56 protein-coding genes (2 of these 56 running past the window's edge) are annotated in these 55,884 nt (G+C 67.9%); 26 read left to right on the forward strand and 30 right to left on the reverse strand.

Going from position 1 to position 55,884, the window contains the following annotated elements; genetic code table 11:
- The 4 genes from ligA to QXK92_RS10030 all read right to left on the reverse strand — a co-directional run.
- A protein-coding gene (gene ligA, locus QXK92_RS10015; RefSeq protein WP_306241492.1) for an NAD-dependent DNA ligase LigA crosses the window boundary here: on the reverse strand, positions 1-1,719 show its 5' portion. Its footprint begins 372 nt before the window's first position; 1,719 of the gene's 2,091 nt are visible here — the first part of the coding sequence; its start codon is at positions 1,717-1,719; its stop codon lies beyond the left edge, outside the window.
- 109 nt (positions 1,720-1,828) lie between these two features.
- Positions 1,829-2,143: a helix-turn-helix transcriptional regulator gene (locus tag QXK92_RS10020; RefSeq protein ID WP_306241493.1), complete on the reverse strand. Its 315-nt coding sequence runs from the start codon at positions 2,141-2,143 to the stop codon at positions 1,829-1,831.
- Positions 2,140-2,607 (reverse strand): SRPBCC family protein, encoded by a 468-nt coding sequence (locus QXK92_RS10025; protein WP_306241494.1) that lies wholly within the window; start codon positions 2,605-2,607, stop codon positions 2,140-2,142. Before QXK92_RS10025 ends, QXK92_RS10020 begins: the two co-directional genes overlap by 4 nt.
- 70 nt (positions 2,608-2,677) lie before the next feature.
- Positions 2,678-3,691, reverse strand: a complete 1,014-nt coding sequence (locus tag QXK92_RS10030) for a methionine synthase (protein WP_306241495.1) — start codon at positions 3,689-3,691, stop codon at positions 2,678-2,680.
- Positions 3,692-3,784: 93 nt separating this feature from the next.
- On the opposite strand from QXK92_RS10030, the gene QXK92_RS10035 reads away from it, so the two are divergent.
- Positions 3,785-4,417: a sensor domain-containing protein gene (locus QXK92_RS10035; RefSeq protein ID WP_306241496.1), complete on the forward strand. Its 633-nt coding sequence runs from the start codon at positions 3,785-3,787 to the stop codon at positions 4,415-4,417.
- On the opposite strand, the gene mnmA is transcribed toward QXK92_RS10035, so the two are convergent.
- Both mnmA and QXK92_RS10045 read right to left on the reverse strand, forming a co-directional pair.
- On the reverse strand, positions 4,414-5,493 hold the full coding sequence (mnmA, locus tag QXK92_RS10040) for a tRNA 2-thiouridine(34) synthase MnmA (RefSeq protein ID WP_306241497.1): 1,080 nt from the start codon (positions 5,491-5,493) through the stop codon (positions 4,414-4,416). The genes QXK92_RS10035 and mnmA overlap by 4 nt on opposite strands.
- On the reverse strand, positions 5,490-6,671 hold the full coding sequence (locus QXK92_RS10045; protein WP_306241498.1) for a cysteine desulfurase family protein: 1,182 nt from the start codon (positions 6,669-6,671) through the stop codon (positions 5,490-5,492). The genes mnmA and QXK92_RS10045 overlap by 4 nt, the downstream gene beginning before the upstream one ends.
- A 169-nt stretch (positions 6,672-6,840) precedes the next feature.
- Here QXK92_RS10045 and QXK92_RS10050 point away from each other — a divergent pair, with 169 nt between their 5' ends.
- Entirely contained in the window at positions 6,841-8,322 is a 1,482-nt protein-coding gene (locus QXK92_RS10050) for a cryptochrome/photolyase family protein (protein WP_306241499.1), read from the forward strand.
- A gap of 5 nt (positions 8,323-8,327) precedes the next feature.
- Here QXK92_RS10050 and QXK92_RS10055 read toward each other — a convergent pair whose 3' ends face one another.
- The 6 genes from QXK92_RS10055 to QXK92_RS10080 form a co-directional block, all read right to left on the reverse strand.
- Positions 8,328-8,702, reverse strand: coding sequence for an SRPBCC family protein (locus QXK92_RS10055; protein ID WP_306241500.1), 375 nt, complete (start codon positions 8,700-8,702; stop codon positions 8,328-8,330).
- Between the two features lie 24 nt (positions 8,703-8,726).
- On the reverse strand, positions 8,727-9,227 hold the full coding sequence (locus QXK92_RS10060; RefSeq protein ID WP_306241501.1) for a DUF427 domain-containing protein: 501 nt from the start codon (positions 9,225-9,227) through the stop codon (positions 8,727-8,729).
- 62 nt (positions 9,228-9,289) lie between these two features.
- On the reverse strand, positions 9,290-10,117 hold the full coding sequence (locus tag QXK92_RS10065) for a 1-acyl-sn-glycerol-3-phosphate acyltransferase (RefSeq protein ID WP_306241502.1): 828 nt from the start codon (positions 10,115-10,117) through the stop codon (positions 9,290-9,292).
- Positions 10,114-10,959: a GNAT family N-acetyltransferase gene (locus tag QXK92_RS10070; RefSeq protein WP_306241503.1), complete on the reverse strand. Its 846-nt coding sequence runs from the start codon at positions 10,957-10,959 to the stop codon at positions 10,114-10,116. Before QXK92_RS10070 ends, QXK92_RS10065 begins: the two co-directional genes overlap by 4 nt.
- A gap of 129 nt (positions 10,960-11,088) precedes the next feature.
- Complete coding sequence (locus QXK92_RS10075; RefSeq protein ID WP_306241504.1) at positions 11,089-12,045, reverse strand: electron transfer flavoprotein subunit alpha/FixB family protein; 957 nt, start codon at positions 12,043-12,045, stop codon at positions 11,089-11,091.
- Positions 12,046-12,074: 29 nt separating this feature from the next.
- Entirely contained in the window at positions 12,075-12,866 is a 792-nt protein-coding gene (locus QXK92_RS10080) for an electron transfer flavoprotein subunit beta/FixA family protein (RefSeq protein ID WP_306241505.1), read from the reverse strand.
- 218 nt (positions 12,867-13,084) lie between these two features.
- Between QXK92_RS10080 and QXK92_RS10085 the strand changes: the two genes are divergently transcribed.
- From QXK92_RS10085 to QXK92_RS10095, 3 genes are read left to right on the forward strand one after another with little or no spacing between them, the layout of a single operon-like run.
- Positions 13,085-13,882: a bifunctional 2-polyprenyl-6-hydroxyphenol methylase/3-demethylubiquinol 3-O-methyltransferase UbiG gene (locus QXK92_RS10085; protein WP_306241506.1), complete on the forward strand. Its 798-nt coding sequence runs from the start codon at positions 13,085-13,087 to the stop codon at positions 13,880-13,882.
- 26 nt (positions 13,883-13,908) lie between these two features.
- Complete coding sequence (locus tag QXK92_RS10090; protein ID WP_371934205.1) at positions 13,909-15,471, forward strand: 1,4-alpha-glucan branching protein domain-containing protein; 1,563 nt, start codon at positions 13,909-13,911, stop codon at positions 15,469-15,471.
- A 10-nt stretch (positions 15,472-15,481) separates the two neighbouring features.
- Positions 15,482-16,720, forward strand: a complete 1,239-nt coding sequence (locus tag QXK92_RS10095) for a glycosyltransferase family 4 protein (protein ID WP_306241508.1) — start codon at positions 15,482-15,484, stop codon at positions 16,718-16,720.
- On the opposite strand, the gene QXK92_RS10100 is transcribed toward QXK92_RS10095, so the two are convergent.
- Positions 16,717-17,679 carry an SDR family NAD(P)-dependent oxidoreductase gene (locus QXK92_RS10100; RefSeq protein WP_306241509.1) on the reverse strand — a complete coding sequence of 321 codons (963 nt, stop codon included), beginning with the start codon at positions 17,677-17,679 and terminating at the stop codon, positions 16,717-16,719. The two genes, QXK92_RS10095 and QXK92_RS10100, sit on opposite strands and share 4 nt — an antisense overlap.
- 55 nt (positions 17,680-17,734) lie before the next feature.
- On the opposite strand from QXK92_RS10100, the gene QXK92_RS10105 reads away from it, so the two are divergent.
- On the forward strand, positions 17,735-19,084 hold the full coding sequence (locus tag QXK92_RS10105) for a TIGR01777 family oxidoreductase (protein ID WP_306244320.1): 1,350 nt from the start codon (positions 17,735-17,737) through the stop codon (positions 19,082-19,084).
- 95 nt (positions 19,085-19,179) lie between these two features.
- Here QXK92_RS10105 and QXK92_RS10110 read toward each other — a convergent pair whose 3' ends face one another.
- Positions 19,180-19,854, reverse strand: a complete 675-nt coding sequence (locus QXK92_RS10110; RefSeq protein ID WP_306241510.1) for a phosphodiesterase — start codon at positions 19,852-19,854, stop codon at positions 19,180-19,182.
- Between the two features lie 289 nt (positions 19,855-20,143).
- Here QXK92_RS10110 and QXK92_RS10115 point away from each other — a divergent pair, with 289 nt between their 5' ends.
- From QXK92_RS10115 to QXK92_RS10165, 11 genes are all read left to right on the forward strand, one after another.
- Positions 20,144-21,250: a polyprenyl synthetase family protein gene (locus QXK92_RS10115; protein WP_371934546.1), complete on the forward strand. Its 1,107-nt coding sequence runs from the start codon at positions 20,144-20,146 to the stop codon at positions 21,248-21,250.
- Between the two features lie 19 nt (positions 21,251-21,269).
- Positions 21,270-22,790, forward strand: coding sequence for a phytoene desaturase family protein (gene crtI / locus QXK92_RS10120; protein WP_306241511.1), 1,521 nt, complete (start codon positions 21,270-21,272; stop codon positions 22,788-22,790).
- A complete protein-coding gene (locus tag QXK92_RS10125; protein ID WP_306241512.1) occupies positions 22,787-23,740 on the forward strand; it encodes a phytoene/squalene synthase family protein in 954 nt (317 codons plus the stop codon). Before crtI ends, QXK92_RS10125 begins: the two co-directional genes overlap by 4 nt.
- On the forward strand, positions 23,737-24,060 hold the full coding sequence (locus tag QXK92_RS10130) for a lycopene cyclase domain-containing protein (protein WP_306241513.1): 324 nt from the start codon (positions 23,737-23,739) through the stop codon (positions 24,058-24,060). The genes QXK92_RS10125 and QXK92_RS10130 overlap by 4 nt, the downstream gene beginning before the upstream one ends.
- Positions 24,057-24,368: a lycopene cyclase domain-containing protein gene (locus QXK92_RS10135; protein WP_065047943.1), complete on the forward strand. Its 312-nt coding sequence runs from the start codon at positions 24,057-24,059 to the stop codon at positions 24,366-24,368. Before QXK92_RS10130 ends, QXK92_RS10135 begins: the two co-directional genes overlap by 4 nt.
- A gap of 2 nt (positions 24,369-24,370) precedes the next feature.
- Complete coding sequence (locus tag QXK92_RS10140) at positions 24,371-25,090, forward strand: class I SAM-dependent methyltransferase (protein WP_306241514.1); 720 nt, start codon at positions 24,371-24,373, stop codon at positions 25,088-25,090.
- Positions 25,087-26,604 carry an NAD(P)/FAD-dependent oxidoreductase gene (locus QXK92_RS10145; RefSeq protein ID WP_306241515.1) on the forward strand — a complete coding sequence of 506 codons (1,518 nt, stop codon included), beginning with the start codon at positions 25,087-25,089 and terminating at the stop codon, positions 26,602-26,604. Before QXK92_RS10140 ends, QXK92_RS10145 begins: the two co-directional genes overlap by 4 nt.
- The gene (locus QXK92_RS10150; protein ID WP_306241516.1) at positions 26,601-27,596 is read left to right on the forward strand and encodes a DUF5914 domain-containing protein; all 996 of its coding nucleotides are present in this window, start codon (positions 26,601-26,603) and stop codon (positions 27,594-27,596) included. Before QXK92_RS10145 ends, QXK92_RS10150 begins: the two co-directional genes overlap by 4 nt.
- Before the next feature lie 39 nt (positions 27,597-27,635).
- On the forward strand, positions 27,636-28,004 hold the full coding sequence (locus QXK92_RS10155; RefSeq protein WP_306241517.1) for a DUF2784 domain-containing protein: 369 nt from the start codon (positions 27,636-27,638) through the stop codon (positions 28,002-28,004).
- Between the two features lie 22 nt (positions 28,005-28,026).
- Positions 28,027-28,239: a DUF2945 domain-containing protein gene (locus QXK92_RS10160; protein ID WP_306241518.1), complete on the forward strand. Its 213-nt coding sequence runs from the start codon at positions 28,027-28,029 to the stop codon at positions 28,237-28,239.
- Between the two features lie 151 nt (positions 28,240-28,390).
- Positions 28,391-28,978, forward strand: coding sequence for a MarR family winged helix-turn-helix transcriptional regulator (locus QXK92_RS10165; RefSeq protein ID WP_306241519.1), 588 nt, complete (start codon positions 28,391-28,393; stop codon positions 28,976-28,978).
- Here QXK92_RS10165 and QXK92_RS10170 read toward each other — a convergent pair.
- The 3 genes from QXK92_RS10170 to QXK92_RS10180 are packed head-to-tail and all read right to left on the reverse strand — an operon-like array spanning position 28,901 to position 31,880.
- Positions 28,901-30,199: a glycosyltransferase gene (locus tag QXK92_RS10170; protein ID WP_306241520.1), complete on the reverse strand. Its 1,299-nt coding sequence runs from the start codon at positions 30,197-30,199 to the stop codon at positions 28,901-28,903. The two genes, QXK92_RS10165 and QXK92_RS10170, sit on opposite strands and share 78 nt — an antisense overlap.
- Before the next feature lie 8 nt (positions 30,200-30,207).
- Positions 30,208-31,251: a type 2 isopentenyl-diphosphate Delta-isomerase gene (fni, locus tag QXK92_RS10175; protein ID WP_306241521.1), complete on the reverse strand. Its 1,044-nt coding sequence runs from the start codon at positions 31,249-31,251 to the stop codon at positions 30,208-30,210.
- A gap of 32 nt (positions 31,252-31,283) precedes the next feature.
- Positions 31,284-31,880 (reverse strand): heme-binding protein, encoded by a 597-nt coding sequence (locus QXK92_RS10180; protein ID WP_306241522.1) that lies wholly within the window; start codon positions 31,878-31,880, stop codon positions 31,284-31,286.
- Between the two features lie 503 nt (positions 31,881-32,383).
- Here QXK92_RS10180 and QXK92_RS10185 point away from each other — a divergent pair.
- From QXK92_RS10185 to QXK92_RS10195, 3 genes are all read left to right on the forward strand, one after another.
- Positions 32,384-32,746, forward strand: a complete 363-nt coding sequence (locus tag QXK92_RS10185) for an STAS domain-containing protein (RefSeq protein WP_306241523.1) — start codon at positions 32,384-32,386, stop codon at positions 32,744-32,746.
- A gap of 4 nt (positions 32,747-32,750) precedes the next feature.
- A complete protein-coding gene (locus tag QXK92_RS10190; protein ID WP_306241524.1) occupies positions 32,751-33,146 on the forward strand; it encodes a hypothetical protein in 396 nt (131 codons plus the stop codon).
- A 145-nt stretch (positions 33,147-33,291) separates the two neighbouring features.
- Positions 33,292-35,550, forward strand: coding sequence for an MMPL family transporter (locus QXK92_RS10195; protein ID WP_306241525.1), 2,259 nt, complete (start codon positions 33,292-33,294; stop codon positions 35,548-35,550).
- Here QXK92_RS10195 and QXK92_RS10200 read toward each other — a convergent pair.
- Positions 35,520-36,029 (reverse strand): MarR family winged helix-turn-helix transcriptional regulator, encoded by a 510-nt coding sequence (locus tag QXK92_RS10200; protein WP_306241526.1) that lies wholly within the window; start codon positions 36,027-36,029, stop codon positions 35,520-35,522. The genes QXK92_RS10195 and QXK92_RS10200 overlap by 31 nt on opposite strands.
- A gap of 48 nt (positions 36,030-36,077) precedes the next feature.
- Here QXK92_RS10200 and QXK92_RS10205 point away from each other — a divergent pair, with 48 nt between their 5' ends.
- From QXK92_RS10205 to QXK92_RS10220, 4 genes are all read left to right on the forward strand, one after another.
- The gene (locus QXK92_RS10205) at positions 36,078-38,165 is read left to right on the forward strand and encodes an MMPL family transporter (RefSeq protein ID WP_306241527.1); all 2,088 of its coding nucleotides are present in this window, start codon (positions 36,078-36,080) and stop codon (positions 38,163-38,165) included.
- Positions 38,158-38,637, forward strand: coding sequence for a TspO/MBR family protein (locus QXK92_RS10210; RefSeq protein ID WP_306241528.1), 480 nt, complete (start codon positions 38,158-38,160; stop codon positions 38,635-38,637). Before QXK92_RS10205 ends, QXK92_RS10210 begins: the two co-directional genes overlap by 8 nt.
- A gap of 13 nt (positions 38,638-38,650) precedes the next feature.
- The gene (locus QXK92_RS10215) at positions 38,651-39,985 is read left to right on the forward strand and encodes a deoxyribodipyrimidine photo-lyase (protein ID WP_306241529.1); all 1,335 of its coding nucleotides are present in this window, start codon (positions 38,651-38,653) and stop codon (positions 39,983-39,985) included.
- Positions 39,986-40,080: 95 nt separating this feature from the next.
- Positions 40,081-40,626 carry a DUF4333 domain-containing protein gene (locus QXK92_RS10220; RefSeq protein WP_306241530.1) on the forward strand — a complete coding sequence of 182 codons (546 nt, stop codon included), beginning with the start codon at positions 40,081-40,083 and terminating at the stop codon, positions 40,624-40,626.
- A gap of 105 nt (positions 40,627-40,731) precedes the next feature.
- Here the strand turns inward: QXK92_RS10220 and QXK92_RS10225 are convergent, their stop codons facing one another.
- Positions 40,732-41,469: an acyltransferase gene (locus QXK92_RS10225; protein WP_065047913.1), complete on the reverse strand. Its 738-nt coding sequence runs from the start codon at positions 41,467-41,469 to the stop codon at positions 40,732-40,734.
- A gap of 83 nt (positions 41,470-41,552) precedes the next feature.
- Between QXK92_RS10225 and QXK92_RS10230 the strand changes: the two genes are divergently transcribed.
- Positions 41,553-42,818 (forward strand): PQQ-binding-like beta-propeller repeat protein, encoded by a 1,266-nt coding sequence (locus QXK92_RS10230; RefSeq protein WP_306241531.1) that lies wholly within the window; start codon positions 41,553-41,555, stop codon positions 42,816-42,818.
- Between the two features lie 67 nt (positions 42,819-42,885).
- Here the strand turns inward: QXK92_RS10230 and QXK92_RS10235 are convergent, their stop codons facing one another.
- From QXK92_RS10235 to QXK92_RS10260, 6 genes are all read right to left on the reverse strand, one after another.
- On the reverse strand, positions 42,886-43,569 hold the full coding sequence (locus tag QXK92_RS10235; RefSeq protein WP_306241532.1) for an esterase: 684 nt from the start codon (positions 43,567-43,569) through the stop codon (positions 42,886-42,888).
- 81 nt (positions 43,570-43,650) lie between these two features.
- Positions 43,651-44,877 carry a class I SAM-dependent methyltransferase gene (locus QXK92_RS10240; protein WP_306244322.1) on the reverse strand — a complete coding sequence of 409 codons (1,227 nt, stop codon included), beginning with the start codon at positions 44,875-44,877 and terminating at the stop codon, positions 43,651-43,653.
- Entirely contained in the window at positions 44,835-45,818 is a 984-nt protein-coding gene (locus QXK92_RS10245) for a class I SAM-dependent methyltransferase (RefSeq protein ID WP_306241533.1), read from the reverse strand. The genes QXK92_RS10240 and QXK92_RS10245 overlap by 43 nt, the downstream gene beginning before the upstream one ends.
- Before the next feature lie 10 nt (positions 45,819-45,828).
- Positions 45,829-46,596: an enoyl-CoA hydratase gene (locus QXK92_RS10250; RefSeq protein WP_306244323.1), complete on the reverse strand. Its 768-nt coding sequence runs from the start codon at positions 46,594-46,596 to the stop codon at positions 45,829-45,831.
- Entirely contained in the window at positions 46,593-47,411 is an 819-nt protein-coding gene (locus QXK92_RS10255) for an NUDIX hydrolase (protein WP_306241534.1), read from the reverse strand. The genes QXK92_RS10250 and QXK92_RS10255 overlap by 4 nt, the downstream gene beginning before the upstream one ends.
- Positions 47,408-48,250, reverse strand: coding sequence for an ABC transporter ATP-binding protein (locus QXK92_RS10260; protein WP_306241535.1), 843 nt, complete (start codon positions 48,248-48,250; stop codon positions 47,408-47,410). The genes QXK92_RS10255 and QXK92_RS10260 overlap by 4 nt, the downstream gene beginning before the upstream one ends.
- Before the next feature lie 407 nt (positions 48,251-48,657).
- Between QXK92_RS10260 and QXK92_RS10265 the strand changes: the two genes are divergently transcribed.
- Entirely contained in the window at positions 48,658-49,920 is a 1,263-nt protein-coding gene (locus tag QXK92_RS10265) for an IS30 family transposase (RefSeq protein WP_371934547.1), read from the forward strand.
- 68 nt (positions 49,921-49,988) lie between these two features.
- Here QXK92_RS10265 and QXK92_RS10270 read toward each other — a convergent pair whose 3' ends face one another.
- The 5 genes in view from QXK92_RS10270 to QXK92_RS10290 are tightly spaced (at most 5 nt apart) and all read right to left on the reverse strand, a layout consistent with a single transcriptional unit that may run on beyond the window.
- Positions 49,989-51,446 carry an NADH-quinone oxidoreductase subunit C gene (locus QXK92_RS10270; RefSeq protein ID WP_306241536.1) on the reverse strand — a complete coding sequence of 486 codons (1,458 nt, stop codon included), beginning with the start codon at positions 51,444-51,446 and terminating at the stop codon, positions 49,989-49,991.
- Positions 51,446-52,915: a proton-conducting transporter membrane subunit gene (locus QXK92_RS10275; RefSeq protein ID WP_306241537.1), complete on the reverse strand. Its 1,470-nt coding sequence runs from the start codon at positions 52,913-52,915 to the stop codon at positions 51,446-51,448. Before QXK92_RS10275 ends, QXK92_RS10270 begins: the two co-directional genes overlap by 1 nt.
- The gene (locus tag QXK92_RS10280) at positions 52,915-53,574 is read right to left on the reverse strand and encodes a hypothetical protein (protein WP_306241538.1); all 660 of its coding nucleotides are present in this window, start codon (positions 53,572-53,574) and stop codon (positions 52,915-52,917) included. The genes QXK92_RS10275 and QXK92_RS10280 overlap by 1 nt, the downstream gene beginning before the upstream one ends.
- A 4-nt stretch (positions 53,575-53,578) precedes the next feature.
- The gene (locus QXK92_RS10285; RefSeq protein WP_306244326.1) at positions 53,579-54,529 is read right to left on the reverse strand and encodes a respiratory chain complex I subunit 1 family protein; all 951 of its coding nucleotides are present in this window, start codon (positions 54,527-54,529) and stop codon (positions 53,579-53,581) included.
- 5 nt (positions 54,530-54,534) lie between these two features.
- On the reverse strand, positions 54,535-55,884 hold the 3' portion of the coding sequence (locus QXK92_RS10290) for a proton-conducting transporter membrane subunit (protein ID WP_306244328.1). 585 nt of this gene lie beyond the right edge of the window; 1,350 of the gene's 1,935 nt are visible here — the last part of the coding sequence; its start codon lies beyond the right edge, outside the window; the stop codon is at positions 54,535-54,537.

Raw genomic sequence — 55,884 nt, forward strand, 5'->3', positions numbered from 1 at the left:
CGTGGCGCCCACCCCTTCCACGGCAGCCAGCTGCTCGGTCGTCGCCTCGGCGATCGCATCGAGAGTGCCGAAGGCGGCTGCCAGCGCGCGCGCCGCCGTCGGCCCCACATGACGAATCGACAACGCCACCAGGACACGCCACAGCGGCGCAGACTTGGCATTGTCCAGATTGGCCAGCAGGCGCCTGCCGTTGGCGGACAGGCAGCCGGCCTTGGTCCGGAACAACTCCGTGCCCAGCAGCTTGTCCTCGGTGAGGCTGAACAGGTCGCCTTCGTCGGCGATTGCCCCGGCCTGCAACAGCGCGGCCCCGGCCTCGTAGCCGAGCACCTCGATGTCCAGGGCGTTGCGGCTGGCCACATGGAAAACCCGCTCACGCAGCTGCGCCGGGCAGCCCCGGGAGTTGGGGCAGCGGATGTCGGCGTCGCCCTCTTTCTCCGGCGCGAGAGGCGTGCCGCACTCGGGACATGTTGTGGGCATGACGAATTCGTGTTCGGAGCCGTCGCGCAGATCGACGACGGGGCCCAGCACCTCGGGAATGACGTCGCCGGCCTTGCGGATCACCACCGTGTCGCCGATCAGCACACCTTTGCGCTTGACCTCCGAGGCGTTGTGCAGCGTGGCCTGCGCCACGGTCGAGCCGGCCACCTTGACCGGCGTCATGAACGCGAACGGAGTGACCCGCCCGGTGCGCCCGACGTTGACCCGGATGTCGAGCAGCTTGGTCTGGGCCTCCTCCGGCGGGTACTTGTAGGCGATCGCCCAGCGCGGGGCACGCGAGGTGGAACCCAGCCGGCGCTGCAGCGCGAACTCGTCGACCTTGACCACCACGCCATCGATCTCGTGGTCCACCTCGTGGCGGTGCTCACCCCAGTAGTCGATGCGTTCCTGCACCGAGGCCAGTCCGTTGACGACGGTGGTGTGGGTGGAGACCGGCAGCCCCCACTCCTGCAGCGCGAGGTAGGCCGCGTGCTGGCTGGCCGGCCGAAAACCTTCGGTGTGCCCCAGCCCGTGGCAGATCATCCGCAGCTTGCGGCGGGCGGTCACGGCGGGATCCTTCTGGCGCAGCGAGCCCGCGGCGCTGTTGCGGGGATTGGCGAACGGCGCCTTGCCCTCCTCCACCAGGCTCGCGTTGAGGGCGGCGAAATCGTCCACCCGGAAGAAGACCTCGCCGCGCACCTCGAGAACCGCGGGCACCGGGTACTCCTCGCTGGCGGACAATCGCAGCGGCACGTCGTCGATGGTGCGCGCGTTGAGTGTGACGTCTTCACCGGTGCGACCGTCGCCCCGGGTCGCCGCGCGGGTCAGTCGCCCGTCCCGGTACACCAACGACAGCGCGACGCCGTCGATCTTGAGTTCGCACAGGTAATGCGCCTCAATACTCGAGTCGCCGATCTCGGCTTCAACCCTGGCCGCCCAGGCGTTCAACTCGTCGGCGCTGAACGCGTTGTCCAGGCTCAGCATCCGCTCGAGATGCTCGGCGGCCTCGAACTCCGTCGCGAATCCGGCGCCGCCGACCAGCTGGGTGGGTGAGTCGGGTGTGCGCAGCTCCGGATACTCGGCCTCCAGCGCCTCCAGCTTGCGCAGCAGGCGGTCGAATTCGGCATCGGTGATGATCGGCGCATCGCGCACGTAGTAGCGGAACTGGTGCTCGCGTACCTCCTCGGCCAGGTCCTGCCACTCGTGCAGGACTTCCGGGCGTAGCCCCTCGGGAGACGTCACCTTGGCAGGCTATCGAAGGGGGCCGACGAGGCCTCGCCGAGATTGCCGCAGCGGTCGTGACCACCCGCCGGAACACAGCCGCCACGGCCATCTCGTCCAAACCCGGGTCTCACTCCTCCACGAACGCGCGCAGCCGATCCACCGCAGCGTCCCAGCGGCGGGACAACTGAGCGAGGTAGTCGCCGGCTTGGGCCAGCGGTTCGGCCTGCACCATCCACAGCCGTTCCCGGCCGCGCCGGCTGCTGGTCACCAGCCCCGCGGACTCCAGCAGCAGCAGGTGCTTGGTGGCCGCTTGCCGGGTCACCGGAATGACCTGTGTGACTTGGGTTGTCGAACTCGGACCCGCCTCGCACAGAAGCACCACGATGCGCAGGCGATTGGCATCGCCGAGAGCGTCGAACACGCGGGCGCCGACCGTCTTCACAGGAGTTCCAGATAGCGGCGCACCAGGTCGGTCTGAATGGCCCAGCCCTCGGCGTTCGCCTCGAAGGAACTACCGCGGCGGGGTTCGGGTATCGCGTCGAAGCCCGATTCGACGATGGTGAGCAGCACCCCGTCGAAGACCTCGTCGAGCGTGAACTCCACCAGCGTGGTGGCATTTGCATTTCCCGGGTCGATCGGCCAGCGGTAGGCGAAGCGTCGCGGCGGTTCCACCGCGACGATCTGCCAGCGACTGGTCACACCGACATGGGGTTGCTGACGCTTGGCGACCTCGGCGTCGACCTCGGTGGGGGTGATGGTCGCGGTGACGGTCTTCCCTTCGGCGAAGGGCCCGTCGAAGCGGACGCCGAACCAGCGTCCGAACTGCTCCGCGTCGCTGATCGCCGCCCACACGCGCTGCAGCGGAGCCCGCAACAGCACCTGCTTCTCGATCCGGTCGGTATTCATGCGCAACCTCCTGGTTGCTTATTACGACAGCACAGCGAGCACAGAACCGCAACCAAAAGGTTGCGAATCCTCAGATCGCGTCGGGGTCCGCAGCGAATGCATCCGCGGCGTCGCGGGCCAGACTGACCGCGGTGCGCGCCCACTGCGGGGTCGCGACGGCCAAGCCGCATGCCGGGGTGACACCGACGCGGCCCCGCAGGGGCGAACGCCCGAATCCGAGACGGTCGGTTACCGCGACGACTCTGGTGGCCACCTCTTCGACCGACGGCCGACGGTCGGGGGCACTGCTGTCGACCACGCCCAGCACGAGGGTGCGCCCCGACTCCACAAATGCCGCGACAGCGTCCAAGTCGGCGGCCCGCAGCGTGTTCACATCGACCGAAACCGCCGCAATTCCGCTGCGTGCCAACAACTCCCAGGGAACATCGGGAGCGCAGCTGTGCACCGCGACGTCCACTCCCACCACCTCGACACACATCGCCAGCAAGGCCTCGGCGACCGCCTCGTCGAGCGCGGGCACCGGACTCAGGGCGGTGACCCCGGTCAGTCGGCCGCCGAGGGCGGCCGGCAGCGTCGGCTCGTCGAACTGCACCACAACCGGCGTATCCAGACGGCGGGACAGCGCGGCGCGGTGGGCGGCGACGCCTTCGGCCAGCGAGGCGGTCAGGTCGCGCAGTGCGCCCGCATCGGTGATCGCGCGGTGGCCGTTGCCCAACTCCAGCCCCGCCGCCAGGGTGACCGGCCCGGGCGCCTGCACCTTGACCACCCGGTCGCCGCCGCGCAGGCCCGCGGTCTCCCACGCCTCCTCGAGCGCGTCCATGTCCTCGTCGAGCATGCTGGTGGCCCGGCGCGTCACGACCCCGGGACGAGAGACCAGGCGGTAGCCGCGCGGGACAGTGTCCAGGGCCACGTCGACCAGCAGTGCCGCGGCGCGCCCGAGCATGTCGGCACCCACTCCCCTGGCCGGTAACTCCACGAGATGGGCCAACGCGCCGGCCAACTCGCCGACGACGACTTCGGCGGCCTGGCGCGCCGAGGTGCCGGGCCACGATCCGACGCCGCTGCCCTGTGCGAAAACACTCACCCGGCAACCGTATTCGACATCACAACGGGAGCCACCGGCCAGGGGTGTTTAGCGCTGCCGGACCCGGGTAAGTTCGAGCCGGAAGGGCGGCTCATGGCGAGAAAAACACGGTTGCTCCTGTCGTGTTGCGCGATGCTGCTGGCAACGGCGTGCACTCGCGTGGTCGACGGCGAAGCGTTGCCGGCCTTCGGCGCCCTACCACTGGACGTGCTCGACGTCAGCACGGTGCTGCTGGACCAGTCGAGGATGCGCTCGATCACCGGTTCCGGCGAGCATCTGACGATCATTCCCTCGATGGACGGCCGGTACCCCGTCGACATCGAAGACCTCGCCGCGACCGCCCCGGCGGAATGCCGGTTCGTGTTCGCCGAGACGGCGACGTTCGGCCCCGAGGTGAAGTCGTTCCACAAGACGACGTTTCAGGACCCACCCGGTGGCCGGCTGATTTCCGAGGGCGCCGCGAGCTACCACGACGCCGACATCGCGCGGCGCGCGTTCGAGGGGCTGGTGTCAACGGTGAAGGACTGTGCGGACAGTTCGATGGGCTGGCTGTTCGTCAACTCGTGGGAGACCGGCCCTGACTCGCTGCGCATGCGACCGGGTTCGTGTGGCCGCGATTACCGGGTGCTCTCGGTGGCTCTGCTGGAAGTCACCTTCTGCGGCTTCCCCGAATCGGTGTCGGAGATCGTGATGACGAACATCGCCAAAAATGTGCCGGGAGGCTAGGCCCGCCCGGTGCCGGCGATGGTAGCGCTGCCGATCACCTCGTCACCGTCGGGATCGGGGCGGTACAGCACGAGCGTCTGACCACGGGCCACCCCGCGAAGCGGTGCCCGCAACTGCACGACCAGCTCGCCGTCAACCAATTCGGCTACGCCGTCTGCGATTTCGCCGTGTGCGCGCACCTGCACCGCGCATTCGATCGGACCGGAGGGCGCGGTTCCCGCGGTGAAGACCGGCGCGCGTCCGCGAAGCGTGTGAACGTCGAGTTCGGCCGCACTCCCGACATGAACGGTGGCGGTGTCGGCGTCGATCGCCGTCACATACCGTGGCAGACCGTCCGCCCCCGGACCGGCGATGCCCAGGCCCTTGCGCTGACCGATGGTGAAGCCGTGCACACCGTCATGTTCGGCGAGTACGGCACCGTCCTTGTCGACGACCGCCCCGCGACGGACGCCGATGCGCGCGCCGAGGAACGCCTGGGTGTTGCCGGACGGGATGAAGCAGATGTCATGACTGTCCGGCTTGTCCGCGACCGCCAGGCCACGGCGGGCCGCCTCGGCGCGGATCTGCGGCTTGGGGGTGTCGCCGATCGGGAAGGCGGCGTGGCGCAACTGCTCGGCGGTGAGCACGGCCAGCACGTAGGACTGGTCCTTGTCCCGGTCGACGGCGCGCCGCAACCGTCCCCCGGACAGTCGCGCGTAGTGCCCGGTGACCACCTGGTCGAAACCGAGCGCCAGCGCGCGCGCCGACAATGCGGAGAACTTGATCTGCTGATTGCAGCGCACACAGGGATTTGGCGTCTCGCCGCGCGCATAGGACGACACGAAATCGTCGATCACGTCCGCTTGGAACTTTTCCGCGAAATCCCATACATAGAACGGTATTCCGAGGACATCGGCCACCCGCCGGGCGTCGGACGCGTCCTCCTTGGAGCAGCAGCCACGCGATCCGGTGCGCAGGGTGCCCGGAGCGGTCGACAGCGCCAGATGCACTCCCACCACGTCGTGCCCCGCGTCCACCATGCGGGCCGCGGCCACCGACGAATCCACCCCACCGCTCATCGCGGCGAGAACCTTCACTGGGCCAACCCCGCGGCGGCCAGGGCAGCCCGCCGGGCGCGCGCCACCGCACCGGGAAGCACCTCTAACGCCGCGTCCACGTCGGAGTCGACGCTGTTGTGTCCGAACGAGAGCCGCAACGATCCGCGGGCGCTGGCCGGATCGGCGCCCATCGCGATCAGCACGTGCGACGGTTGCGCCACCCCGGCGGTGCAGGCCGATCCGGTCGAACACTCGATTCCGTTGGCGTCCAGCAGCATCAACAACGCATCGCCTTCACAGCCGCGGAAGGTGAAGTGGGCGTTGCCCGGAAGCCGCAGCGGGTCGCGGGCCCCGTTGACCCGGACGTCGTCGATCTGGGCGAGCACGCCGTCGACCAACCGGTCCCGCAGTTGCCGCAGCCGCGCGCTGTTGGCCTCCAGGCCGTCCACCGCGATGCCGGCTGCGGTGGCCATGCCCACCGCGCCGGCGACATCGGGTGTCCCGGAACGGATATCGCGCTCCTGACCGCCGCCGTGCAGCAGCGGCACACACGCGACATTGCGGCGCACTACCAGTGCGCCCACCCCGGGCGGGCCACCGAACTTGTGCCCGGCCACACTCATGGCCGAGAGCCCGCTGGCACCGAAGTCGACCGGCAGCTGCCCGACCGCCTGCACGGCGTCGCAGTGCATCGGAACGCCGAACTCGGCTGCGACGGAGGCTAATTCAGCGATCGGCATGATGGTGCCGACCTCGTTGTTGGCCCACATCACCGATACGAGCGCGACGTCGTCACCGCCGTCGAGCGCCTCCCGCAGCGCGGCAGCCGACACCGAGCCGTCGGAGTCGGTGGGCATCCAGGTGACTTCGGCGCCTTCGTGCTCGACGAGCCAGTTGACGCTGTCCAGCACCGCGTGGTGTTCCACTTCGCTGGTGACGATGCGCCGGCGGTTCTCGTTCTCGTCGCGGCGGGCCCAGTACAGGCCCTTGACGGCCAGGTTGTCGCTCTCGGTGCCGCCCGCGGTGAAGATGACCTCCGAGGGGCGCGCGCCGAGCTTGTCGGCGATGAGCTCCCGGGACTCCTCGATTCGCCGGCGCGCCGTGCGACCGGTGGTGTGCAGTGACGACGCATTGCCCACGGTGCCGAGCACAGCGGTCATCGCCTCGATGGCAGCGGGGTGCATCGGGGTGGTGGCGGCGTGATCGAGGTAGACCATGACCCGCCCCACGATACCGGCCCGTCCTGCGACGATTGGTGCCCGTCCTGCGACGATTGGTGCCCCGAACGGTGGAGCTGCCCCCGATTAATCGCTAAGTTGGTGAACAAAGTGTTCAGTAATTTGCGTGGGGGACGATGACTGCACCGACGACACAGCCGGAAATCGCATGAGCGCCGAGACCCGGCGATGGTGCTTCGCCGATCAGCTCGGCCCCCACTTCCTCGACGATCCCGCCCAGCCGGTGCTGCTGATCGAGTCACGGGCGGTGTTCCAACGCCGCCGCTTCCATCGGCGCAAGGCTCATCTGGTGCTCTCGGCGTTGCGCCACCGGGCGGCTGAACTCGGTGAGCAGGCGGTGTTTCTGCAGACCCGCAGCTACGGTGAAGCGCTCGATCAACTCGACGAACCGCTCAGCGTGTGCCAGCCCACCTCGTGGGCGGCTGACCGATTCGTGCGGTCGCTGCCGTCGGTAGAGGTCCTGCCCGCCCGGGGTTTCTGCACGAGCCGGGAGGATTTCGACGAGTGGGCGAAATCACAGCGCACGCTGCGGATGGAGAACTTCTACCGCACCGCGCGCCGCCGGTTCGATCTGCTGATGGACGGTGACCAGCCGGTCGAGGGACGGTGGAACTTCGACGCCGACAATCGCGAACCCGCGCCCAAGAACACGGCCGATCTGGGCGTTCCACCGCCCTGGCAGGCCGAAGAAGACGAGATCGACGAACAGGTCCGCGCCGATCTGGACCGCTGGGAACGCGACGGCGATGTGTCGTTTGTCGGGCGCGACGGCCCACGCGAGTTCGCCGTCACCGCCGCAGAAGCGCAACAGGCGCTGAAAGTCTTTCTGCGGGACCGGCTGGCGCACTTCGGCCCTCATGAAGACGCGATGCTGACCGGCGACCGGTTCATGGCTCACAGTCTGCTGTCGGCGCCGATGAACCTGGGCCTGCTGGATCCGCTGGACTGCGCCTACGCCGCCGAAGACGCCTACCGCAGCAAGAAGGCACCTATCAGCAGCGTGGAGGGATACATCCGGCAGCTGATCGGGTGGCGGGACTACATCTGGCACGTCTACTGGCACTTCGGCCGGAAGTATCGTCACCGCAACGCATTACACACGACCAACAGCCTGCCGTCCTGGTTCACCGAGCTGGACGCCGATGCGCTGGAGGCCAATTGCCTCAAGGACGTCCTGGCACAGGTACGCGACCACGGCTGGGTCCATCACATCCCCCGGCTGATGGTGCTGTCCAACTTCGCGTTGCAACGCGGTTGGGATCCGGCCGAGGTTACCGACTGGTTCCACCGATCCTTCGTCGACGGCTACGACTGGGTGATGGTCGCCAATGTGGTTGGCATGTCGTTGCATGCCGACGGCGGGCTGATGGCGACCAAGCCGTACGCGTCCGGCGGCGCCTACATCAATCGCATGAGCGACTACTGCGGATCCTGCCGGTACCAGCCGAGCAAACGGGTCGGTGAGCAGGGGTGTCCGTTCACCGGCGGCTACTGGTGGTTTCTGGCGCGCAACCGAGAAGAGCTGGGACGCAACCGGCGGATGGCTCAACCGATGGCCGGGCTGGGCAGGCTGAAGGACCTCGACGAGGTGGTGGCCCAGCAACGCCGCCTCGGTGACAGCCCCCCGTAAGACCGCTACGCCAGCAGCTTCTCCATCCGGCGCAACGCGATCTCACACACCGCCAGATAGGCGGGTGCCCACCGCGGCACGCCGAAGGTGATCCGTGCGCCGCCGTCTGCGGGATCCACCCGGTGCCAGGTGGCGGGGATCCCGGCCACCTTCCATGCCCAGCATCGGCCCGGCTCGAACTCGGTGACGACGAACGGCAGCCGCACCAGCAGCGCGGTCTGGACCGTCCCCTTCGCGCCCGCGGTCAGTCGTCTACCCGGCTGGTCGAGTTCGGCGCCGGTGATCGAAGGCCCCCATTGCGGCCAGGCGTCGAGGTCGACGAGAAGATCCCACGCGGCCTGCGGTGGCGCGGCAACGAGCCGACTCACACTGAACGTCATCGCCCTAGTGTTCCCGCTCGCCGGCTACCAACCCATCGATCCCGGAATTCCCTTGAACGGGCCCACGATCCAGCTGTTGATCCAGCCGCCGTAGAAGCCGCCGGGTTGCGGAATGACCTCTTCACCGTTGACCGTGCACCGGTCCACCTCGGCGGCCATCACGGCGATCGCATTCGCGATCGGTGCGAAACCGGCGGTGGGCCGCTCGTAAGTCCAGGCCGCGCGCGAAGCCACCCGCGCCGGCGTTATTAGATCGAAGTAGCTCGCCTGTCCCTTCCATTCGCACCAGGACGAACCGGCAGCGGGCCGCAGCACCCCCTCCGCGAACGCATCACGCGGCAGGTAGTACGTGGGCGGGTGGCTGGTCTCCAGCACCCGCCAGGCGCGCTGCGTCGATGCGATCTGCTGACCGCCCAATTCGATGGTGATCGAACCGGCGAAGTCTTCCAGCCGCGGCGGGCGGGGATAGTCCCACACGGATTCCTGCCCTGGACCGGCAACGTCCGGCTTCGGCCAACGACTCATAGTCACCTCTCCGCACTCGGCTGACGCCCGACGAACGCCATTGTCCCCCGAGGCGGGAGCAGTCAGGCCACCAGCGCGTGATCCAGGTTCACCGGCGCACCCGAGCGCACCGCCGTCTGGCACCGGCGGGCCAGGGCCCGCCGGTCGGCTCCCGGTAGCTGCAGCGACTCGACCCGGACCCGGGCCACGGTGCGGCGTGCGCAGACCACCCGGTAGACCGACCGCAGCAACGGGTCGCAGCCCACGTACGCCGGGTCGGTCGACATCCGCCCGTCCACGTGGTGATAGGTCAGGCGCAACGGCTGCACCGGACGGCCCGCATCGATCGCAGCCTGGAACATGGCCGGGTAGAAGCTGCCGAAGGCCGCGCCGCACCAGGTGGTGCCCTCCGGGAAGGCCACCACCGTCTGGCCGGCACGCAACCGCGCCGCGACCGCGGCCACCACGGCGGGCAGCCGCCGCAGACTGGCGCGCTCGATCGGGATGATCTTCAGGATCCGCGCCACCACTCCGATGGCCGGGCCGCTGAACATGTCGGCCCGCGCGACGAACGAGCCGGGCAGCACCGCCCCGATCGCGAAGACGTCCAGCCAGGAGACGTGACTGCTCACCACCAGGACCCCGCTCAGATTCCGAATCGGGTTGCCCGACACTGAGATTCGCACTCCCAGGCTACGCAGCACCAGCCGGCAGTAGGCGCGCTGAAGATGGCTGGAACCCGGTAGCGGAATGCCCAGTAACGGCAGCCCGGGGGCCAGCAGCAGCACCAGGCCGATGCGCAGGGCGGCCCGCAACCGCACCGGCAGCCGCCGCGCCTGTACCACCTCGTCGAGGCAGCCGATGTCACACGATGCCCGGGGCAGCCACGGGTGCGCGGCCGTCGTGTTCACCGGGCTGCACCGCCCATGTCGGCGGCGGCCGACACCGACCGCAGCCGCTTGAGGTAGCGGGTGTCGGCGTCGCTCTTGCTCAGCAGCACGCAGAAATCGCCCACCCCGAAGTCCGGGTCGTGGGCAGGCTCGCCGCACGCCCGGGCGCCGAGCCGCAGGTAGCCCCGCAGCAACGGCGGGATGACAGGCCGGCCGGGCGGTGCGATGTCGTCGAGCGCCGTGCCGTCGATGCAGACCGGCCGATACGGCCGGACCCGGTAGCGCGCAGGGTGCCGTTGCAGGACGAAGTCACGCACACCGCGGATCTGACGTCCCGGAACGTCGCCCTCGGTTTCGATCGGAACCGACACGCAGCCGGTCACGTAGTCGTAGTCGCAGCGGTCCAGGTAGGCCAGGATGCCCGCCCACATCAGCAGCACCACCCCGCCGTTGCGATGGCCCTCGCGCACCACTGCGCGCCCCATCTCGACCAGCGACGGCCGCAGGGCGTCGAAGTCGCGGACGTCGAATTCGGTTGCGGTATAGAGACCTCCGGCGGCGATCGCGCCGGATGGCGGCAGCATGCGGTAGCAGCCGACCAATTCGCCGGTGTCGTCGTCGCGGACGAGGAGGTGGTCGCAGTATTCGTCGAACCGGTCGACGTCCAGACCCTCGCGGCCGTCGGCCGCGGGGGGCAGCGCGAAGCCGGGTGTGCTGCTGAACACGTCGTGGCGCAGGCGCTGCGCTGCTTCGATCAGGCCGGGGTCGGTGGACAGCAGCAGGGAGTAGTGCGGACCGGATGACGACCGTGTCACCGGACCGCGTGGCTTGTCGCTGGGTATGAGAACGGATGCGATGCTCATGGCACCAACATGAAGCAGGCGTTCAGCTAGCCGGCATCGGCCCGCTGACATGTCGATGCACGTCAGATGAAGCATTCGGCAACGCAAAAGCCCCCGCACGCGGCGGGGGCTTTCACGGATACCGGTCGATCAGCCCTTGCGGGCCTTGACCCCCTCGGTCACCTGCGGGGTGACCTTGAACAGGTCTCCGACCACGCCGTAGTCGGCGATCTCGAAGATCGGCGCCTCTTCGTCCTTGTTGACGGCGACGATGGTCTTCGAGGTCTGCATACCGGCCCGGTGCTGGATCGCCCCGGAGATGCCCAGCGCGATGTACAGCTGCGGCGAGACGGTCTTGCCGGTCTGGCCCACCTGGAACTGGCCCGGGTAGTAGCCGGAGTCGACGGCGGCACGCGAGGCGCCGACGGCACCGCCCAGCGAGTCGGCGAGTTCCTCGACGACGGTGAAGTTCTCCGCGCTGCCCACACCGCGGCCACCGGAGACCACGACGCTGGCCTCCGTCAGCTCGGGGCGGTCGCCGGCCACGGCCGGCTCGCGGGAGGTGATCTTGGTCGCGTTCTCGGCCGGAGCCGGCACCTCGACGTTGACCTGCTCGCCGGCGCCGGCCTTCGGCTCGGCGTCGATGGCACCACCGCGCACGGTGATCACCGGGGTGTCGCCATTGACCTGCGACTCGACGGTGTAGGCGCCACCGAAGATCGAGTGCAGGGCCTTGTTGCCTTCCCGCACCTCGACCACGTCGACCAGCAGACCGGAGCCGATGCGGGCGGCCAGGCGCCCCGCGATCTCCTTGCCGTCGGCGTTGGCGGCCAGCAGCACCGCCGCGGGCGCGCTGGACTCGGCGAGCGAGGCCAGCACGTCGACGAACGGGGTGATGAGGTAGTTTGCCGCCACGTCGGACTCGGCGACGTAGATCTTCTCGGCGCCTGCCTCCTTGAGGCCGTCGACCAGCGGAGCGGCGGTACCCGGCGCACCGACGACGACGGCGGCCGGCTCGCCAAGGGCACGGGCCGCGGTGATCAACTCGGAAGTGACCTTCTTGAGGGCCCCTTCGGCGTGCTCTACAAGCACCAGAACTTCAGCCATGGTTTATTCGCTCTCTACGTGGGGTGGGCTCAGATGATCTTCTGGCCGACCAGGTACTTGACGATCTCGGTGCCGCCCTCGCCCTCGTCGGTGACCTTCTCGCCTGCGGTCTTCGGCGGCTTCGGTGTCGACGAGAGCACCGTCGACCCGGCGTTGGCCAGGCCCACCTCGTCGGGCTCGACGCCGATCTCGGCCAGCGTCAGGACGGTCACTTCCTTCTTCTTGGCGGCCATGATGCCTTTGAAGGACGGGAAGCGAGGCTCGTTGATCTTCTCGTTGACGCTCACCACGGCGGGCAAGCTCGCCTCGAGGCTGAACAGGCCGTCGTCGGTCTCCCGCTCGGCCGTGATCTTGCCGCCCTCGACGGACAGCTTGCGCACGTGGGTGAGCTGCGGCAGGCCCAGGTACTCGGCGATGATCGCCGGCACCGCACCGCCCGAGCCGTCCGTGGACTCGTTTCCGGCGATCACCAGCTCGGTGCCCTCGATGGTGCCCAGCGCGCGGGCCAGCGCCCACGCCGTCTGCACCACGCAGGACCCGTGCAGGCCGTCGTCCTTGAGGTGGACGGCCTTGTCGGCGCCCATGGACAGGGCTTTGCGGATCGCCTCGGTGGCGCGCTCGGGGCCGGCGGTCAGCACGGTGACCGACCCTTCGCCACCCTCCCGTTCCCGGATCTGCAGCGCTTCTTCGACGGCGCGCTCGTTGATCTCGTCCAGGACCGCGTCAGCGGCCTCGCGGTCGAGCGTCCAGTCGCCGTCGGAGAGCTTGCGCTCCGACCAGGTGTCCGGAACCTGCTTAATCAGGACCACGATGTTCGTCATGAGTGTGGTTCGTCCTCCTCGAAGGAGTCCCGCAGCGGTCGACTGCAGGACCTCGGTCACGCGTTTCGCAACCGCTTACGCCATGTTACTAGTGGGTAACTTCTCACGGTCTGCCAACCCACCATAGCGGGTGCTTCCTGGGCAGATCGCCCTGGGCTGCCCCCTTGATCCCCCGTCCGGTTCGCGAATCAGAGGCCAGGCATTAGCCTGCCTTAACAATGAGTGCAATCGTCCCTAACACACCGGACCGGATCGAACACCCGGTCGATCCGGGGTTGCCGCTGACAGGCGAGCGCACCATCCCCGATCTCGACATCGAGAACTACTGGTTCCGCCGCCACGAAGTGGTCTACGAGCGCCTCGCACCCCGCTGCGCGGGACGTGACGTGCTGGAAGCGGGTTGCGGAGAGGGCTACGGCGCCGACCTGATCGCCGGTGTCGCACGAGGGGTGGTAGCCGTCGACTACGACCAATCCACCGTCGCGCACGTCCGGCACCGCTACCCCCGGGTGCAGGTGCTGCACGCCAACCTGAGTGAGTTGCCGCTTCCCGACGCGAGTGTGGACGTCGTGGTGAACTTCCAGGTCATCGAGCATCTGTGGGACCAGGGCCAGTTCGTCCGCGAGTGCGCGCGGGTACTGCGACCGGCGGGCCTGCTGATGATGTCGACGCCCAACCGGATCACCTTCTCCCCCGGCCGTGACACCCCGATCAACCCGTTTCACACCCGCGAACTCAACGCCGACGAACTCACCGAACTGCTGCTGGAAGGCGGGTTCGCCGACGTGTCGATGAGCGGGTTGTTCCACGGGCCGCGACTGCGGGCGATGGATGAGCGGCACGGCGGTTCCATCATCGAGGCGCAGATCGCGCGGGCGGTGGCCGATGCGCCCTGGTCACCGGAGTTGGTGGCCGATGTCGCGGCGGTGGCCACCGCCGACTTCGACCTACTGGACCGGGCCGAATGTGATATCGACGACAGCCTGGATCTCGTCGCGATCGCGGTGCGCAATTGACCACATCGTCCGGCCGGGTGCCCGGCATGTTCACGTTGGTGCTGCACACCCATCTGCCCTGGCTCGCCCATCACGGTCGGTGGCCGGTCGGGGAGGAATGGCTCTACCAGTCGTGGGCGGCGGCCTACCTGCCGCTGTTCCGGGTGCTGCGCGCGCTGGCCGATGAGGACCGCGGCGGCCTGATCACCCTCGGCATGACGCCGGTGGTCAACGCCCAGCTCGACGACCCGTACTGCCTGAACGGGATGTACCACTGGCTGGCCAACTGGCGGTTGCGCGCCTTCGAAGCGACCACAGTGGCCGCCAGCGTGCGGTCGCTGCCGCGGTCGAAGTCCGCCGGGTATCTGTCGTGCACCCCGGAAGCGTTGCGCGCGTTCGGCATTCGCGAGTGCCAGGAAGCCGATCAGGCGCTCGAGGACTTCGCGACACTGTGGCGGCACGGTGGCAGCCCGCTATTGCGCGGCCTGATCGAAGCCGGCACGGTCGAGCTGCTCGGCGGGCCGCTCGCCCATCCCTTCCAGCCGCTGCTGGCGCCGCGGCTGCGGGAGTTCGCCCTGCGCGAGGGCCTGGCGGACGCGCGACTGCGGCTGTCGCACGATCCGAAGGGGATCTGGGCACCCGAGTGCGCGTACGCCCCCGGCATGGAGCACGACTACGCCGCGGCCGGGGTCAGCCACTTCATGGTCGACGGACCGTCGCTGCACGGCGACACCGCGCTGGGCCGTCCGGTCGGCACCAGCGGTGTGGTCGCGTTCGGGCGTGACCTGCAGGTCAGCTACCGGGTGTGGTCACCGAAGTCGGGCTACCCCGGGCACGCCGCCTACCGCGACTTCCACACGTACGACCACCTGACCGGGCTGAAGCCGGCCCGGGTCACCGGGCGCAACGTGGGCTCGGAGGGTAAGGCCCCGTACGACGCCGAGCGCGCCGACCGCGCCGTCGACGTGCACGTCGCCGACTTCGTCGAGCTGGTGCGCAACCGTCTGGTATCCGAGTCAGAGCGGATCGGCCGTCCCGCCCATGTGGTCGCCGCATTCGACACCGAGCTGTTCGGGCACTGGTGGTACGAGGGCCCGACGTGGCTGGCGCGCATGCTGCGCGCACTGCCCGAAGCCGGTGTCCAAGTGGGCACGCTGCGCGACGCGATGTCGGCCGGATTCGTCGGCTCCCCGGTCGAATTGCCGCCCAGCTCTTGGGGTTCCGGTAAGGACTGGCAGGTATGGAACGGTGAGCAGGTGGCCGACCTGGTCCAGCTCAACGCCGAAGTGGTCGACACGGCGCTGACCACGGTGGACAAAGCACTGGCCCAGACGGCCTCGCTGGACGGCCCCATACCCCGCGATCACGTCGCCGACCAGATCCTGCGCGAGACGCTGCTGACGGTGTCCAGCGACTGGCCGTTCATGGTCAGCAAGGACTCCGCCGCCGACTACGCGCGCTACCGCGCACATCTGCACGCGCACGCCACCCGGGAGATCGCCGGCGCACTGGCGTCGGGCCGCCGCGACTCCGCGCAGCGACTGGCGCAGGGCTGGAACGCGGCCGACGGGCTGTTCGGCGCGCTGGACGCCCGGAGGCTCCCGAAGTGACGTGTCCCGTATGAAGATCCTGATGATCTCGTGGGAATACCCGCCGGTCGTCATCGGCGGCCTCGGCCGGCACGTCCACCACCTGTCTACCGCCCTCGCCCAGGCCGGCCACGACGTAGTCGTGTTGTCCCGCCGGCCCACCGGCACCGACCCGAGTACCCACCCGACCTCGGACGAAGTCCACGACGGGGTGCGGGTGATCGCCGCGGCGCAGGACCCGCACGAGTTCACGTTCAGCACCGACATGATGGCCTGGACGCTGGCCATGGGCCACGCCATGATTCGCGCCGGGCTGTCCCTCGGCACCGGCCGCCGGCCGTGGCGCCCCGACGTGGTGCACGCACACGACTGGCTGGTCGCACACCCCGCCATCGCGCTGGCCGAATTCTACGACGTACCAATGATTTCCACGATTCACGCGACGGAGGCCGGCCGGCATTCCGGCTGGGTCAGCGGAGCGATCAGCCGGCAGGTGCACGCGGTGGAATCCTGGCTGGTGCGCGAATCCGATTCGCTCATCACGTGTTCGGCGTCGATGCGCGAGGAGATCACCGAACTGTTCGGGCCCGGCCTGTCCGAGACCACGGTGATCCGCAACGGAATCGATGCGGCACGCTGGCCCTTCGCGGCCCGCCGACGGCGCACCGGCCCGGCTGAACTGCTCTACGTCGGACGGCTGGAGTACGAGAAGGGCGTGCACGACGCCATCGCCGCACTGCCCCGGATCAGGCGGGCCCATCCCGGCACCACCCTGACCATCGCCGGCGACGGCACCCAGCAGGACTGGCTCATCGAGCAGGCGCGAAAACACAAGGTGCGCAAGGCGACCCATTTCGTCGGGCACCTCCATCACGACGAGCTGCTGGCCGCGCTGCACCGGGCCGACGCCGCGGTGCTGCCCAGCCATTACGAGCCGTTCGGACTGGCCGCGCTGGAGGCCGCCGCGGCCGGTATTCCGCTGGTGACCTCCAACACCGGTGGCCTGGGTGAGGCCGTGATCGACGGCGTCACCGGCAGGTCGTTCGCCCCTCGCGATGTCGCCGGGCTGGCCGCGGCGGTTGGCGCGGTCCTCGACGACCCGGCGGCGGCCCAGCGCCGGGCCCGGGCCGCCCGCGAGCGGCTGACGTCAGACTTCGACTGGAAGACCGTGGCACACGAGACAGCCCAGGTCTATCTGGCCGCCAAACGCCGTGAGCGCCAACCGCACCCGCGGCGGCCGGTCGTCGAGCACGCGCTGCCCGATCGTTAGTCCAGGCCGGTCGCGTCGGCACAGTAGCGCCACATCCGCTGCAGGTCGTCGTCGGTGTACCAGGTAGTGGGCAGGTAGTGCTGCGGCCGGGGCCGCCGGTCATGCCAGAACAGCCCGGTCGGCGGGGCCGGTTTGGTCGCGGCCAGCCAGATCGCGGTGTCGGCGCCCTCCTCTGCGGTGCGCAGCAACGGGCCGGTGAGGCGCCGAAAGCCCGGCAGGGAGGACGCCACCCCGGGCGTGTCGGCCCAGCCGGGATGCATCGAGTACACCCGGATGCCGGCCCAGCGGCGGGCCAGGATCGACGTGAACGCCACCTGGATGCGCTTGCTGCGGGCGTAGGCGATGGCGCCGCGGTAGCGGCCCGTGCGGTATTCGGGGTCATCGACCGGCAACTGCTGGGTGTACATCCCGCCGGAGGACATCAGGATCACCCGCGGATCGCTGGACGCGCGCAGCAACGGCAACAGGCCCTCGGTCAACAACAGCGGACCCAATACGTGAGTGGCCAAGGTGATCTCGTGCCCGTCCGCGGTCTCCGTGCGCTCGGCCGGCAGCAGTCCCGCGTTATGGATCAGCACGTCCAGGCCGGCCATCCGCCGGGCCAGGTCCTTGGCGAACGCACGCACGGCGGCCAGGTCCGACATGTCGCACACTTCGACGCGGAGGTCTGCGTCGGGGTGCTCGGCGAGGATCTCCGCCCGCGCCTGCTCACCCTTCGCCCCGTCGCGCACCGTCAGCAGCACGGTTGCCCCCAGCCCGGCCAGGCCGGCGGCAATGGCTTTACCGAGGCCGCGGTTGGAGCCGGTGACCAGCGCGGTGCGGCCACGCAGTGCGTCCGCTGGCGGGTCGTCCGCCCACTCGAGGGTTCGAAGCCGGTAGCCGATCCGGGTGTAGCCGGGAACCACGGCCCGGTCCAACACGGCGTCGAGCAGCGAAACGATTCCGTCGCGAACACCCATGCTGACAAGAATGCCGCACGCGCATGCCGTCGCATTCGTCGGTAACGTCACACTCATGGGCCTGATCTATTCGAGCGTGATTGACGCGCCGCGCGACGAAGTGTTCGCCTGGCACACCCGCCCCGGAGCCTTCGCCAGGCTTTCGCCGCCCTGGTCGCCGATGCGACTCATCAGCGAAGCCGCATCGCTGAAGGACGGCCGCGCCATCCTCGGCCTGCCCGGCGGGCTGCGCTGGGTGGCCCAGCACCAGGCGGATTCCTACGATCCGCCAAGGCGTTTCGTCGACGTTCTCAGCAGCGACGGACTGGCTTCGCTGCCCCCGCGCATCATCGGGCAGTGGCGGCACACCCACGATTTCGAAGAAGTCGGCGCGGGGCAGACCCGCGTCATCGACCGTGTCGAGACGCCGGTGCCCGAGCGGGCGCTGCACCCCATGTTCGTGTACCGGCACCGGCAGTTGGCCGACGATCTGGCCGCGCACAAGCGGGCGGCCCAGCACGGTCTGGAGCCCTCGACCGTGGCCGTCACGGGCTCGTCGGGGTTGGTCGGCACCGCTCTCACGGCATTTCTGAGCACCGGAGGCCACCGCGTCATCCGGTTGGTTCGCGGCACTGCGCACGGCCCCGACGAGCGGACCTGGAATACCGATGACCCCGATCCCGACCTGCTGGCCGATGTGGACGCGGTCATTCACCTCGCGGGCGCCTCGATCGCCGGCCGGTTCACCGAGAAGCACCGAAAAGCGATCCGGGACAGCCGGATCGGACCCACACGCCGGCTGGCCGAACTGGTTGCCAGGACCGGAACGCCCGTGTTGATCTCCGCCTCGGCCATCGGGTTTTACGGATACGACCGCGGCGAAGAGCCGCTCACCGAAGACAGCGCGCGCGGCGACGGCTTCCTCGCCGATGTCGTGACCGACTGGGAAGACGCCACCGGCGCGGCCGAGCAGGCCGGAGCCCGCGTGGTGAAGGTGCGCACCGGTATCGTCCAGTCCCCCGCCGGAGGCACATTACAACTGATGCGGCCGCTGTTCAGCGCCGGACTTGGCGGCCGCCTCGGCGACGGGCAGCAGTGGTTCTCCTGGATCGGGATCGACGACCTGATCGACATCTACCACCGTGCGTGGTGGGACAGCGAATTGTCCGGTCCGGTCAATGCCGTTGCGCCGCAACCTGTCCGGAATTCCGAGTACACCCGCACCCTGGCGCATGTGCTGCACCGTCCCGCGGTGCTGCCGGTGCCGTCGTTGGGACCGCGCGTGCTACTCGGGGCGCAGGGCGCGCGCGAACTCGCACTGGCCAACCAGCGGGTCACACCCTCGCGCCTGAGCCTGGCGGGCCACCACTTCCGTCAGCCGGACCTCGAATCCGCCTTGCGGCACCTGTTGGGTCGCAGCGGGTAGCGCGCTCGATCGGGCCACGGCACCGGTCGGGTGGTGAACGAAGGGTCGGACACATCGCGCGACAGCGCGGTGCGCAACGACCGCGGCCCGCCTGGTCACTCGCGCGACTCCCTCCCGTTCCGGCTGCGCGCATACGCACTTGCCCGCAGATCGGCCAGCCACCCGGGATAGAGCTTCACGCCGGGCGCGGTATTGAGCACCGGATCGAACGAAACATCCTGTCCCGGTTGCAATTCGACCACCCCCGTCAACGAAAGGCGGCCTAGTTCCCGGAAGTCGGAGCTACCACAGGCCTGATCGAGCACCACCCGGACACCGGCGCTGTCGATACACCGCCGGATGTCGCCGAGCGAGAGGCCGGCCCCGTCGACGCCGCTGTCGATCCGCGCCCGCAGCCACCACTTTCTGTCGCCGTAACTCAGGGGCATCAGGGTGGTCATGTCATGCCCTGACCATGAGGAGACCGGCCGCAAAGCCACCGCGCGGGTCAGCACTCCGGATCCGGCGGAGACCAGCAGGATGTCCCACGGCCCGGCTCCGGAGTCGACGCGCAGCGCGAGTCCGATGAAATCGGGCAGTCCCCCTGGTGTGCCGGTCGCTTTGGAGAAACGCGCAACCACGTCGCAGGAAGGAATCGGTAACCCGTAAGCGTCTGGGGCGACTCGTTCGAAAGAGCCGTGGGCCACCACCCCGAGTGGATGAAAGAAACGCTTGCCCCGAACGGCGGAACCCCACTGGAACGGCAGAGCAACAAGATCAGAAACGTTCACCGGCGGTGGGTTCCCCGTCCCTAGGGAGGAAAACCCGCTTGAACCTAAACAGGCTCTGCTACGTGTGCTCAATAGTCGGCGGCCGACCCGCACGACTGGCGGACCTGAGAGTCATTCATTAAGTTAACGATTAAATAAGTGAAGATAATTATCCGACCCGGCCACCGCGACCAGCCCGTGGTTTGGCATCTCGTCAAGGGGGTACCAGCGCGTGAATCTGAGCCGTCCGGTATCAGCGGCTGACAGTGTCGAGGGAGTCGCTGTGGGAGATGTACGAGAATTTCCGCGGGTGGCGCTCGCGGAAGCCCGTCAGGGTGCGGCGGGCCTGTCTGCAGCCGACCAGTTCGACGATTGGCGGAAAAACCTGCGCCAGGCGGTCCTGGACCAGGTCGAGACGTTCGTCGCGGCCCGCTGCACCGACACCCTGGTTGATTGCGGCGTCGATTCCGCTGGTGAGGTCCTGCTGGAGTTCGTCCGCGGCGGCAAATGCCTGCGGTCGACCTTTATGTACCTGGGCTGGCTGTCCGGTGCCCCGGCCAGCGAAGCGGCCCTTTCGGCGACCGCGAGCTTAGAATTGCTACACGCTTTTGCTCTGCTGCAGGACGATGTGATGGATGACTCACCGTCGCGGCGCGGGCTGCCGGCCGCACACATCCAGTTCGAGCGCTGGCACCGCCAGCGCGCGATGTCCGGCTCGTCTCGCCGGTTCGGCGAGTCCGCGGCGGTGCTCCTCGGTGACCTGTGCCTGATCTGGGCCGAACAGATGCTGCGTGACTGCGGGCTGAGCCGCCACCAGCTGCAGCGGGCCTGGCCGCGCTACGACGCGATGCGCACCGAGCTGGCGGTCGGCCAGTTCGCGGACCTGACCCTGGACATCCGCAGACTCCCCACCTTGGATGCAGTACTGAACGTCGCGCGGCTGAAATCCGGCAATTACACCGTGCGCCGGCCACTGGAGATCGGGGCCGCCATGGCCGGCTGCAGTGAGCACACCCTGGCACGGCTGGGCGAATACGGCAGCGCCGTCGGCGAAGCGTTCCAACTGCGCGACGACATCCTCGGCGTCTTCGGCGCGCCGGACACCACCGGCAAGCCCAACGGCGGTGATCTGCTCGAACGCAAGGCCACCAGCCTGATGGTCGCGGCCTATGAACTCGCCGATGCCTCGACGCGACGGCAATTCGGGGAGCTGGTGGAAAGCAACCACCTCACCGACGCGGACCTCGAGCATTGGCGCTCCCTGATCTTCGCGACCGGAGCGGTGCAGCGCATCGAGGAACTCATCAGCGATCGCGTGGAGATAGCTCAGAAGGCGTTGGACAGCAGCGGAATCGACGGCCCGATCAACGGAGCGCTGGCCAGCATGGCCGGCGTCTGCACGAGGCGTGCCGCATGATCCCAGGGAAGGGGTGCTGATGCGTACGGTGCGAGGCCGGACCGATCGGGTCGTGGTGGTGGGAGCGGGACTTTCCGGACTTTCGGCCGCATTGCATCTAGCGGGCCGGGGCCGTGACGTCACCGTGGTCGAGCGCGAGCCGTGGCCCGGCGGGCGAGCCGGTCGCCGCGATATCGGCGGCTACCTGATCGACACCGGTCCAACGGTGCTGACCATGCCCGACCTCATCGACGAGGCCTTCGCCGCCGTCGGGGAATCCCTGTCGCAGCGTCTTGACCTGCTGCCTGTCGACCCGGCCTATCGGTCCATTTTCGCCGACGGCGCCGCCCTCGACGTCCACACAGACGCCGAGCGGATGACCGCTTCGGTCCGGGAATTCGCCGGGAGGCAGGAAGCCGCCGGCTACCGGGCGCTGCGGGACTGGCTGGACCGCCTCTACCGGACGGAGTTCGACGGTTTCATCGCCTCCAACTTCGATTCGCCGTTGTCGATGGTGACGCCGCAGCTGGCCCGGCTCGCCGGACTCGGCGGCTTCCGCCGCTGGGAGACGATGGTCAAGCGCTACATCAGCGACCCTAGGCTGCGGCGGGTGTTCACCTTCCAAGCCCTGTACGCGGGCGTCGCGCCAAAGGACGCGCTGGCCGTGTATGCGGTGATCGCCTACATGGACACGGTGTCGGGAGTGTTCTTCCCGCGTGGAGGCGTGCGGGCCCTGCCCGACGCGCTTGCCGCCGCAGCCCAGGACGCCGGGGTGCAATTCCGGTACGGGTCCCCCGTCACCTCCCTGGAGCGCAACGGTGACCGCGTCAACGCGGTGATCACCGCTGAGGGCGACCGGATCGCCTGCGACGCGGTGGTGCTGACCACCGAGCTACCGCTGACGTACGAGTTACTGGGCCGGCGGCCCAGGCGCCCGCTGAAGTTCCGCGCGGCGCCGTCGGCCGTGGTGATGCACGTCGGTTGCCGCGCCATCGAACCGCCTCCGGCGCACCACACCATCCTGTTCGGCGACTCCTGGGACCAGACGTTCACCGACATCATCGACGACGGCCGGCTGATGCGGGATCCGTCGCTGCTGGTGACGCGGCCGACGGCCAGCGATCCCGGCCTGGCACCGCCGGGTCGCGATCTGCTCTACATCCTCGCGCCGGCGCCCAACCTGGACCGGGGACGCGTGGACTGGTCGAACACCGCCGGCCCCTACGCTCAGACCATGCTGGAGGCGGTGGAGCAGCGACTGTTACCGGGGCTGCGCGAGAATGCCGAGGTGCTGCACGTGGACACTCCCGCCGACTGGGCACGCGCCGGCATGTTGGCGGGCACCCCGTTCGCGCTGGCGCACACGTTCGCTCAGACCGGACCGTTCCGGCCCTCGAACATGGTGCGCGGTATCGACAACGCGGTGCTGGCCGGTTCGTCGACCACCCCCGGTGTGGGGGTGCCGACCACCTTGATATCCGGACGATTGGCGGCCGACCGCGTCACCGGGGTGGCGGACCGGGATTCGACGCACCTGGATCTGAAAGCCCGGTCGCGATGATCCGCACCGAGCTCGACGCGGCGGGCATCGACGACCCCGGATTGCGCGCGGCGTATCGCAGTTGCCGCAAGATCGCGGCGCAGAACGGCCGCACCTATTTCCTGGCGACCCGCTTGCTGGCTCCCGACCAGCGTCCGGCGATCCACGCGCTGTACGCCTTCGCCCGCCTGGCCGACGACATTCTCGATGAGTTCAATCCGAACCTCGACGCGGCGGCACGGGCGGCCCGGCTGCAGCTGCTGTCGGACCGGTTCTTCGCCGGCGGCGAGCAGCGCGACGAGCCGGTGCTCACAGCGGTCGACCACACGGTGAACCGCTACCGGATTCCGGCCGAGCTGTTCGTGGACTTCCTCGACTCCATGCGCATGGACCTCACCGTCACCGCCTATCCGGATCGCGACGCGCTCAACCGCTATATGCGCGGTTCGGCGGAAGTCATTGGCCTGCAAGTGCTTCCGGTCCTGGGAACGGTCACCGACACCGACGAGGCGGCACCGTACGCCGAAGCATTGGGGCGCGCCTTCCAGTTGACGAACTTCCTGCGGGACGTCGACGAAGATCTGTTGCGCGACCGGATCTATCTGCCCGCCGACGAACTGGCCGCTCACGGAGTAGACCGCGAGTTGATGCTGTGGTGTCACATGCACCGCCGCACCGATGCGCGGGTTCGGGACGCGCTGGCCGAGCAGCACAAGATCACCCGAGAGATCTACAGCTTTGCCGCGCAGGGCATTCCGTTGCTGGCACCACGTTCACGTCCGTGTGTGGCAACGGCGTTGACGCTCTATTCGGAGATTCTGGACCGTATCGAAGACAGCGACTTCGCCGTGTTCACCCACCGCGCCACCGTGGGCAAGGCGCGCCGCATCCAGGTGGCCGGCGGTGCGCTGTTCCAGTCCTGGCGTATCCGTCGATCTCTGCCCGAAAGCCGGAAGCCCGGTGCCGCGTGAGCGACCATTGGCAGTACCTGATCGTGCTGGGCCTGTGTCTGCTGATCACGTTGCCGCTGGAAGTGTTCGGCAAGGGCGTGTACCGCCAGCCCGGCCGCCTGTTGCGCGCGCTGGTGCCGTTCGCGGCGGTGTTCCTGGTGTGGGACGCCATAGCGATCGCCGCCGGAATATGGTGGTACAACGGCGAATACATCACGGGCATCGAGATGCCGCCTCGCATACCCATCGAGGAGGTGCTGTTCTTCGTGGTGATTCCGATCTGCGGGTTGCTCACCTACAGCGCGGTGAGCACCATCCTCGCCTGGAGCAGACGCCGATGACCGGACTGGGTTACACCGTTCCGGCCGTGGTGTCTGTGCTGGCGGTGTGCGCACTGGAATTCACGGTGTTGCGTACCGGCCTGTTCCGGAAACTGGCCTACTGGTTGTCGATGGTGATCGTGCTGGGCTTCCAGGTTCCGGTCGACGGCTGGTTGACAAAGCTCAGCGCGCCGGTGGTCATCTACGACGAACGGCAGACCAGCGGCCTGAGATTTCCCTTCGACATTCCGGTCGAGGACTTCCTGTTCGGCTTCGCGCTCGTCACTGGGGTGTTGCTGCTGTGGGAGTATCAACGTGTACGGCGGTGATGATGGATAAAGCAGGTCTTGCCCGCGGCGACGTCCCAGACGCGTTCGACGTCGGCGCCGACGCCTACGACCGGCTGGTCGGGGCCAACCCCGGCTACCACAGCAACCTGCGGCGTTCAGCGCAGCGCATGGGCCTACCGGACAACGGCCGCGGTCTGCGACTGCTCGATGCCGGGTGCGGCACCGGAGCGTCGACGGCCGCCCTGCTCTCGGTGGCGCCGGAAGCCGAGATCGTCGCCGTCGACGCCTCGGCCGGCATGCTCGAGGCGGCGCGCGCCAAGTCGTGGCCGGCGTCGGTTCGGTTCGTGCACACCCCCATCGAGGAACTCGGCGACCACGGAATCACCGGCCCGTTCGACGGCATCCTGGCGGCCTACCTGCTGCGCAACCTCGCCGACCCGGACAGCCAGTTGCGCGCCTTCGCCGAAATGTTGCGGCCGGGCGGGACATTGGCGGTGCACGAGTACTCGGTGCGCGATTCCCGCGCCGCCATCAGGATCTGGCACGCGGTGTGCTGGGGCATCATCATCCCGTCGGGCTGGTTGCGGACCCGCAGCACCACCCTGTATCGGCACCTGTGGCGCAGCGTCCTGAGTTTCGACGGGGCGCAGCGTTTCCGGCAGCGGATGTCCGATGCAGGTTTCACTGCAGTCCGCGGCGAAACCATGCCAGGCTGGGAACGCAACATCGTCCATACCTTTATCGGGGAGGTGCCGCTGTGACCGACCGACGCCGCGAACGACACTCGGCAACGCCCGGGCTGGCCGACGCCACCTCGCTGGCGTCGCGCCCGCGCGTCGTTGTCGTCGGAGCCGGGATCGCCGGCCTGGCCGCTGCCACCGGACTGGCCGAGCGCGGCGTCGACGTCGAGGTGGTGGAGAAGGAGTCCTATCTCGGCGGGCGGGTCGGCGGCTGGACCGAACAGACCGACGGCACCGAAACCCCGATGAACCGGGGATTCCACGCCTTCTTCCGCCAGTACTACAACTTGCGGGCGCTGCTGAGCAGGGTGGACCCCCAGCTGCGCATGCTCACACCGGTCACCGACTACCCGTTGATCGATGGCGCGGGCCGGCGCGACACCTTTCGCGGACTGCCCCGCACACCGCCCTGGAACGCACTCGTGTTCGCGCTGCGCAGCCCGACGTTCCGGCTCTCCGACCTCGCGCGCATCGACGCCCGCGCGTCGGCGCCGCTGGCCGCGGTATCGGTTCCCGAGATCTATCACCAGCTGGATCACCTCGACGCCGAGACATTCCTGAAAAGCATCAACTTTCCGGAGTCGGCGCGCCACCTCGCCTTCGAGGTGTTCTCGCGCAGCTTCTTCGCCGAGCCGACGCAACTCTCGGCCGGGGAACTGGCGACCATGTTCCACATCTACTTCCTGGGCTCCAGCGAGGGCCTGATCTTCGACGTCGCGAACGCCAATTTCGATGTCGGCCTGTGGAATCCGTTGCGGAAGTATCTCGAAGGACGCGGTGCCCGCTTCCGGGTCGGCGCGCCGGTGCAGCGCGTCGAGACCGTCGACGGCGGTTTCCGGGTGCACACCGCCGACGATTCCCTGGCCGCCGACGCGGTGGTGCTCGCGCTCGATGTTGCTGGCCTGCAACAGATTGTCGCCACCTCGCCCGACCTCGGGAACGACCTGTGGCGAGCGCAGATACGGCGGCTGCGCACCGCGCCTTCGTTTGTGGTTCACCGGCTGTGGCTCGACCGCCCGGTCAGGCCAGACCGGGCTCCGTTCCTGGGTACGGCCGGCCATCCCCCACTCGACAACATCAGCGTGCTGGACCGCTACGAGGCCGAGGCCGCCGCCTGGGCCCGCCGTACCGGTGGCTCTGTCGTTGAATTGCACTCCTATGCAATGGATTCCGCGACTCCCAGCGAAGCGGCGATCGAGCAGTTGCACAAGCTCTACCCGGAGACCGCCGGTGCCACGGTGGTGGAGGAACGCGTGCTGCGCCGAAGCGACTGCCCGTTGTTCACCCCGGGCACCTACACCCGCCGCCCCACTGTGGCCACACCGCAACCCAATTTGGTGCTGGCCGGCGACGGCATCCGGGTGGACCTGCCGGTGGCGCTGATGGAGCGTGCCGCCACCACCGGCTGGGTCGCCGCCAACCAACTGCTGGCGCGGTGGGGTGTGTCCGGTCACGACCTGCTCACTGTTCCCACCCGGGGCCGGTCGGCATTGCTGAGATCGCTGGCGCTGCGCCAAATTAGAGGGCGCGCATGAGCGTCGGCGATCAGTTCCGCGACCGGTGGCCCAAAGACTGGCCGCTGCAGCTGGTTCCACGTGCGGCGTGGACGCAGCAGCGTCCGACCTACGGCCAGGCCCAACCGTCGATCATCAATGCCGCCCTGGAACGGTCGCAGCGCCGGCCCACCGGGAACTGGTACGTGTTCGCGGCCAGCACTGACGTGCGCAGCACTCGTCCACTCGGCGCGCGCGTGGCCGGCGTCGAACTCGTCGCCTGGCGCGATCGGCTCGGTCATCTGACGGTGGGTCCGGCGAGCTGTCCGCATCTGGGCGCAGATTTGGCCACCGGCACGGTCGCCGACGGGGTGTTGTTCTGCCGCTGGCATGGGCTGGCGCTGGAAGGCAATTCGTGCAAGTTGGGCTGGGCACCACTGCCGAGTTACGACGACGGCGTGCTGGCCTGGGTGCGGCTGGACGCTGTCGGCGGGGAAACACCGCGGGACGTGCCGGTCATCCCGGAACGGCCCACCGGAACCACGCTGCCCGCCGTCGCCCGCGTCGACGGCACCTGCGAACCGCAGGACATCATCGCCAACCGCCTCGACCCCTGGCACGGCAGCTGGTTCCACCCCTACTCGTTCACCCGGCTCGAGGTGCTCACCACCCCGACCGAGGAGGACGACCGATTCGTCGTCTCGGTCACCTTCCGGGTCGGGCGCTTCGGTGTGCCGACCATCGCCGAATTCACCTGCCCCGATGCGCGCACCATCGTGATGCGCATCGTCGAAGGCGAGGGCGCCGGCAGCGTCGTCGAAACTCACGCCACCCCAATCGGTCCGGGGCCCGACGGGCATCCCCGCGTCGCCGTGATCGAAGCGGTCGTCGCACATTCGCAGCGCCCGGGGTTCAAAGCGGCTCTTTCGGTGGCGCCCCTGGTGGCACCGCTGATGCGCTACGCGGCCAACCGCCTGTGGCGCGACGACCTGGCCTACGCCGAACGCCGGTACCGGCTGCGAAGCGGCGACTGACCCGCGCACCGCTGCCCAGTCATCTAGGCTGAATCAGCGATGAAGAGAAGATATTTCGCCCTTGTGATCGCCACCGCAGCCGCGCACTTCGCCTACCTCGCCTACCTGCCGAGCGGCGGCTTCCTGGCATTGCGCTGGCGGCGCACCTTCTGGCTGCACCTTCCGACCGTCTGCTGGGGAGTCGCGGTGGTCACGCTGGATCTTCGGTGCCCGTTGACCACCCTGGAAGACTGGGCGCGCGCCCGGGCCGGCATGGGCGCCTTGCCGGAGAACGGCTTCATCGGCCGCTACGTAGACGGTGCCGTCCTGCCTTCCAACCGCACCGGCATTGCGCAAGGGCTGGCGTTCGCCGCGGCCGCGCTCTCCTGGATCGCGTTACTGATCCAGGGCCGGCGGGTACCCGCCTGAGAAACGACGGAAGCGAGCTCAGGTGAGCGACGACAATCTGCGCAAGGGCGACAAGGTCGAATGGAAGAGCCACGGCAACACCGTCGAAGGCACCGTGGAACGGAAGATCACCTCGGACACCGAGGCGGCGGGCCGCACCGTGCGGGCCTCCAAGGACGACCCGCAGTACCAGGTGCGCAGCGACAAGACCGGTAAAGACGCGGTGCACAAGCCGGATGCGCTGAAGAAAAGCTGACGATCGCGCGCGACGACCACTGCACGCGGCACCGCTCGAACGCCCTTCGCGGGACCACGACCCGACCCCGAGGTAAAGCCGGGGGTACCGGCTAACGCACCATCGGGCGGGCACGCCGTACTCTGAATGGTTGATGAAGGGGTGCGGGTAGGTGACCAAGCGCGGCGCAACTGAGCCGCCGCCGAGGCGGGCGGAGCTCGAGAGGCAGCTCTCGGCCGACATTCGCGCGATCACCGCCCGTTCTGATCGGGTCGGACGGCACTACGCCCGCGTCAACGCCGTCAGCAATAGCGATTTCCACGCCCTGCTGCACATCATGGTGGCCGAAACCGCGGGTAAGCCGCTCACCCTGGCGGAATTGCGGCAGCGGATGGACGTATCGCCACCGGCCATCACCTACCTGGTCGACCGGATGATCGAGGCCGGCCACATCCGGCGCGAGCCCGACCCCGACGACCGCCGCAAGTGGCTCTTGCGCTACGAGACGCGCGGCATGAGTCTGGCGCACACGTTCTTCAGCCCCCTCGGCGCACACATCAGGGCGGCCCTGGCCGACATGCCGGACAAGGACCTGGTGGCAGCCCACCGGGTGTTCCTGGCGATGATCGACGCGATGGCGACGTTCGAGGACGAACTAGCCGACGTGGAGCACCACGAGGAATCAGCGGAACTCGGGCGAAGCGCTTCGACCGCCCGCCGGCGGCAGGGGGCCGCCCGGTCCGACGTGCCGCGACGCTGAGAGCAAACGCTGCTCGATCAGATCGGCGCCCCGCGCCACGCCCCCGGTCGCGGCGAACCCGGCGGCCACCCGCCGCGCCCCGTCCGTCATCGTCGCCGCTCTGAGCACCGCGGCCCGCAGTCGTGCCGGTGTCAGCCGCTTGGGTGGTAGCCGGGTGCCACATCCGGCCATCTGCACGCGACGCGCGACCTCGCCCTGGTCCCGGGCGAAGGGCACCACGCAGACCGGTACACCCCGGTTCAGCGCCTTCACGGTGGTCCCCATGCCGCCATGTGTGACGACACACGCGGCCCGCTCGAGCACCGGCCCGTGCGGCACGAACTGACACACCGTCGCGTTCGACGTCCGGGGAAGGCCCGCCGGCACGCCGGCCGGGAAGGTCGCTACGACGTGAACGGGTTCGTCGGCCAGTGCCTTCAGCGCGACGTGACCCAACTTCGCGTCGGCCTGGGCGATCGAGGAGGTACTCACCAGCACGATGGGCCGCTCGACCGCATCCAGCCAGTCCGGAGCAGCCGACACCGTCTGCTCGAACACGCACGCACCGATGAAGTGCACCGTGTCGGACCAGTCCGGGTGTGGATACTCGAACGGCTCGCCTCCGACCGCCAACAGCAGCGGCGCCCGCCTCATCAAGGCGTCCACCGAATTGATCAGCGGCGCGCCCAGTTCGGCGCGGAGCGCGTTGATCCGCGGCAACATCGGGCGATCGAACAGGTACCTGACGAAGGGCCGCATCGAGGCGTCCCGGACCCGCCCGATCACTCCCGGCAGCGGTCGCAGGCCGGGTCCGAACGGTGGCGCCGTCCGCGAATGGAGATAGGGCGTGAACGGTGAGAACACCGCCCACGGCAACCCACTGACGTCGGCCGCCGACATCGCGCCCCAGCAATTCGCATCGACGATCACCGCATCGGGCGCTGTCTCGGCGATCGCGCATCTGAGATCGTCCACCTCGAAAACGGCCCGTCGGCAGAGCACGTCGATCGACCGCTTGAGAACTCCTAAAGCGTTGTGCGCCAGCCAATCATCGCCCACGATGGCTTCGATTCGCGGATCCACCGGATCGGTCTTCACGCCAAGCGCCCGCATGGCGACGACTTCGCTGCTCATGGTGCGCAGATGCACCTGGTGCCCGCGGGCACTCAACTCCTGCAGCAGTGCGGCCATCGGATAGAGATGACCCAGCGCGGGCGAACCGTAAGCCAGAATGATGGCCATGCGTGAGCCTAGCTGACAGGCAGCGCGCCGAGCGTGCGCAGCGAAGGCAGATCGGCCGCACCACATCCGTGCAGGCAGACGCGCAGTTCGTCGATGAAGCTCTGCAGCCACGCGGTTGCCGCATCGGCCGACTCGATCGCGGAGGTGAGCAGGGGGCGGGCGACCGCCACCACGTCGGCGCCCAGGGCGAGCGCTTTCGCCGCGTCCATACCGGTCCGGATACCACCCGAGGCGACCAGCGGGATGCGCGGAAGCGCCGCACGCACCTCCAGCAGCGCTTGCGCGGTGGGTATACCCCAGTCGGCCAGATCCGGGTAACGCAGTTCGCCATAGCGGACCAGCTGCTCAACCCGCGACCACGACGTCCCGCCGGCCCCTGCCACGTCGATGGCCGCCACCGGCGGTTCTCCGGTCGAGCGCAGCAGTTCGGCAACCGCGGTGGCGCCGAGGCCATGGCCGACTTCCTTCAACAACACCGGGTAATCCAGCATCGGGATCAGGTCGTGCAGCCGGTCCAGAGATCCCGCAAAGTCGGTGTCGCCGTTGTGCTGCATCGCCTCTTGCAGTGGATTGGTATGCACCGCAAGTGCATTGGCACCCACCCGGTGGAGCGCCGCATTGATCTCCGGTATCGCGTCCTTGACGAACTGGGACAGGCCGATGTTGCCCACCAACAACACATCTGGGGCCACGTCGCGCACGGCGAAGCTCGGCGCGGCCTGCTCGCCCAGGGCACTTTCCAACATCACCCGCTGAGAGCCGAGCATCATTCCGATGCCCAGCCGCTGCGCGGCGGTCGCCAGATTCCGGTTGATGGTGCCCGACAGCTCGGCACCTCCGGTCATGGCGCCCACCAGCACTGGCGCACGCAACGGGCACCCGAGGAACTGCGCCGACAAGTCGATGTCGGCCAGATTGGTCTGTGTCAGCGCGTTGTAGGGAAGCCGATACCGTTCCAGGCCCGTAGTGACCCCGTGATAGTTCACGTCCCCGTCCAGGCACACGTCGATGTGACGCAGCTTGCGGGTCGCCATCTCGCGCGGCTGCGCCATCACGGAACTCCGGCCCTAGCGGTCAGCAACACTCAGACCTCACTCCTGGGTTTGACCGGTACGGCGATCTCGTTGCGGCGCAAGGCAGGAACCGTCCACGGCGGGTCGTAGAACCAGGCCGCCGGGGAGTCCGTCGCCTCGAATCCCAACTCCCCCAAGGTGTTCATCAGCTGTTTGGTGTGGGACTCGACGGAGCGCTTGGTGGGGATGCCGCTGAATTTGTGCACCGCGACGGTCGCGGGCGGCACGTTCACCAACTTGACGTCGCCTTCGTCCGGCGCGGGAAGGGTGTCCATGGTTTTGTGCGACGGCATGAAGAATTGAATCACCCATTCGCCCTTGGTGCGGGATTCCTGCGCCACCGGCGCGGTCATCGCGATCTTGTCGCGATTGTTGTTCGCGCCGAAGATATAGCGCGCGAGCCGGCGGAACCCGACATTGCGTGCCGACTCCTCGTCGGCCACAACGGTCGTCTGAGCCGCGATCCGATCGCCGTAATGACGGATCTCCACGTCGCGGGTGAGCTTCTCGGTGGTGTGAGCAGGCTCCTCAATGCCGTGCCGGTAGCCCACGACCATGCCGGCGGCTTCGGCGAATTGCCCCACCACTGCACCAATCGATTTCAACAAGGTGGCCTCTTTCCCCTATCAGTCCATGGTGTCGCGATTTTCCGGCGCCCACAACTGAGCCAGTGCTCAGACCGGCGTCGTCGTTGCTGAACCACCACCCGGGCAGTACGCCTCGGCAGTCTCGAGCATACGCGCGATCCGCGATTTTGTTAAGTTACTGAATGTTTAAATCAATTAAGCTATCTCCCCAGGAGCTGTGCCCGCGTCAGCCGGAAAACGAAGACGTCCCGCCACTCGTTCACCCTTCCTGCTTGCGGAATACCCGGCCCAGGTGGCCCGATGACCGGCAAGCCTCGTGTTGCCATGGTCACTGACCGAAACCCACGGGCCGGATTGCGTCTAGGCTGGTGTCAGTTGAGTCCGCAGCTACATTCCTGAGCTCTGGAACCGCTCATCCGCTGGTTCCGCCCACAACTTGATAGGCAACACCGATGCACGCTGTAGATTCACCAGACCAACGCCGCCCCCGCTACCGCTACGTGGTCAATTGCGATGGGGCACAAATGTTCGTATACGCCCGCCGGCTGGCCACCGTGGTCCGTGTGGACGGCGGCGTCGACGCCGCCAACGCCGCGCGGATCGCCGCGGAGATCCGACGATTCACCAGAGCACGCACGCCGCTGATCGTCGATCTCAGCCACCTCGATTTCCTAGGTATCGAAGGATTCCAGCAACTGCTCGCCCTCAACCATCAGCATCGCTCCGCCGGCCTGTACTGCTCCGTGGTGAGCGGTCCCGCATTGGGCCCGCTCCTTCGAGTGGTCAAGGACCACGGCCTTGCCCTGGTCCGATCCGTACCGGAGGCACTCCAGATGATCGAGGACGCCGTTGCCATCCGACGATCGGCTCCGGGGTTGGTGCGGTAGCGCGATGGCCTCGAAACGGCACCTGGACCGTACGTTCCCGTATGAATACGACCTACGCCTGGTGCCGTTCTGGCTGCCCTTCCGCTGGCCCGGCGAGCAAGGTGTGACGCTGACTCAAGACGGCCGCTTCGTCGCCCGCTACGGCCCGTTGCGTGCCGAAGCGCCGCTGTCCCACGTGGTGGAAGCGCATATCACCGGTCCGTACCGCTGGTGGACTGCCGTCGGCCCGCGCCTGTCGATGGCCGATGACGGGCTGACCTTCGGAACCAATGCCGACGCCGGGGTATGCATTCATTTCCAGCCACCGCTGCGCAGGGTCATCGGATTCCGGGACCATTCGGCACTAACGGTGACCGTTGCTGATCCGCGCGGTTTGGTAGCAGCACTTATCTCCGGGTAGTGAATTCCACGGCAACTTCGTTGTCGCACATGGCAAGTAACGCAACCTTATTTCTCGCTCGGCTGGCAACCAACGCTTCATTGGATTAATGTTTAATAAACTGAACTGTCGTTTCGGTTGGTAGCGAAAGTTCGAGGGACGGAACATGTTGTCGGGACTTGTCCGAGCCTGCGTCGCCGCGCCGCGACGGGTGATCGCCGGCGCGATTCTGGTGATGATTGCGGCCGCCGTTTTCGGCATACCCGCTGCCGGCAGTCTGTCTGGGGGTGGATTCCTCGATCCCAACTCTGAATCGGCCCGGGCATCGGCCATGCTCACCAACACCTTTCACCAAGGTGACATGGAACTGGTGTTGCTCGTCAGCGCGGAAAACGGCGTGAAGACCGGCAATGGCCACCTGGTCGGCACCGAGCTGGCACGACAGCTTGCTGAATCGCCGTTCGTCTCTCAAGTGGCCTCACCCTGGCAACCGCAACCCACCCCCGGAACGGTCAGTGGTGACGGCAAGTCCGCGATGATCATCGCCGCACTCAAGGGTGACGAGAACACCGCCGCCAAACACGCCCAGACGCTGGCGGACCGTTTTGCCGGAGAACACGACGGCGTCACGGTACAAGCCGGTGGGTCGGCCATGGTCTATGCGCAAATCAACCAGCAGACCGAAAAAGATTTGCTCCGAATGGAAGTCATCGCCATTCCGTTGAGTTTCCTCGCCCTGGTCTGGGTCTTCGGCGGTGTGCTGGCGGCCGCGCTGCCGGTGGCGGTGGGCGGTTTCGCAATCCTGGGCTCACTCGCCGTCCTGCGCGGGATCGCATTGGTCACCGACGTGTCAATCTTCGCACTCAACGTCGCGGTCGCACTGGGATTCGCTCTGGCCATCGACTACACCCTGCTGATTATCAGCCGCTACCGCGACGAACTTGCCGACGGAGTACCACCTACAGAAGCGGTGGTGCGAACCATGTCGACGGCCGGGCGAACCGTCCTGTTCTCGGCGATGACGGTGGCACTGGCGCTGCTCGGAATGATCTTCTTCCCGATGTACTTCCTCAAGTCTTTCGCCTATGCCGGCATCGCGGTGGTCGCTTTCGCCGCTGCCGCTGCCGTGTCGGTCACACCGGCCGTGCTGCTGTTGCTCGGCAACCGGATCGACGCGTTCGACGTACGGCACCTGGTACGTCGCCTGCTGCGCCGGCCGACACCTTCTCCGCGGCCGATAGAGCAGACCTTCTGGTACCGATTGGCGAAATTCGTTATCAGACAAGCGATACCGCTGGGGCTACTGCTGGTTATCGTGCTGCTTGCGCTGGGCACGCCCTTCCTCGGGGTCAAATGGGGCTATGCCGACGACCGCGTCCTGCCCGACACGTCGTCCGCGCGATTGGCCAACGAACGGATCCGAGCGCAATTTCCGTCCAACTCGGCCACCCGCATCAAGGCGGTCATTCCCGACACCACCGGGTTGAGCCGCCCGGATCTCGACACCTACGCCGCCGCGTTGTCCCGGGTGCCGGATGTGTCGTCGGTGTCCTCACCAACCGGGACCTTCGTCGCCGGCGAGCCCAAGGGACCACCCTCAGCGCCAGCCGGAATGGCCGACGGCGCAGCGTTTCTCACGATTGACAGCACCGCCCCGCTGTACACCGAGGCATCCGAGCAGCAACTGGCCCGGGTTCACCAGATCGCACTGCCCGCGGACAAGCAAGTCCTGATCACCGGTCTGGCGCAGACAAATCAGGACTGCGTGCGCGGCATCACCTCGCGCTTGCCCCTGGTGTTCGGCTTCATTGCGATTGTCATGCTGGTGCTGCTGTTCCTGCTGTCCGGCAGTGTGGTGCTGCCGATCAAGGCGGTGCTGCTCAACATCTTGTCGCTTACGGCGACGTTCGGTGCGCTGGTGTGGATCTTCCAGGAAGGCCACCTCGGCGCGGCCGGCACGACTCCCACCGGGACCTTGGCGGTTAATGTCCCGGTGCTGATGTTCTGCATCGCGTTCGGGCTGTCGATGGATTACGAGGTGTTCCTGCTGTCCCGCATCCGCGAATACTGGCTCGCCTCATCGCAGACCCATGCCGACAACGACGAAAGCGTCGCGCTGGGCATCGCTCGCACCGGTCGGGTCGTGACGGCCGCGGCGCTGCTGATGTCGATCTCGTTCGCCGCCCTGATGTCCGCCGGCGTGTCGTTCATGCGAATGTTCGCCGTCGGGCTGACGATCGCGATCCTGGTGGACGCCACCGTGATCCGCATGATGCTGGTGCCCGCGTTCATGCACGTGCTCGGCCGGCTCAATTGGTGGGCACCGAAACCACTGGCGGCTTGGCACCGCCGGACGTTCACCGCCCTTCCCGAACACGGGCAACCGCCCGCCTATCAGGAATCGGTGGGGCCCAGCTCAGCCTGAAACCGGCGCATCGCGGCGAGCAGCGCGTCGAAAACCCGATGCGCCGCAGCCAGATCCGCGTCGGGCAGATCGGCCATCGCTTCGTGGGTGTGCTCCCCGAGTGGGGTGAAGAACAATCTTGCGGTGTTCATACCGGGCTCGGCGTGGCGCAGGATGACCTTGCGCCGATCCGCCGGATGGGAGTCCCGCCGAATGTGACCGGAGTCGATCAGGCGATCGACGAGGTAGGTGATCGCCGCACCGGACAGACCCATCCGCTGGCTGAGATCCCCGGACGTCATCGGTTGACCCGCTGTCTCGGCGACCATGATGTGCAGCAGAGCCCGAAAATCGGTCGGCCGAACATCGTGGGAGACAGCAAAGATCCGGCCGATCTGGTCGGACTCAGACGACAACTCCCGCAGATCAGCAGCGATCTGCGATTCCAGGGCGGTTCGCTGGCACGCCTGCTCGTCGGGTTCCATACCGATGAGCAGCATATCTGGTTTCTGACCGAATTTCAGTTGATTAATATTTCAGTTACTGAAATGCTTGGTGCTGTGTGGGACGGACTTGCCGCGACTGTGACCCGACGACTCTCCTGGTTGCTCGCACTCGGCGTCTTCGTACTGGGCGTCGGTTTCATGGTGCTGGTGGGCGGGAATGCCGCAGCGGGGCAGGCGCCGCTGTCGGTGCCTACCGAATCGGATTCGGCGAAGGTGCAGAAGCTGTCCAGCCAGTTTCCCGGTGGAGACCGGGTACCGCTCATCGTGGTGGTCAACGGTGCCGCCACCGACAGTGCGGGCGCCCTGAAGCAGGCGTGTGAAGGCGCCCGCGACCGGATGCAGACGGAGCTCAATTCCGGCATACCCGCGGCGCCGGTCCTGGTGTCGGCCGACGGCAAGGCGGCGATCGGGGTGGTGCCGGTCAGCGCCGAACTGTCCGGCTTGCCCCTCAGCGACGCGGTGGACGCGCTGCGCACCGCCGCCAATCGAGGCCTGCCCACCGGCATGACCGCACATGTCACCGGCGGACCGGCGTTCGGGGCGGACATCGCGAACGCGTTCAGCAACGCCAACGTCACCCTGCTGGCGGTAACCGCGGCGGTGGTGGCCCTGCTCCTGATTGCCACCTACCGCTCGCCCGTGCTGTGGCTGGTGCCGTTGGTGGTGATCGGATTCGCCGACCGCCTGGCCAGTGCGGTCGGTGTCGCGGTGGCGTCGCTGACCGGGTTGACCTTCGACGGCTCGACCTCAGGCATCACCAGCGTGCTGGTGTTCGGTGCCGGAACCAATTACGCGCTGTTGCTGATTTCGCGATACCGGCAAGAGCTCCGGCGACATGACGATCACCGTGACGCGTTGCGGCGCGCGGTCCGGATGGCCGGGCCGGCGATCGTGGCCAGCAACGCCACCGTGGTGCTGGCTCTGCTCACCCTGATCTTCGCGTCCACGCCCAGCACGCGCAGCCTGGGAGCGCTCGCGGCCTGCGGTTTGTTGGTTGCGGCGGTCTCGGTCCTGCTGCTGTTGCCGCCGCTGCTGGCCGTGTGTGGACGGCGGCTGTTCTGGCCGTTCGTGCCGCAGCCCGGCGACACCCAGCACAGTGACACCGATACCGGCATCTGGCATCGCGTCGCCGAATCCGTTTCGCGCCGTCCGGTTTTGGTCGCTTCGGTCACGATCGCGCTGCTGGCCGTGCTGGCCACCGGACTGCTGACCACGCGCATCGGCCTCTCCCAAACCGAACAGTTTCGCGTCAAAGCAGATTCGGTGACGGGCTTCGACATCGTGGCCCAGCACTTTCCGGCCGGCCTGGCCAACCCCACCGAGGTGATCGCGCCGGCCGACAAGGCGCCGGAGGTGCAGCAGGCGATCGTCGGCACTCCCGGCGTCATATCAGCGAACCCGTCCGGCACCTCGGCGACCGGGCTGACCAAGTGGTCGGTGGTGACCGATGCCGCACCGTCTTCTCCGCAAGCATTCACCACCATTGCGGCACTGCGACATTCGACCAAGGCGGTGACACCCGACGCCATAGTGGGTGGGCCGGACGCTCAGGCGCTGGACGTGCGAGACGCGGCGGTACACGATCGGATCCTGTTGATACCGGCGATCCTGCTGGTGATCCTGGTTGTCCTGTACGCGCTGCTGAGGTCCGCTCTGGCACCGCCGACATTGCTGGCGGCGACGATCCTGGGCGCACTGGCCGCGCTGGGCCTGGGCGGCTGGGCGAGCATGCATGTGTTCGGATTCCCGGCGCTGGACAACATCGCGCCGCTCTACGCCTTCCTCTTTCTGGCCGCACTCGGGGTGGACTACACCATCTTCCTGGTCACCCGTGCACGTGAGGAGGCAGCTGAGCACGGGGCGCGGGACGGCATGGTGCGCGCGGTGTCGGCCACCGGCGGCGTCATCACCAGCGCGGGAATCGTTCTGGCCGCGGTCTTTTGCGTCCTCGGCGTCCTGCCGCTGATCGTAATGACCCAACTGGGCATCATCGTCGGCCTGGGGATCCTGCTGGACACTTTCGTCGTCCGCACCCTGGTGATCCCCGCACTCTTCGCTCTGATCGGCGACCGTATCTGGTGGCCGGCTGACCTTAATCACGCCAAAACCGAAGGGAGACATCATGAATAAGTCAACTCTGGCCGGCACCGCGCTGGCCGTCACCGCGGCTGCGGCGTCCGGGAGCGTCGCCAGCCCCAATCGGACACCGGGTTGGTACGACCGGCTCCGCAAGCCCAGTTTCCAGCCACCCAAGGTGGCCTTCCCGATCGCCTGGACCAGCCTGTACACCGACATCGCGGTCACCTCCGCGAACACCATCGACCGCTTTCGCGAGGACGGGCGCGACGCGGAAGCCCGCAGCTACGCCGCGGCCCTAGGAGTCAACCTGGCGATCAACGCGGGCTGGAGCTGGCTTTTCTTCCGCTACCACAAGCTGGGCCCCTCTGCGGTGGGCGCCGCGGCGCTGACCGCCAGCAGCGCCGACCTGGTGCGGCGCGCCGTCGACGCCGACCCACAAAAGGGCTGGGCCCTGCTGCCCTACCCGCTGTGGTGTGGATTCGCCACCGTATTGGCCACGAGCATCTGGCGGCTGAACCGCTGAAGGAGGGCCGACCATGCCGGCACTGTTGTGGTTTCGACGCGACCTTCGGTTGCGTGATCACCCCGCGCTTGCGGCCGCATCGGAGAACGACGAAGTGCTGGCCTGTTTCGTGCTCGATCCGCGACTGGAGGCGTCGTCCGGACCGCGGCGCCTGCAGTTTCTCGGTGACTCGCTGCGCCGGCTTAATGACGATCTGGGCGGTCGGCTGCTGGTGACACGCGGGCGCCCGGAGGAGCGAATTCCATTCCTCGCCAAGTCGATCGAGGCCGCTGCGGTGCACATCTCGGAGGACTTCACGCCGTTCGGGCGGCGCCGCGACGAGCGGGTCCGCGATGCGTTGGACACGGTGCCACTGGTCGCCACGGGCTCGCCGTACCTGGTTTCGCCCGGGCGGGTCACCAAGGACGACGGCACGCCCTACAAGGTGTTCACGCCCTTCTTCGGCAGGTGGCGCGAAACCGGTTGGCGCTCCCCCGCCTCTACCGATGCCGACAGCGCACGCTGGATCGACCCGTCGCAAGTGAAGTCCCGCAAAGAGGTCAAGACGCCGGATCCGGGCGTCGAGCTGGATCTCGCGGCCGGCGAGGCGGCGGCCCTGTCCCAGTGGGCGTCGTTCCTCGAGGCTGGGGTGCAAGGCTACGCCGACGACCGCAATCGGCCGGATCTGCCCGGCACCAGCCGGATGTCGGCGCACCTGAAATTCGGCACCATTCACCCCCGGACGATGGTCGCCGACCTCAACCGGCGGCGCCAGGGCGACTCAGCCTATTTGCGGGAGTTGGCATTTCGCGATTTCTACGCCTCGGTGTTGCATCACTGGCCGCACAGTGTCTGGTGGAATTGGAACCGCGACTTCGACGCCATCGAAACCGACACCGACGCGCAGGCCAAGCGCAAATTCGAGGCATGGAAGGCGGGCGAAACCGGCTACCCGTTCGTGGACGCCGGGATGCGCCAACTGCGCGAGACCGGGTTCATGCACAACCGGGTGCGCATGATCGTGGCCTCGTTCCTCGTCAAGGACCTTCATCTGCCCTGGCAATGGGGCGCCCGCTGGTTCCTCGAGCAACTGGTGGACGGCGATATGGCCAGCAATCAGCACGGCTGGCAGTGGAGTGCCGGCTGCGGCACCGATGCGGCACCGTACTTCCGGGTGTTCAACCCGACCAAACAGGGCGAAAAGTTCGATCCCGCAGGCGATTACATTCGCCGGTGGGTACCCGAACTGGCCGATGCCGACGATGTCCACCTGGCCAAGGGGAAGCGGCCGAAAGGCTATCCCGAACCCATCGTGGACCATGCGGCCGAGCGCACGGAGGCGCTGCGGCGCTACCGGGACATCAGCTGAGGCAGCCATTTGGCTGATTCGCTTTTCAGATGGTCGCCGGCGTGCCATTATCTCCCCGACTCATCACGGGGTTCTACACACGCCAGGGAGGCGCTATGGCTCGGATCGTTCGGACGTTGCTGGTCTCGGGTGCCGCCGTCGGCCTGATGGCCAGTGCTGGGGCCTGCTCGTGTTCGGTCGGATCGTCGGGCCCCAAGACGGTGAGCAAGAAGGACGTCGCCGGCCAGATCATCACCAAGATGACCGACTCCAACGGCAACAAGCCGAGTTCGGTGAGTTGCCCGGACGACCTGCCGGCCAAGGTGGGCGCGCAGACCAACTGCGAGATGAAGGTCAAGGACGAGACCTACAACGTCAACGTCACCGTCACCAGCGTCGAAGGCAAGGACGTCAAGTTCGACATGGTGGAGACGGTCGATAAGGACCAGGTCGCCCACATCATCAGCGACAAGCTCTACCAGCAGGTCGGTCAGCGGCCCGACGCGGTCACCTGCCCGGAGAACCTGAAGGGCTACGAAGGCGCCACGCTGCGCTGCCAGCTCACCGACGGCAGCTCCAAGTACGGCATCAATGTCACCGTCACCAACGTGGTCGGTGGGGACGTCAACTTCGACATCAAGGTCGACGACCACCCCGAATAGGCCGATCCCCGGGTGTGCGTCCGCCGAGATTGACGCTGCGCACAGTTGGCGCGGCGGGTCGTGTGCGTGCGGTCAGTGTCGCGCAGTCCGCAGGCCAAGCGGTTTCTACTGAGCGGCCTTCTTGCGTTCGATATCGGCAAGTGCCGCAGCCAGTTCGGCGCGTTGGGCGGCTGAGGTTTCCCACGACAGCTTGCGGTTCTTGACCACCTTGGCCGGCGCGCCGACCGCGATCGAATAATCCGGGATGACGCCGCGGACCACCGCGTGCGACCCCAGGACGCACCCTCGGCCGACGGCCGTGCCACGCAGCACCGATACCTTGACCCCGATCCAGGTGTCGGGGCCGATTCGCACCGGCGACTTGATGATGCCCTGGTCCTTGATCGGCAGCGTGATGTCGTCCATCCGGTGGTCGAAGTCGCACAGGTAGCACCAGTCGGCCATCAGCGCGGAGTCGCCGAGCTCGATGTCGAGGTAGCAGTTGATGACGTTGTCGCGGCCCAGCACCACCTTGTCACCGAACCGCAGCGAACCCTCGTGCGCCCGGATCGTGTTCTTGTCCCCGATGTGCACCCAGCGCCCGATCTCCAGCTGCGCCAATTCGGGTGTGCAGTGGATCTCGACGCCCTTGCCGAGGAACACCATGCCGCGGGTGATGATGTGTGGATTCTGCAGCTTGAACTTCAGCAGCCGCCAATATCGCACCAGGTACCACGGGGTGTATGCCTTGTTGCGCAGTACCCACCTCAGCGAGGCGAGCGTCAGGAATTTCGCCTGGCGCGGATCCCTGAGCCGCCCTCCCCGCCACCTGCGATGCAGCGGAGCACCCCACATGCTCGTCATGTGCCGAAGCCTACCGACGACGGAGCCGCCCGGACCGGCGGGCTGCGGAGTTGGGCGATCGGCCGCCCGCGATACCCTCACGTGTGCTCGCGCGACGTCTCCTGACGCCTGTCCTGGTGGCCATCCTCACCCTCGGGCTCGGCGGTTGCGGTAACACGGACTCCTGGGTGGACGCCGCACCCGCGCTGGGCTGGCCGGCGCAGTACGGTGACGCCGCCAACAGCAGCTACAGCCCCACGACGGGCGCCGGCAAGCTCGTCCTGCGGTGGACTCGCTCGGCCAAGGGAAGCGTGGCGGCCGGCCCCGCCCTCGGAGCACGCGGCTTCCTGGCGCTCAACGCACAGACCCCGGGTGGCTGCTCCTTCATGGAATGGGAGATCGGCAACGGCCGGCAGCGCTGGTGCACCCGCCTGGTGCAGGGCGGCGGCTTCGGTGGCCCGCTGTTCGACGGCTTCGACAACCTCTACGTCGGGCAACCCGGAGCCATCATCTCGTTCCCGCCGACCCAGTGGACGCGCTGGCGGCAGCCGGTGATCGGGATGCCGACCACCCCGCGGTTCCTGGGCGACGGCCATTTGCTGGTCAGCACTCACCTGGGACAGCTACTGGTTTTCGACACCCACCGCGGTGCCGTCGTCGGGACCGCGCTGGATCTGGTGGAGGGCGTCGACCCGGCCGATGCGACACGCGGACTGGCCGACTGCGCGCCGTCCCGCGCGGGCTGCCCGGTGGCGGCTGCGCCCGCATTCTCGCCGGCGAGCGGGACGGTGGTCGTCAGCGTCTGGCAGCCGGGGGCACCGGCAGCTGGACTGATCGGGCTGAAGTACCGCGGCGGGCAGCTGTCCCGCGAGTGGACTAGCGACGCCGTCAGCGCTGGCGTGCTGGGCAGTCCGGTGCTGTCCGCCGACGGCACCACCGTCTACGTCAACGGCCGCGACCAACGGTTGTGGGCGCTGCAAGCCGCCGACGGCAAGGTCAAATGGTCTGCGCAGCTGGGCTTTACGGCGCAGACGCCACCGTCGGTCACGCCGCAGGGTCTGATCCTTTCCGGCGGTGGCCCCGATGCCCGGCTGGCCGCCTTCCACGACAAAGGCGATCATGCCGACTCGGCCTGGCGACGCGACGACGTCACCCCGCTGTCGACCGCGTCGGTGGCCGGCGGCAGTGTCGGCTACACGGTGTCGGCCGGGATGAACCTGCTGGTCTTCGACCCGGGCGATGGCCACACCGTCAACATGTATGCGCTGCCGGGAGCCACCGGATCCCCGGTCGGAGTGTCGGTGGGCAAGGACCGGCAGGTGGTGGTCACCACCAGCGACGGCCAGGTGTACTCCTTCGAGCCCGCCTGACCGTTGGCTCGGCGTTGAGGGCGCGCGCTACTCGCACTTCGTCGCCACCGGCGCAGAATGAACGGCACTAAATCGCCAGCGGCGGGATCGAGCTGCGAGGCACCTGCACCTGGGTGGCGCCGGCGAAGGACGGCAGCAACTCGCCCTGGGCGAAGTAGAAGATCAGCGCGTCGTCGGTGATTGCGAAGTTCTGGTAGTTGGTCGGGTCGTGACCGGCACCCGGCGAAATCGTCACACCCAGTCCGGTCTGGTGTTCCAGTTCCCGTTGCACGATTGGGAAGATCGCGTCCAGCGCGTTGGTATTGGGCGCAAACAGCGTGTCGAACGTGATGGGTTGCTTGCTCCCCAGGTTGTAGTTGAACGCCTTGAACCAGTTGGACGGCCGGGCCCCGCCGAGATCCTGGAAGAACTTCAGCACCACGCTGCGGGTGCGGGGCGGCTGTCCGGAGCTGTGTTGCTCGTTGGTGGCGTCCATCTGATAGGGCTGGTCACGCCGGCCGCCCGAACTCTGCGCGACGTTGACGAACCCGTCGCGGTTCTGCGTGATGTAGTCGGTCAGCGCCTGCTGGTCGGGATAGTCCACGGGAAAGGTCATGTCCAGTGTGTAGGTGGCGCTGGATTGGTGGATATGGCACATCTGGGCAGCCTCCAACGAGCCGCCCAGTGCGGCACACGACGGCGGGGCGGCACTCGCCGGCCAGCCAACCACGGCGGCGGCGGCCAGCGCTGCGGCCGCTATCAGATAACGCATCTCTGTCCTTGTACCGAGTCCTTGCACACCAAAGTGGCGTAAGTACGCCCTAAGGGGTAATCGCCGTCAGCGTACCCGGCGTTACCGAGACGGCTGGCAAACGTAGGCCACCGCGTGACTGGCACTCTTCGGGCCGCTGCGCCCGATCCTGGCGATGACCACCGAGAGTGCTCTGCCGCCGTGCAACCGCAGTCGGCGACGCAACTGGTCAGGGTCCACCTGTACCCCGCGTACCAGGATTTCGGCCGCCCCGCAGTCCAGCGCCGACAGGGCCTGCCGCAACCGCCGCTCGTCGAAGGCCAGCTGCTCGAGAACTTCGAAGCCACGGACTCCGGGCGGCAGCCGATCACCGGACAGGTAGGCGATCTCGGGGTCGAGCTGCCACAACCCGTGCCGGGCGCCGTAGTGACGCACCAGGCCGGCCCGGACGACGGCGCCATCAGGGTCGATGATCCATCGGCCCGCCGTCCGCACCTCGCAGTCGTCCGGATCGGCGGAGGTGAGGTGTTCGCCGAGGTCGAGGATGCTCGCGCGTCGCCGCACACCCGGCTGGGCGAGGTCGCCCGACCACAGGCAGGCCTCGCGGACCGAGCCGCGGTAGGACGTCACCTCGATCTCCCCGTCGAAGCCGAATCGGCCGACTTCGTCGAAATCGATCCCCGGAGCACACTTCACCGCGCTGTCCCGGCCGCGGTAGACGGTCAGCAACGGTCCCAGGGCGGGCTGGTAATCGGCCGGATTGAAACGGCGGCGGCCGCTGCCACGCCGGGCCGGGTCGACGATGACGGCCGCGCCGCGGGTGACCGGGTGCAACGCATCGGCGCGGCACAGAGCTGTCGTCGCTCCGAGGTTGTGGCGCGCCATCGCCAGCCGGACGGGGTCGATGTCACTGCCGATGACCCGCTGCGCCACGCCGGAAAGCGCGGCAAGCTCGGTGCCGATCGAGCATGTCGCGTCGTGCACCACCCGCCCGGCCAGCCGGGCCGCCCGGTGCAGCGCTACCGGTGCGGCGGTGGCCTGCTGCAGCGCTTCGTCGGTGAACAGCCAGCCCGAGACGTCACCCAAACCGGCCAGCTTCTCGGCCGCCTTGCGGCGCAGCAACGTCGTCTCCACCAGCGCCGGAGCACGCTCACCGAACCGGCGGCGCACCGCGTCGATGTCGGCAATCCGGGTGGCGTCACTGAACTCGAGGCCGGTGACAATCGCCAAAGCCTCGCGGCCGGCTTCCGAGCGCAGGTATCTGACGTCGCCGGTATCGAACGGGCTCAGGAGGGTTTGACCCCGGTGACCATCACGTTGTAGAACCAGCCCTTCGGGGCGATGTGCCGCCAAACGTTGGCGTCCACCCAGCTCAGCGCCTTCCAGCCGTTGAAGGCGAACTTCGCCCAGCCCCAGCCCAGCTTCCCCGGCGGTACCGTCGACTCGAACGTGCGGACCGGCCAGCCGAGCATGGCGGCGGTGAACTCCTCGCTGGCGGTCTTGACCTGCACCGCGCCCGCGTTGGTGGCCATCCGCTCCAGGTCCTTGGGGTCGAAGGTGTGCAGGTCGACGATCCACTCCAGCGCCGCGGCCCGCGAGTTCTCGTCGATCTCCTCCTGCGGGCGGCGCCAGCTGCCCAGCCCGGGCAGCTTGACTGCCCGGATGGTGACGTTCCAGGTGAGGTCCGCCAGCGCCCGGGCGTAGCCGTTGCCGACGGTGGTCGGCTCACCGGCGAAGACAAACCGGCCGCCGGGCTTGAGCACGCGCAACACCTCGCGCAGCGACAGCTCCACGTCGGGAATGTGGTGCAGCACGGCGTGCCCCACCACCAGGTCGAAAGTGTTGTCGTCGTACGGGATGCCTTCGGCGTCGGCGACCCGGCCGTCGATGTCCAGGCCCAGCGACTGCCCGTTGCGGGTGGCGACCTTGACCATGCCGGGCGACAGGTCGGTGACCGACCCGCGCCGCGCCACCCCGGCCTGGATCAGGTTCAGCAGAAAGAATCCGGTGCCGCAGCCGAGTTCCAGCGCGCGGTCGTAGGGCAGCTCGCGGGTCACCTCTTCGGGAACGATGGCGTCGAAGCGGCCCCGGGCGTAGTCGATGCAGCGCTGGTCGTAGGAGATGGACCACTTGTCGTCGTAGCTCTCGGCTTCCCAGTCGTGGTAGAGCACCTGGGCGAGCTTGCTGTCGTGCCGGGCCGCCTCCACCTGTTCGGCGGTGGCGTGCGGGTTGGGTGCCGAGTCGGCGGGAATCTCAGAACTCCTCGTCATGCAGGGCAGCCTAACCGCCGTCGCTGCCGCCTCTCGCGTCAGCGTCCTGACCAGCGGCGAACACCTCGACGTAGCGACGGTCGTCGGCGGCGTGGCGTTCGCGGTCTCCAGGGGTCTCGTAGACCGCGTTGATTCCCGCTTTGGCGGCGGCCAGTGCGGGTCGCGGACCGTCCAGGAACCGCCTGGCCCACGTCGCCGCGGCGTCGTAGACGTGGTCGGGAGCCACCATGTCGTCGATCAGACCCAGCGCCAGCGCCTCTTCGGCATCGAAGAACCGGCCGCTGTACACCAGCTCTTTGGCCCGGCTCGGTCCGACCGCGCGGGTCAGGCGGGCCATTCCGCCGCCACCGGGGACCAGTCCGGCCAGGATCTCGGTGGCGCCGAATTTGACGTTGTCACCGCTGACCCGCCAATCGGCGGCCAGCGCCAGCGTCAGCCCCGCGCCCAGGGCGTATCCGGTGATGGCGGCTACAGTGGGCTTCGGGATGGACGCGACCGCGTCGACGGCCTCGCGCCGCACCCGGGCCGCGGTGCCGGCCTCGGCCGGGCTGAGCGTCCGCAGTTCGGGCATGTCGTCGCCGGCGGAGAAGATCTCGTGACCGCCGAACAGGATCACGGCGGCGACGTCATCGCGCCGGCCCAGCTCCTCGGCCGCGGCGGCGATCTCCCGATAGACCTGCCGGGTCATCGCGTTGGTGGGTGGCCGCGACAGCAACAGCATGCCCAGCCCGGCGTCTTGCGAGCCGTCGCTGACCACGACGCTCACGAACTCGTTCAAAGCGGCCACTTCATCGATCCGCCGGCTTCGCGCGCCCGGTGGTAGCGGTCGGAGTCGAAAAACTCGAAGACCCAGTTGTCGCCCCGCTTTTCCAGCAGCGGCTGGATGGGCACGATCTGGCGTTCGACGGCCAGTACCTCGGCGACGGTGCGGCCGGCCAGCGAATCCAGCTGTGTCCAGGTCGGCGGCAGCAGCACATTGCGCCCGGCTTCGAAGTCGGCGATCGCCTCTTGCGGCAACGCCCAGCCGGACAGATCGGACTCGGTGTTCTCGCCGTCGGCGCGCTGTCCTTCGGGAAGGGCCGCCACGAAGAAGTAGGTGTCGTAGCGGCGGGTGCGCTCGGCTTCCGGGGTGACCCAGTTCGCCCACGGCCGCAGCAGGTCCGAGCGCAGCACCAGTTGCTCGCGGCGCAGGAAGTCGGCGAAGGACAGCGTGCGGTCGGCCAGCGCGTGCCGGGACTCGCGGTAGACGGAGGCGTCGCCCACGATACTGTCCGGGTCGTCGGCCGGTCCGGCGAACAGCACACCGGATTCCTCGAATGTCTCCCGTGCCGCGGAGCAGACCAGGGCGATGGCCAGGTCGGTTTCGATGCCGAACCGCTGCGCCCACCACTCGGGAGGCGGACCGGCCCATGCGATATTGGCGTTGCGGTCGCGGTCGTCGACGCCGCCGCCCGGGAACACGATCACCCCCGGGGCGAACTCCATCGCCGAGTGGCGACGCATCAGGAAAATGTTCAGGCCGCCGGGCGCGTCGCGCACCAGCATCACGGTTGCGGCCGGTCGCGCCGGCAGCGGAACGTGCGGTTCGTTCATGGTCGCCTCCGATGAGCTGCGCGGGTGCGAACGCGGCGGGCGAAATAACGTCCGTCGACCACATCGAGCGCGATCCGCTGCCCGAACGCGGTGGAGAGATTCTCCGCGGTCAGCACATCGGGCAACAGCCCGGACGCGACGGCCTCGCCCTCCGACAGCAGCAGGCAGTGACTGAACCCAGGTGGCACTTCCTCGACGTGGTGAGTGACCAGCACCAGGGCCGGCGCGTCGGGGTCGGCGGCCAGATCGGCCAGCCGGGCCACCAGTTCTTCGCGGCCACCCAGATCCAGGCCGGCGGCGGGTTCGTCAAGCAGTAGCAGCTCGGGGTCGGTCATCAACGCGCGGGCGATCAGCACCCGCTTACGTTCGCCTTCGGACAGCGTCCCGTAGGTGCGATCGGCGAGGTGCTCGGCGCCCAGGCTCTCCAGCATGTCGACCGCGCGCCGATAGTCGACGTCTTCGTATTGTTCACGCCAGCGGCCCAGCACCGAGTAGCCGGCCGACACCACGAGGTCGCGCACCACTTCGTCGGACGGGATCCGCTGCGCGAGCGACGAGGAGCTCAGGCCGATCCGTGACCGCAACTCGCTCACGTCCACCCGGCCGAGCCGCTCCCCCAGCACGAACGCGAGGCCACTGGTCGGATGCTCCGAGGCGGCGGCGATGCGCAGCAGCGAGGTCTTTCCGGCGCCGTTCGGGCCGATGATCACCCAGCGTTCGTCGAGTTCGACGGCCCAGTCCAGCGGGCCCACCAGAGTTCGCCCGCCACGGCGCAGCGACACATTTCTGAAGTCGATCAGCAGGTCGGGATCGGCTTCGAGAGAGCCGGGTTCGGGCACCCGCCCATCGTGCCGTACCGCGTCGCGGCTGTGGTTGCCGGGTCGCGTTACCCCGCGAGCAGACACAAAATCACCGTGGAGCATGGCGGGTTCACGCGGTCGTCGCAACACTCTCGATTTGAGAGGTTGCGGCGACCGTGTCGTTTTCCAAGGACTGTGTTCGGCTTGGTGATTTGTTAGCAAAGTTGGTGGATGCCGGTGTGCCCGTGAAGGAGGCCGCCGCCCAGTTGGGTGTCTCGCGGGGTCATGGGTATGCGATTTTGGCGGCCTTGGGCCGGCCCGTGGGTTCCCCGCGCCCGGATGTTAGTGGTGTGGATATCAGCCGGGTCGTGGCGGTCTTCGAGGCTACGGGTTCAGTCAATGCGGCGGCGAAGGCGGTCGGTGTGTCGCACAGTACTGCCCGGCGGATGCTGGTGGAGCTTGGCTTGGTCAGCCAGCAGCGGCGGCCGTTCGGTAAGCCGGTGGCCCGGGCCCGGTTCTTTGAGTTGCTTGAGCAGGGCTGGTCGGTCAGCCGGGCGGCGCGCGAGGTCGGGGTCCACGTAGGCACGGCCCGGAATTGGCGCGACGGTATCGTGCGGGTCGCCGACACGCGGGTGCGCCGAGACGGCACGGTCATCCAGTACCGCGCCGCCGGGCGCTACACACAGGTGGTGAACACCGACAAAGTGGCCGTGGCGGCGATCAGTGAGCGCTACCTGTCGTTATCGGATCGGTTGGCCATCGCCGACGGGTTGGTCAACGGATGGACCTTGACCGCGATCGGCGCCCGGATCGGCAAGCACAAGTCAACGGTCTCGCGTGAGGTCGCCGCGCGCAGTGTGCAGGGGGTGTATCTGCCCTATCACGCTGATCGGGCCGCCCACGCCGCTCGGAGCCGGCCTAAAGCAGCCAAACTGGTGATCAACCAGAAGCTGCGCCAGGCGGTGGAGCAGGGGCTGTCCCAACGGTGGTCTCCCGAAGAGATCTCTTACCGCCTGGTCAAGGACTTCCCCGACGATGAAAGCATGCGGGTGAGCACGGAAACGATCTACCAGGCCCTGTACTTTCAAGCCCGAGGTGGCCTCAAACGTGAACTCACACAGGCACTTCGCAGTGGACGCACAATACGCAAACCCCGTCGCCGCCCTGATCAGCGCACCCAACGGTTTATCGATCCGATGATCATGATCAGTGATCGCCCCGCCGAAATCGCCGACCGCGCGGTACCTGGGCACTGGGAAGGCGACTTGATCATGGGACAAGCCAACAAGACCGCGATCGCCGCCCTGGTCGAACGCGCCACCCGTTACACACTTCTGGTGCCTCTACCCAACGGCCACCACGCCGAAGCCGTCCGTGATGGCCTGATCGCCACGATCGCATCGCTGCCAGCTCATCTGCGCGGCTCACTGACCTGGGATCAGGGATCGGAAATGGCAGGACATAAACAGTTCTCCATGGCCACCGACATGGCCGTCTACTTCTGCGATCCCGCCAGCCCCTGGCAGCGCGGCACCAACGAGAACACCAACGGCCTTTTGCGCCAATACTTCCCCAAGGGAACCGACCTAAGTGTCTATGGCCCCGAAGACCTCGAACACGTCGCCCAGCAACTCAACGGACGCCCACGCAAAACACTCGACTGGGATACCCCAGCCGAGCGCCTGCGTGATCTACTACTGGCCAACTAACCAGCAGTGTTGCAACGACTCCTAGAAACCGCCCATTCGCTCCAACGGGATTTTGTGTCTGCTCGCGGTCAGAGGTCGTTGCCGGCGTAGGAGAGGTTGAAGCTCTTGTTGGCCAACGGGAAGTCCGGAACGATCGTGTCGCCCATCGCGACCGGCAATGCGGGCCAGTTAAACCAGGACGGGTCGACCACCTTGCACCGGGTGACCACCCCGGCGTCGACCTCGACGCGGTGGACCACCGTGCCCCGCCACCCTTCCACGATGCCCACCCCCGAGGTTCCGGCCGCCGGTAGCGGCGTCTGGAAGTCGAGGGGGCCGCGGTGCCCCTCGATCAGCGTGCAGATCAGCCCGACCGACGCCGCGAACTCGTCGCGCCGGATTGTGTAGCGGGCCAGCACGTCACCCTCGTCTCGACCGACCGGGACCAACGGCAGCGCGGTGGTCGGATGATCCAGGCGGGCATCGGTGCCGATGCCACTGGCGCGGGCCACATAGCCGAGGCAGCCCAGCGCCTGAGCGTCCTCGCGGTGCAGCACCGCGGTGTCGGCGAACCGGTCGTAGATCACCGGATTGCCCAGGGTCAGCTCGCTGATCTCCGCAACCTCCCGAGCCAGCGTGTGTAACTCCGCGGTATCCGGAAGTTGCTGCAGCACAACACCTCCCGGACGGATCGCGCCGCGCAGCAAGCGATGGCCGGTGACCCGGGCGTTGATCCGCAACAGGCATTCGCGGACGCGCTGGGCGTGCGCGTTGGCAAGGGCGAAACCGACGTCGTTGGCCAGCGCGCCCAAGTCGGTGGCGTGGTTGAACAGCCGTTCCAGCTCGACCAGCAGCGCCCGCAATTCGTGCACCGGCTCGGGAATATCGATTCCCAGCGCATCCTCCACCGCCAGGCTGTAGGCGAGCGCATGGGCGGCCGAGGTGTCGCCGCTGATCCGCTCGGCCGGCGCGATGCCGTCGGCGGCGGTACGTCCCTCGAAGAGCTTCTCAATTCCCCTGTGCACGAACCACAGTCGTGTCTTCAGGCGCAGCACCGATTCGCCGATGACCGAGAACCGGAAGTGCCCCGGCTCGATCAGGCCGGCGTGCACCGGTCCAACCGGGATTTCGTAGACTCCGGCACCGTCGACGGTGACGAACGGAAATCCGCCTACCGTCGCGAATTCGGGCGGGTTTCCGGCCTGTCGGCGCATCGGATGCCAGTCCTGCGGCCAGTGCGCGTGGCTGACCAACCGCCGCGGCTGCGGATGCCCCACCGGTTCCACCCCGTACAGGTCCATCATCTCCCGCTCGAAGCGGCCCGCGGAGATCGACAGATGCCCCAGGGACGGCACCGACGGACCGGCCGCGTCGGTGGTCACCGTGAGCTCGGTTCTGCGGTCCGGGCCGCCGGCCAGCAGCAGGTACACAATGCGTATCGCATCGCCGTCATCGTGAGCGGCCACCAGCGCCAACCGAAAACCGTTCTCCAGCAGGTCCCCTACCGCACCGGGAAGCTCGTCGGCGCTGACCTCACGCCGCTGCATCACCCGGCTCCGAACTGGCCGGCGGCCGCGTTGAACAACCCGGTGAGCGGTCCCGCCGTGACCCCCAGCACCAATGAGGCCACCACACCGCTCACCAGGGCACCCGCTACGGCGGCCGGCACCACGATCGGTGGCGCGTGGTCACCCGGGGGTCCGAGCAGGATCCGGCGGGAGTTGCTGACCAGCGCCGCGAACGCCACCACCATGAGCAGCAGCGCGGCGCCGAGCACCCAGGACATCCGGGCATCCGCCAGCGACCGCGCGATCGAGATTTCGCTCGCGAACATGGCGAATGGCGGCAGTCCGAGCAGGACGACCACTCCGACGGCGAACGACACACCTACCAACCGCGAGCGCGACAACACGGCGCTGATATCGGCGATCGCCGTCGAGCCGTGCGCGGCCTGCAATTGCCCACCGGCCAGGAACAGCACCGTTTTGCCGACGCCGTGCGCCAGCACGTGCAGCAGCAGCGCCGCGATCGCGAGCTTGGTGCCCGCGGCCGCCGCCACCGCGATCAACCCCATGTTCTCCATCGAGGAGTAGGCCAGCATCCGCTTGAGATCACTTGCGACAGTGAGCAACAGCGCGGCGATCAACACCGTGGCCAGTCCCACCGTCAACAAGCCGGCACGCAGGAAGCCCGGCCCCACTGCGGCGTCGACGATCGGCCGCAGCCGCAACAGCACCGAAAAGGCCACCGAGAGCAGCACTCCGCTCATCAGCGCCGACACCGGGGCCGGCGCCTGGCTGTGCGCATCGGCCAGCCAGCCGTGGAACGGAACCAGTCCGACTTTCGCGCCGTATCCGATCAGCAGCAGTCCGCCGGCCAACCGGGTGACCGCCGGGTCCAGATGTGCGGCGCGGGCACCCAGCACGTCGAGGTTGAGGGCGCTGGCCCCGTCGGCCCCCGCGTGCCGCGCGACGAAGTAGAGCAGCACCGTCCCCAGAAAAGCAACGGCGATGCCGACCGAACAGATCACCACGTACTTCCAGGTGGCCTCCAGCGCGGTGACGTTGCGACGGTGCCCCACCAGGAACGCCGTGATCACCGTGGTGGCTTCCACAGCCACCCAGACGACGCCGATGTTGTTGGCGGACACCGCGACTGCCATGGCCGCCAGGAATGCGGGGGTCAGCGCCCCGTACACCCGCGCGTCACGTGGGTCGGTGTGACCGTGCGCCAGCTCGGCGTCGATGTAACCGATGCTGGCCCAGGTCGCCAGGATGCCGACGACGCCGATGACGACCAGCATGGTCAGCGAGAGCGCGTCGGTGCGCAACAGTCCGCCCAGGGCCACGTGCGGCAGCGCCCCGGTCTGAAGACCCAGCGCCACAGCACAACCCAGCACGACCAGTGCGGACAGCGTGGTGAGCACCGCGGTTCCGCGGCGCCATCCGGCGACCGCCGCGACGGCGGCGGCAAGGGCGGGCGCCAGGATTGGCGCCAGAATCAGCTCCGTCGTCATCAATCCCGCAATCTCTGGAGGCGGTCCAGGTCGGCGCCACCGAGCATGCGCCGGAGCCGGCCGGTCAGCACACCGAGCACGATCAGCGCGAACAGCACATCCAGCGAGGCACCGAGTTCGACGATCAGCGGAACGCCGGCCGTCAGCAGGAATGCGGTGGCCGCAATGCCGTTGTCCAGCATCAGGAAACCCGCGGCCTGGGAAATGGCGTGCCGCCGGGTGACCATCACGAACATCGCGATCAGCACCACCGCCATCCCGGCCGGCACGGCACTGACGGCGGGGCCCGGATCGAGGTCGACCACCGGACGGGTGACGGCCAGCGCGACCACGGTGAGCGCCGCGGCGATCAACAGGGACGCGATGCTGTTCACCAAGGGTGTCGCTTCGCGCTGTTGGCGCTCCTCGGCGCCCAGCGCACGCGCGAGCAGCGCAGGCAACACCACCCCACGCAACACGAAGAGGGCCGCGCCGACGCCGACCAGCTCCCAATCCCCGCTGTGCACACCGAGAATCAGCGGAATCGCCGCCAGCGCGATGCCCTGCAGCGCCAGCAACCGCACGATGGAACGCAGGTCACGCCGCCACACGATCAGCACCGCGGTCAGCACCAGTCCGCCCGGGGCCAGGTCGAGCACGCCCGCATACGACTCGGTCATCGCATCACCCCTGCACCGCGAAGAAGTTCGCGGAACTCACCGCCAGCAGAGCCATCAGAAAAGAGCCGGCCAGCAACTCAGGCACCCGGAACAGCCGCAACTTGGCGATGAACACCTCGGCGCCGGCCAGGACGACGGCAGCAACGGCGACCTTGATCGCGATGGCCGCGATACCGATGACCACGCCGGGCAGGGTCGGCTGATCGCCGGCAATACCCCAGGGCAGAAACAGGTTCGCCAGCAACGCCAGCAACACCGTCAGGCGCATGGCGCCGGCCCATTCGACGAGTGCGAGCCTGGGTCCGGCGTACTCGAGCACCATCGCCTCGTGCACCATGGTCAATTCCAGGTGCGTGGCCGGATTGTCCACCGGCAACCGTCCGGTCTCGGCGATGACCACGACGACTAGGGCGACGAAAGCCAGGATGCCCGCCAGCGACACCACCTCGCCCGGACTGGCGAGCGTGAAGCCGACGATGGCGCCGAGGTTCGCCGAGCGGGCGGGAATGGACAACGCGAAGACAGCCAGCAGAATCGTCGGCTCCACCAGTGCGGCGATCGTGATCTCCCGGCTGGCGCCCATACCCCCGAAGGACGTCCCGGTGTCGATGCCCGCGAGTGTCAGCGCGACCGTGCCCAGGAAGAGCAGCCCGACGACACCTAACAGGTCGGCGACCGGGTCCAGCGGGGAGCCGGTGGCCACGATCGGCACTATTGCGGCGATCAGCAGCGTGGTGGCCGCCAGTACCACCGGCGCGGCGGCGAATACCAGCGTGGTGCCCGACGGAGTGACCTGCTGCTTGCGCAACTGCTTGCGAATGTCACGCCAAGGCTGCAAAATGCCTGCGCCGCAACGCCCCTCCGAGCGGGCCCGGACCTGGCGCATCAACCCCAGCACCAATGGTGCGCCCGCGACGACACCAACGATCTGCACCGCGCCGGCCACCGCCGACATGACGTTCACCGCGCCACCACCAGAACGATCAGCACGCCGAGGAAGCCGTACGCCAGATACAGATGCACACTTCCGTTGTGGGCGCGGCGGACGGCCCGGGCGCCCGCGGCGATGGCGTGTATCACCGGCGCGTAGACCCGGTCCTCGACGGCGTCGGTGACGTTGATCCGGTACGCGATTCGCGCGACGTGGTAGCGGGTCTCCTCCAGATGTGTCACCTCGATACCGGTGTCGGGACGCAGCACGTCGTCGAAAACGCGTTGCAGCGGTTGCGCGAAAGAGGTTGCGGTGTACTGCATTCGCGGCGTCAGACCGTCAGCGCCGCAGGCCCACAGCGGCGACGTCACCGGCTCGGGGCGATGCCGCGCTCCCCAGCGGGACAGGGCCACCACGACCAGCAGCGCCCCGGCCAGGGCCGCGGTCAGCAGGATGGGCGACACAGAGCCGTCGATCCCGGGCAGCCGCAACACGAGACCGAGTCCGCTCAGGTCGGCGTTGCGGGCAGCCGGCAGGCTGCGCAGCACCGACTGCAGCGGCGCGGTCACGACGAACGGCAGTACCGCGACGACGGCGCATCCGACCCCCGCCCCGGCCATGCCGATGAGCATGCTGACCGGCGCCTCGCACGCCTGCTCGGCCCGCTGCGAGCGGGCGCGCGCCAAAAAGCCGGTACCGAATGCCTTGACCATCGCCGCCACCCCCAGCCCCGTCGTCAACGCCACAGCGCCGACGCCGACCGGTGTCACCAATCCGAGCAGCGAATTGTGTTCGGGGCGGGCATGAATCAGCGACTGCACCAGAAGCCATTCGCCGACGAATCCGGCGCCCAGCGGCAACCCCGACGCCCCGAGCGCGGCCACGCCGAAAAGGGTCGTGGTCACCGGCATCCGCCGTGCCAACCCGCCCATCCGGTCGAGGTCACGTTCACCGGTGGCCACCAGTACCGATCCGGCGGCCATGAAGCCGAGGCTTTTGAATGCGGCGTGCGCGATCAGGTGCAGTAGCGCCGCTGTCATCGCTATCACCGCGGCCGCACCTGCGCCGCAGGCGGCCAACAGGGTGGCCGCCCCCAACGCCAGCACGACCAGTCCCATGTTCTCGATCGTCGAATACCCCAGCAGCCGTTTGAGATCGGCGGCCACCGAGGCCTGCAGCACGCCGTACATGGCCGAGACGGCGCCGACGGCCAACAGGACGGCTCCCCACCATCGGGGCCCCGGTCCGAGCAACTGCAAGTCGACCTTGACGATTCCGTAGACACCGAGGTTGACCATGGCGGCGCTCATCAACGCCGACACCGGACTCGGCGCTTCGGGGTGAGCGCGGGGCAACCAGGCGTGCAGCGGCAGCAGGCC

Source organism: Mycobacterium sp. TY815 (genome assembly GCF_030755135.1).
Taxonomy (GTDB): Bacteria; Actinomycetota; Actinomycetes; order Mycobacteriales; family Mycobacteriaceae; genus Mycobacterium.

What these genes read in the sequence shown, in the direction of transcription:
- QXK92_RS10025 (WP_306241494.1), bottom strand. Translation starts at nt 2,607, where the DNA reads ATGAATACCGACCGGATCGAGAAGCAGGTGCTGTTGCGGGCTCCGCTG.
- QXK92_RS10035 (WP_306241496.1), top strand. Translation starts at nt 3,785, where the DNA reads ATGGCGAGAAAAACACGGTTGCTCCTGTCGTGTTGCGCGATGCTGCTG.
- QXK92_RS10045 (WP_306241498.1), bottom strand. Translation starts at nt 6,671, where the DNA reads ATGGTCTACCTCGATCACGCCGCCACCACCCCGATGCACCCCGCTGCC.
- QXK92_RS10050 (WP_306241499.1), top strand. Translation starts at nt 6,841, where the DNA reads ATGAGCGCCGAGACCCGGCGATGGTGCTTCGCCGATCAGCTCGGCCCC.
- QXK92_RS10055 (WP_306241500.1), bottom strand. Translation starts at nt 8,702, where the DNA reads ATGACGTTCAGTGTGAGTCGGCTCGTTGCCGCGCCACCGCAGGCCGCG.
- QXK92_RS10060 (WP_306241501.1), bottom strand. Translation starts at nt 9,227, where the DNA reads ATGAGTCGTTGGCCGAAGCCGGACGTTGCCGGTCCAGGGCAGGAATCC.
- QXK92_RS10070 (WP_306241503.1), bottom strand. Translation starts at nt 10,959, where the DNA reads ATGAGCATCGCATCCGTTCTCATACCCAGCGACAAGCCACGCGGTCCG.
- QXK92_RS10075 (WP_306241504.1), bottom strand. Translation starts at nt 12,045, where the DNA reads ATGGCTGAAGTTCTGGTGCTTGTAGAGCACGCCGAAGGGGCCCTCAAG.
- QXK92_RS10080 (WP_306241505.1), bottom strand. Translation starts at nt 12,866, where the DNA reads ATGACGAACATCGTGGTCCTGATTAAGCAGGTTCCGGACACCTGGTCG.
- QXK92_RS10085 (WP_306241506.1), top strand. Translation starts at nt 13,085, where the DNA reads ATGAGTGCAATCGTCCCTAACACACCGGACCGGATCGAACACCCGGTC.
- QXK92_RS10090 (WP_371934205.1), top strand. Translation starts at nt 13,909, where the DNA reads ATGTTCACGTTGGTGCTGCACACCCATCTGCCCTGGCTCGCCCATCAC.
- QXK92_RS10095 (WP_306241508.1), top strand. Translation starts at nt 15,482, where the DNA reads ATGAAGATCCTGATGATCTCGTGGGAATACCCGCCGGTCGTCATCGGC.
- QXK92_RS10100 (WP_306241509.1), bottom strand. Translation starts at nt 17,679, where the DNA reads ATGGGTGTTCGCGACGGAATCGTTTCGCTGCTCGACGCCGTGTTGGAC.
- QXK92_RS10105 (WP_306244320.1), top strand. Translation starts at nt 17,735, where the DNA reads ATGGGCCTGATCTATTCGAGCGTGATTGACGCGCCGCGCGACGAAGTG.
- crtI (WP_306241511.1), top strand. Translation starts at nt 21,270, where the DNA reads ATGCGTACGGTGCGAGGCCGGACCGATCGGGTCGTGGTGGTGGGAGCG.
- QXK92_RS10125 (WP_306241512.1), top strand. Translation starts at nt 22,787, where the DNA reads ATGATCCGCACCGAGCTCGACGCGGCGGGCATCGACGACCCCGGATTG.
- QXK92_RS10135 (WP_065047943.1), top strand. Translation starts at nt 24,057, where the DNA reads ATGACCGGACTGGGTTACACCGTTCCGGCCGTGGTGTCTGTGCTGGCG.
- QXK92_RS10140 (WP_306241514.1), top strand. Translation starts at nt 24,371, where the DNA reads ATGGATAAAGCAGGTCTTGCCCGCGGCGACGTCCCAGACGCGTTCGAC.
- QXK92_RS10150 (WP_306241516.1), top strand. Translation starts at nt 26,601, where the DNA reads ATGAGCGTCGGCGATCAGTTCCGCGACCGGTGGCCCAAAGACTGGCCG.
- QXK92_RS10155 (WP_306241517.1), top strand. Translation starts at nt 27,636, where the DNA reads ATGAAGAGAAGATATTTCGCCCTTGTGATCGCCACCGCAGCCGCGCAC.
- QXK92_RS10170 (WP_306241520.1), bottom strand. Translation starts at nt 30,199, where the DNA reads ATGGCCATCATTCTGGCTTACGGTTCGCCCGCGCTGGGTCATCTCTAT.
- fni (WP_306241521.1), bottom strand. Translation starts at nt 31,251, where the DNA reads ATGGCGCAGCCGCGCGAGATGGCGACCCGCAAGCTGCGTCACATCGAC.
- QXK92_RS10185 (WP_306241523.1), top strand. Translation starts at nt 32,384, where the DNA reads ATGTTCGTATACGCCCGCCGGCTGGCCACCGTGGTCCGTGTGGACGGC.
- QXK92_RS10190 (WP_306241524.1), top strand. Translation starts at nt 32,751, where the DNA reads ATGGCCTCGAAACGGCACCTGGACCGTACGTTCCCGTATGAATACGAC.
- QXK92_RS10195 (WP_306241525.1), top strand. Translation starts at nt 33,292, where the DNA reads ATGTTGTCGGGACTTGTCCGAGCCTGCGTCGCCGCGCCGCGACGGGTG.
- QXK92_RS10200 (WP_306241526.1), bottom strand. Translation starts at nt 36,029, where the DNA reads ATGCTGCTCATCGGTATGGAACCCGACGAGCAGGCGTGCCAGCGAACC.
- QXK92_RS10205 (WP_306241527.1), top strand. Translation starts at nt 36,078, where the DNA reads ATGCTTGGTGCTGTGTGGGACGGACTTGCCGCGACTGTGACCCGACGA.
- QXK92_RS10210 (WP_306241528.1), top strand. Translation starts at nt 38,158, where the DNA reads ATGAATAAGTCAACTCTGGCCGGCACCGCGCTGGCCGTCACCGCGGCT.
- QXK92_RS10215 (WP_306241529.1), top strand. Translation starts at nt 38,651, where the DNA reads ATGCCGGCACTGTTGTGGTTTCGACGCGACCTTCGGTTGCGTGATCAC.
- QXK92_RS10220 (WP_306241530.1), top strand. Translation starts at nt 40,081, where the DNA reads ATGGCTCGGATCGTTCGGACGTTGCTGGTCTCGGGTGCCGCCGTCGGC.
- QXK92_RS10225 (WP_065047913.1), bottom strand. Translation starts at nt 41,469, where the DNA reads ATGACGAGCATGTGGGGTGCTCCGCTGCATCGCAGGTGGCGGGGAGGG.
- QXK92_RS10235 (WP_306241532.1), bottom strand. Translation starts at nt 43,569, where the DNA reads ATGCGTTATCTGATAGCGGCCGCAGCGCTGGCCGCCGCCGCCGTGGTT.
- QXK92_RS10245 (WP_306241533.1), bottom strand. Translation starts at nt 45,818, where the DNA reads ATGACGAGGAGTTCTGAGATTCCCGCCGACTCGGCACCCAACCCGCAC.
- QXK92_RS10255 (WP_306241534.1), bottom strand. Translation starts at nt 47,411, where the DNA reads ATGAACGAACCGCACGTTCCGCTGCCGGCGCGACCGGCCGCAACCGTG.
- QXK92_RS10265 (WP_371934547.1), top strand. Translation starts at nt 48,658, where the DNA reads ATGCTGGTGGAGCTTGGCTTGGTCAGCCAGCAGCGGCGGCCGTTCGGT.
- QXK92_RS10270 (WP_306241536.1), bottom strand. Translation starts at nt 51,446, where the DNA reads ATGCAGCGGCGTGAGGTCAGCGCCGACGAGCTTCCCGGTGCGGTAGGG.
- QXK92_RS10275 (WP_306241537.1), bottom strand. Translation starts at nt 52,915, where the DNA reads ATGACGACGGAGCTGATTCTGGCGCCAATCCTGGCGCCCGCCCTTGCC.
- QXK92_RS10280 (WP_306241538.1), bottom strand. Translation starts at nt 53,574, where the DNA reads ATGACCGAGTCGTATGCGGGCGTGCTCGACCTGGCCCCGGGCGGACTG.
- QXK92_RS10285 (WP_306244326.1), bottom strand. Translation starts at nt 54,529, where the DNA reads ATGTCGGCGGTGGCCGGCGCGGTGCAGATCGTTGGTGTCGTCGCGGGC.